Raw genomic sequence first — 57,671 nt, 5'->3', positions numbered from 1 at the left:
GCTGAAGTAGACTTCAACATGATGGCCGATATATTATCGAATCCATTTATGCTTGTTTTCTATATCGCAGGAGTACTGTCTGCTACTTTCCACTTAGCTAATGGACTTTGGTCATTCTGTGTTACTTGGGGTATTTCACAATCACCAGAATCTCAGAAGATTGTATCTTACATTACAATGATTGTATTCTTAGTTCTATCTGTAATCGGAGTTCAAGCACTTCTAGCATTTGTATAATTACTTAACTGACTAACTAATGAAATTACGTATAATTGAGGAGTGAAACAATAATGGCAAAAGGCAGATTGATTGTCGTCGGTGGAGGACTAGCTGGACTTATGGCTACCATCAAATCAGCAGAAGCTGGCGTACCGGTTGACTTGTTCTCGCTAGTACCTGTAAAACGTTCCCACTCCGTATGTGCCCAAGGCGGCATTAACGGTGCTGTAAACACGAAAGGTGAAGGCGACTCCGTCGATATTCACTTTGACGATACAGTTTACGGTGGAGACTTCCTAGCGAATCAAAAACCAGTACAGGCAATGACGGCAGCAGCTCCTGGAATTATTCACTTATTGGACCGTATGGGTGTTATGTTCAACCGTACTCCAGAAGGACTATTGGATTTCCGTCGTTTCGGTGGTACACTTCACCACCGTACAGCGTATGCGGGTGCAACTACTGGACAGCAGTTACTGTATGCTCTGGACGAGCAAGTTCGTTCACACGAAGTAACAGGATTGGTAAAAAAGTATGAGCACTGGGAATTCCTAGGAATCATTAAAGATGAAGAAGGAACGTGCCGCGGCATTAAAGCGCAAAACATGAAGACAATGGAAATTCAAGCATTCAAAGCCGATGCAGTCATCATGGCAACAGGCGGCCCTGGTATTATCTTTGGTAAATCTACAAACTCTGTTATTAACACAGGTTCTGCAGCTTCCATCGTTTATCAGCAGGGTGCGAAATATGCAAACGGAGAATTCATCCAAATTCACCCGACAGCGATTCCAGGGGACGATAAGCTTCGTCTGATGAGTGAATCAGCACGTGGTGAAGGCGGACGGGTTTGGACATATAAAGACGGAAAGCCATGGTACTTCCTGGAAGAAAAATATCCGGATTACGGTAACCTCGTTCCCCGTGATATCGCAACACGTGAAATCTTTGACGTGTGTGTAAACCAAAAACTTGGCATCAACGGTGAAAACATGGTGTACTTGGATCTGTCACACAAAGATCCTAAAGAACTCGACATTAAACTTGGCGGAATCATCGAGATTTATGAGAAGTTCACAGGAGACGATCCTCGTAAATTGCCGATGAAAATCTTCCCGGCTGTTCACTATTCAATGGGCGGTCTGTGGGTTGATGATCACCAGCAAACAAGCATCCCAGGCCTATTCGCTGCGGGTGAGTGTGATTATTCACAGCACGGTGCAAACCGTCTGGGCGCTAACTCTTTACTTTCTGCTATCTACGGCGGAATGGTCGCAGGACCAAACGCTATCGATTACATGAAGCATCTGAAGCGGACTGCTGACGAACTACCTGCAGATATCTATGAAGATGCAGTAAAAGAAGAGCAGCAGAAATGGGAAGACACGCTCAAAATGAATGGTACAGAAAATGCGTACGTTCTTCACAGAGAGCTTGGCGAATGGATGACTGACAACGTAACGGTTGTACGTTTCAACGATAAGTTGAAAGAGACAGACGATAAAATTGTCGAGTTGCTTGAACGCTATGAAAACATCAACATTACAGATACGCAACAATGGTCTAACCAAGGAGCCACATTTACACGTCAGCTGAAAAACATGCTGTATTTAGCGCGTGTAATTACATTGGGCGCATTATATCGGGACGAGAGCCGCGGCGCGCACTATAAGCCGGAATTCCCGAACCGTGATGATGAGAACTTCTTGAAAACAACAATTGCGGAATTTGATGGAGTATCTGCACCGATCATTTCTTATGAAGAAGTAGATACATCTCTAATTCCTCCACGTATACGAGATTATTCAGCGAAGAAAGGAGATTGATAAAGGTGAGCGAACAACAAACAGCAACTGCACAAAAAACTGTCGTGTTTGATATCGAGCGTCAGGACACTGCCACTTCAAAGCCATACACGGAAAGATTTGAAATTCCTTACCGTCCGAATATGAACGTTATTTCGGCTTTAATGGAAATCAGACGTAACCCTGTAAATGCTAAAGGTGAAAAAACTACACCTGTAAACTGGGATATGAACTGTTTGGAAGAAGTATGCGGTGCATGTTCAATGGTTATTAACGGCCGCCCGCGCCAGTCATGTACTGCGCTGGTTGATCAGTTGACACAGCCTATTAAATTGCAGCCTATGCGCACATTCCCGGTCGTCCGTGACTTAGTGGTTGACCGTGAGTTCATGTTTGATTCATTGAAACGCATCAAAGCATGGGTTCCGATCGATGGCACGTATGATCTTGGTGAAGGTCCGCGTATGCCTGAGCGTAAGCGTCAGTGGGCATATGAATTGTCTAAATGTATGACTTGCGGTGTATGTCTGGAAGCTTGTCCGAACGTTAACGACAAGACGAACTTCATGGGACCTGCATTGATGTCACAAGTACGTTTATTCAACGCACACCCAACCGGTTCAATGAATAAAGACGAGCGTCTGGCAACTGTAATGGGAGATGGCGGCATCACAGAGTGCGGTAACGCACAAAACTGTGTAGTTGCTTGTCCTAAAGGTATTCCATTGACGACTTCTTTAGGTGCAGTCGGCAGAGCAACAACGATTCAAATGTTCAAGAACTTCTTCGGAAGTGACCACCAGGTAGATTAATATCTATACAAAATAGAGCTGTCCCGGGAGTCGTAACGATACGACTTCCCGCGGCAGTTTTTTTATTTCTGAAATTGAGAGCAGTGTAAGGCCAGTCTGGGAAAGAGGATCCGCCTTCCGCAGCTTCACTGCCTTTGTACTGAACGAATTCCTGTCTGTCATCTGACCTTTAGCATCTGAAAATATACATAGAACACTTCCTCCAGTTGTTTGACGTTCATTCATAATTTGCTATAATGAAAGAATGAATGTTCATTCATTTTTAAAGGGGGAATTATAATGAGAGCAACTTATATTCAAGATGCAGAGAAATGGGAAGAAAGTTTTACGTTCCATGCTGATGTTTCCGTCCGATTTTCAGAGACCGATATGTACGGTCATCTAAACAATACAAAGGTATTTGCGTATTTTGAATATGCGCGAATCGAGTATTTGAAATCGCTGAACCGTATGGAAAAATGGATTGATCCAAAAGGCACTACCATACCGATTGTGGCCGATTTACAATGTGATTTTGTGAAGCAGGTATTCTTTGATGAAAAGCTGCGCATTTACGTAAAAGCTGACTCTATGGGAAAGAGTTCAGTCGATTTGCACTATATGGCTAAAAACGAACGCAATGAGATCGTCTTTACAGGAAGAGGAACAATTGTCCAAATCGGAAGAGATACCGGAAAGCCTGTCGCATGGACGGAAGAGGAAAAGCAAGTGTTCCTGGAAAACTCGTAAAAGCCTACACAGCCGCCCTTACGCTTACATATCCTAAGATGAAAGCGTAAAGAGGAGGGGCGCATCTTGGATGAAATGCAAAACCGTTCTTTATTAACGAACCGAGAACGACAAATATTTACCTTGCTGGTAGAAGATTTCACAACTAAAGAAATTGCGGGACAGTTGACTATCAGCGAAAAGACCGTACGAAATCATATTTCGAATACGATACAAAAACTCGGTGTTTCAGGCAGAGCACAGGCTATTGTCGAATTATTACGTTTAGGCGAATTACAGCTGAACTAAAAGTACTGCTTTGTAAAGCGACGTTAGACTGATATTTGTTCAATAGGTGTCCATAACTCCTTCTCCAGTAAAAGATCGGTTGAAAAACTATTGCGTTCATCAATGAAAACGGTACAATGAAAAGACAGGAAACATTTCAGGGAGCTGATTTATTGTTGAATGAACCAAAAAACGTATCAACCGATATCGCAGCATTGGAAAAAGACTTGAGGTATATTGCGTCCATTATTAAAGCACAAGGACGTAAAATACTGAAAAACTATACGATCACACCGCCTCAATTCAGTGCACTTCAATGGCTGCTGGAACACGGCGATATGACAATCGGAGATTTGTCCGCCAAAATGTTCTTAGCTTTCAGCACGACGACGGACTTGGTGGATCGTATGGAAAACAGTCAATTAGTGAAACGGGTGCGGGATGAAAAAGATCGCCGTGTCGTCCGTATTCACTTATTACCTGAAGGAGTACGGATTATCGAGGAAGTTATCCAGAAAAGACAGGGATACTTGCAGGATGTACTCATCAATTATGACGAACAAGAAATTCAGCAGCTGTCAGGTCTGCTGTCCAAATTGCACGAAGAGATGATAAGAGATTGAGGGATTATAGTGAATGCACCTATTGGAGTAATTGATTCAGGGGTCGGCGGGCTGACGGTCGTCAGAGAATTGCGCAAGTACCTGCCGAACGAACCCATTATTTATATCGGTGATGACGCGCGCTGTCCGTATGGCCCAAGACCTGCGGAGGAAGTGCTGGCGTTTACACTCGATATGGTAAACAGCTTAGCGCAAATGGGCATAAAAATGCTCGTGATTGCCTGCAATACGGCAACCGCCATCGCATTAGACGAAGTACGAAAACAATTTGATTTTCCTGTGATAGGAGTAATACAGCCCGGCGCCAGAGCCGCTGTGAATGCATCACAGACCGGTGAAATCGCAGTTCTTGGAACAATGGGCACAGTTAACAGTAAGGCATATGACCAGGCGATCCATCAGCTGAAGCCTGAGGCGACAGTATATTCGCTTGCATGTCCGGAGTTTGTGCCGATTGTTGAAAATGGTGACTATCGCACAAAACAGGCACGGGAGATTGTGGACCGGACATTGCAGCCTTTGCACAGTCATTCGTTTGACTCTGTCATACTGGGCTGTACACATTATCCGCTGCTGCAAGAACATATCGAAGCCCACTTCTCTAATCAGAAGAATATTATTTCTTCAGCTGTGGAGACAGTGATTGATGTGGAACGGATTCTCAATGAACAGCAAATCTTGTCTGCGGCACCGGCAGAACCGCTATTCTATACAACAGGCTCGATTGAAAAGTTCCAGTCAATTGTGGAAGATTGGCTGACTCTTCCGCAGCCCGACGTACGAATGCTGACGTTTTAATATGCAAAAGAAGACCCGAAAACAGTACGCAGTTTTCGGGTTTTTTATCGTGGGTATGGTAAGATAAGTTGAATGCGGCCATGAAAAATTGGACAAACTGCACATATAATTGAACGATAACGGAGGATATTGCATGCGACATGATGGAAGAACAACAGAAGATATACGTACAGTGACAATCGAGAAAGACTATTTGATTCACCCCGAAGGCTCTGTACTTATTTCAGTTGGAAATACAAAAGTAATTTGTACGGCAACAATCGAAGAGCGTGTGCCGCCGTTTATGAGAAACAGTGGAAAAGGGTGGATCTCAGCGGAGTATTCTATGCTGCCGCGGGCTACCGGGCAGCGTACGATTCGTGAATCTTCCCGCGGGAAAGTGGGCGGCCGCACAATGGAGATTCAGCGTCTGATTGGACGTGCCTTGCGGGCAGTCGTCGATCTCGATGCGATTGGCGAGCGGACCATCTGGATCGACTGTGATGTCATCCAGGCAGATGGCGGCACGCGCACATCTTCGATTACCGGTGCGTTTGTTGCTTTAGTGATCGCTGTGAATAAATTGCAGATCGAAAAGAACCTCCCGACATTTCCAGTACGGGATTTCCTCGCCGCCACGAGTGTTGGCAAACTGGCAGACGGGCAACTGATCACGGATCTCGATTATGTAGAAGACTCATCTGCAGATGTCGATATGAACGTAGTCATGACAGGACAGGGCCAATTCGTGGAATTACAGGGCACAGGGGAAGAAGCGACATTCTCACGGGCGGAAATGAATGATTTACTGACGCTGGCGGAATCAGGCATCGGGCAATTGATCGAAATTCAAAAAGAAGTGCTGGGAGAACTGGCAGATAAGATTGGGCAACAGGAAGGTGAAGCATAATGAAAGAAATTTTGATAGCAACAAATAATAAAGGCAAGGCGAAAGATTTTGAAGTGCTCTTTCGTCCTCTGGGCATTAAGGTTCTGACACTGCAGGATATAGAAGAACCTATCGATGTAGAAGAAACAGGCACGACGTTTCAAGAAAATGCGGTGCTGAAAGCAGAAACGGCAGCCAGCTTGCTTGGGAAAGTTGTAATTGCGGATGACAGCGGATTGGAAGTTGACGTACTTGGCGGTGAGCCGGGCGTTTATTCTGCACGTTATGCAGGGGAGCCTACAGACGATGAAGCAAATATCGATAAATTGCTTGCAAACTTGAAACAGGTGCCTCCAACAGCACGTCAGGCCCGTTTCAGATGTGTTCTTGCCATTGCGGGTCCCGGCGTCGAAACGACAACGTATTCTGGCAGCTGTGAAGGTGTAATAGCCAATGAACGTAAAGGCGGTAACGGATTTGGCTATGATCCTATTTTTTATGTGCCGGAAAAAGGAAAGACCATGGCGGAGTTATCGGCAGAAGAAAAAAGTGCCATTTCCCACCGGGGAGCAGCGTTAGAACAGCTAAAAAAACAGCTCCCCGAATTTCTGGCACGGTTTGGTGACGGCCAATGAAAATCATCGTATTGAGCGATTCGCACGGTGACACATCAACCGTGGAAGAAATCACCTCTTTGCCGGCGGATGCGATATTTCATTGCGGGGACAGTGAGTTAGCGGCTAATGACCCGCTGCTCGAAGGTGTTCATATAGTTCGGGGCAATTGTGATCACGACAATAACCTTCCTGCGTCTGTTGTACAAAAAGTAGGCGATGATACAGTGCTGGCCGTACATGGCCATGAACACGACGTCAAACGCTCTATGCTGACGCTTACTTACGCTGCGGCTGAACAGCGGGCGTCCATCGTATTATTTGGCCATTCCCACTTGTACGGAGCCGAACTGATTGACGGGACACTGTTTGTGAATCCCGGCAGCACGACACAGCCGCGCGGCGGGAGACAGGCTACATATGCTGTGATCGATGCGGATGAAGCGTATACAGTGAGTTTTTATTCGATGAAACATGAACTTGTAGACCAAACTGTATTAATAAAATAATTTTTATTAAATATAGTGTTGACTTTTAATTGTCCTATGCATATAATAGTTCTTGTGCCTGTGTTACAGGCGTTTGTCTCAGTAGCTCAGCTGGATAGAGCAATGCCCTTCTAAGGCATCGGTCGGGGGTTCGAATCCCTCCTGGGACGTACCGTTTTATAACGTTATACTTAGAGAAATAAGCACTTTCGCTTATGATTCAATTTTACAGTACTCGGTCAGTCGAGTTTCTGTACTAAAGAATTGTAAGTGGAGGTGCTTTTTCTATTGACTAAAAAGAAGGGGATATTTGATATACAAATTGAACAGCCGTTAATTCAAGTTAGCAAGCGTGAAGAAAAACGTACTGATATGACGATCGAACAAGCATTGTCAGTAATTTTAAAGCAACTTGAAGTGAGTGGCTGTCGTGAAAGAACGTTATATGATTACCGTACAATCGTAAATTACTTTATCAGGGACACTAAAGTTGAGTACCTGATAGATATAACCAGCGATGTTATTTACACCTGGCTTGAAAAGATGACTGTCAAAAATACAACTAAATTAACACGCTTGAAGTGCTTCAAAGCATTCTTAGGGCGTTGTTTCGATAATGGATGGTTCACAAATAAGTTTTGGCGGTCAGTAAATATTAAAGTGGACACTGAAATTAAGGTAGGGGCAACAGATGAAGATGTGAATTTACTATTATCTGTTCTCGACTATACAAAATTCTTAGATTTGAGAAATGCCGCAGCTGTTTTACTGATGTATCGGTGTGGATTGCGGATTGGGACAATTGCACGTATGAAGGAACAGCAAGTTGATTTTGTTAATCATAGATTACAACTTGACGGAGAAGTTATGAAGAATCATAAAGGTTTAATTTTACCTATAGATGAACAAATGGCTTATCTATTACAAGTAATGGTAAAGCAGAATAATCTCATTAGAGATGAATACAAAGAAGATAACAATAATTTATTTATAACTATTAAAGGAAAACCGACAACGAATTCCATCACATCAAATTCAATTCAAAAGCAGTTAAGAAAATATACATTGAAGTTCGGAATTGAAAATATTAATCCACATGCATTAAGGCGGGGATTTGCTAAAAACTTGTATGCAAAATCAAATGATTTGTTATTGGTTTCAAAAGCACTTGGGCATAACGATTTATCTGTGACTACAAAGTATTTACATACAGAATTAACTGATGTAGCTGATAAGTTGAAGGATTATCTTTAAGTTTTTCGATAACAAAAAAGCCACCTACTCGCAATAGGTGACTTAACAGTAAATCGAACTTCGAGTTCACGCAAATAAACTGAATACGATATACCTTATCTTGCTTTAATTCTATCGAAAAAAATTGAAATTAGCAAGGTTTATTAAATGCACCCTTTTTTAGGTATATCGTAAGCCCGTAATCAAACAACGCATATATTTTCAAAGCGCCTCCCGGTAAGATCAAATTATTATTTGATTTGGGAGGTGCTTTTCATGCCAACAATAAAACCGTTAACGATTGTCCCCGTGACTTTACATCCGATTTCCTCTCCCAGCCTTCCGGCTGCCCCTGCTAGCAGTTCGCCGGGCACTTGCTCCGTCAAGATAGCGAACGCGGAAATCCATTTCCATAACGGCGTAGAAGAGCGCATCATCCGAGCCGTCATGAAGGAGCTGATGCATCCATGAAACAGGATTATACGGATGTGCAGAATATATATATTGTCTGCGGAAAGACCGATATGCGAAAAGGCATTGATGGACTGGCGACATTAGTCCAAGACTCTTTTGAACTTGACCCTTACAGCGACTCCATCTTTTTGTTCGCCGGTTGGAAAAAAGACCGCTATAAATGTCTCTACTTTGATGGGGATGGATTTGCGATGTTGTATAAGCGGCTAGACACAGGCAAACTGCAATGGCCACGGAGTGAAACGGAGGTCAAGAACCTGACACAACAGGAACTGCGCTGGCTGCTCGAAGGGTTGTCCATCCAACAGCCAAAAGCGATTCCCCCTTCTGCAAGAGGTGTGTTTTAAAAATAGCTATTCACGTCCTGTGAAATCCGGTATACTACTCACAACGAGAAGGAAAGCGGTGAAGGAAATGGCCAAGCGTTCAGCAGAAGAATCATTGGAAAAAGTCATTGCGCTATTGGAAGAACAACTGGCGTATTCCAATGAACAAAATGAAAAGCTGTCCCGACAGGTGGAGACATTGACTCAACAGGTACAGTATTTGACCAAGCAATTATTTGGTTCCAAAACAGAGAAATCCAAGTATCAAGTGCCCGACGGGCAAGGATCCTTATTCGATGAGGACGAGAACCCTTTTCCCGATTCTGAGCAGACAGAAGAACAAAGCCAACAGATGATTTCTTACACTGTTGTCCGAAAACGTCCGAAGAAACGAAATGATCTATTTGATGAGGGGATCCCCACAGAAGTCATTCATCATCATCCCGAGCAGTTGGAATGCTGTAACCGAGCACATTAACCCAGTAGTCTATATTCACAGTAATTCAGCCAAGATAAGAGAAACTTTTTCATAGTTTTTCACATTGATTGGCAATATGCAAAAAACTTTTCATGATAATCCAGCAGACTCCTTAAAAAAAGCCCCTCAAAAAGGGGCCTCAGTGACGGATACATAATCGCATGCTTGCACACGAACTTTATAGATTTGTTCTTCACGAAGATGAAATTCCACACCAAGGAGGGCGATAATCCACTCCGCGTCTTTCATGAGCACAGCTGGAAGATACTGTTGGTCGATCTTCAGGTCGAGGTGGCAACCTGGGAACACCCAATAACACGTGTGACCGACCCAAATATTCCATTCTTCGCTCTCTTGGTGAAACAATAAAATACCTCGTTTCATGAAAACCCACCATCCTCAATGGCCAGCCGTACCTCTTCCTCCGTAATCTGTTCCTTTTGTAATCGCGATCCGAACAATAAGCTGTTAATGGTCAACGTATTGATAGCTCTAGGCCATCCCTGAGAATGTAAAGCGATGGCTTCTAACGCGTTCTCATTAAAAATGGGCAGGTGGGCACCCGCTGCCGTCAAGTGGTGATGGATGTACTGCTTGACCTCTTCCTTCGGAAGGGAATGAATCTCATATTTCATGATGAGCCGCTGAGAGAGCGGACGATTATGCTGTAATTGTAATCGGGTTTTCAAGTGCGGTAACCCGGCCAAAACCAAGATGAACGGCGTTTGTGAATCCATCTGAAAATTAAATAAGAGGGCAATATCTTGCAGAAACGCGTCCTTGGCCATATGCATTTCATCCAGAATAAAGACCGGCGTGACTTTTCGTTCGTGCGCCATCCGCTCAATCCCTTGCTGGATTTGCCGAAAGAGATCCACTTTCCGAAACTTCGGTTCCTCACCCAGCCCGTAGACGAGTCCGCGGTAAAAATCCATCACTCCGCCTGTTGATAAAGGAAAATAGACGACATGATACAGAGAAGGATTCAGTGATTCCTTGAAAGACCGTAAGGTAAACGTTTTCCCTACCCCTGGCTCCCCAATAATCAGTCCCATGCCTTTGGTCTTTTGTAAATACTGAAGGGCGCCTAGCGCTCCTTGATAATCAGAAGAGGGAAAGGCTTCGGTAGATGTCAGATCTTTAGAGAAAGGCACACGTGCCAATGAATAGAAGGATTTATACATGACGTGTATCCTCCTTCTCCTCTAGAGTCGGTTGAAAAGGAGATCGTGACCGCTTCACATGCGCATTATCATGAAGATGGACGGGTATCGCTTCGCCTACTCGCTGGTCCTCTTCATAAATATAGACACCCTTGCCATCCAACCGCAGATCAATCGACTGCCCAATGAAACGCTGTGGAACTTCATAGAGCTTCTTATCCAGCGTAATGGTACTATCCACTTTTACTTTTCGTTGCTCCCGTTTCATAAACACAGGATCCAATATCTCAGGGTCTTCCAAAAACACGACCTGATCGAGTTGCGATTGAAAAACTTCATGCGGTGTACGACCATCCAATGAAGCATGGACACGACGATGGTAATCCGTTTCCAACCAGTGCCAAAAGCGGATGTTCAGTTCGTCCACTGTCTCTACAGGGTCAGACTGTAAAAGAGGATAGAACCGAGTCTGCACCGTCTTGAAAAACCGTTCAATTTTCCCCTTGCTTTGAGGATCGTATGGCTGCGTATGAGCGAGAGTGATTCCAAGTTGTGCACAGGCATACTGGAGGGTCTCCGATCGATAGATCTTTCCATTATCCGCATAGATAATGGCAGGTTTACCACGCCGAATCAACGCTTCCTTTGTAACGACACGTAGCCCGTCAAACTTCTCCGAGGTGAAAAACTGCCCGTAGGGCACCAGCCTGGAACAGTCGTCTATATAGGCAATCAGAAACGTCTTCCTGCTTTTTCCTTGGGCGGAAAGATAGGGACCATGCGATAAATCAGCTTGCCATAATACATTGACTTGATCGTGCGCAAATCGCTTTCTTTCTTTCATAGAGACACGATGTTTCCCTGTCAAGTTGTGTTTTTTCACTAATCGGTTTATAGTGGAATAAGAAACTTCATTTTTGTTGATCTCTCCCTGTTCAATCAGTTGTTCGTAGAAGACGCTGACTGGCATATGGAGAGATTTTTTTCGCTTTTCCAGTAGATGATCTTGTTCGTCTGCTGAAAGTCTGCGTGAGATCCCTCTGTCTGCACGCTTTTTGGGTTTCAATGCGTCAAAGCCATCCCTCCGGTAGTGGCGCAGCCATTCCTGTACGGTCTTTGCGGCAATTCTCCGTTCTCCATAGTAGGGAATGGTATGTACTTTCTCTTCAATTCTTTGCAGATAACTCTTTGCTTCCACCTGCTGGTTGACAAGCGGGGCAATCAGCCCATAGCGAAACAAGGCCACTTCATCTCGTGTTTTTTCGTTCATGGAATCTTCCTCCTTTTAGTAGAAGGACGACCGGTCATCCATGAATACTATTCTACTTTCACCTGCATTTCATGGCTATGAAAAGGTTATGTGGTATCTAGAATATGTAGATTTCCGTCGAATTTGTGGTAGAATTAATTTGCCATAAAATATCTTGATAAGTGACCCTGGCTCCTTCGCAAGAAGGAGGATTCGCCAAAATCGAGGATCCTTTTCATGTATTTTGTGGCCTCTTTTCTTTTATCGTTTGAAAGCCCCCGGACTTCCCCTTGCTCGACAAAATAGCTATGCACCCACTTGACCTGTCGAAGATATCGATTCAGATGAAAGCGGAGTAGTTGGCGACCCTCACTTTTTATCTTCTTTTCTAGAATTTCTACTACTCGCAAAAGTACTGCCCGCAGGGTGTATTGAAAATAGGGAATCAGGAAGTCGGGTAAGACGGAGATGGTCATCCTGCACCGTTGACACCTGAGACGGCAGATCGGAATTCGTCTCACTACGTGCTTCTCTGTGACTCCATTACGCCAATAAAAACCGTGGCGATGTAGATTTCCAGGCGCATGACATTGGCAGTTAGGACAATGTGTAAATAAGGGAAATTCATTGAGCAATCCCCGCTCTTCATACTCTTTCAATCCAATTCCAAAATTATACAAAACAATCATAAAAAAACCCCCTCCTATCTAATATGCAAAAAATTTAGCACATTATCTCGGAAGAGTATAGAGGGGATGCCGAAAGAATTTGAAAAGAAACGTATCTTTATGAATGAATTATAGTGCTCGGTTACAGGAATGCAACTGCTGCCTGCATCCATTGACAGAGATGGGTGAGGGTCAAGTCGTTCGGGAAGAGGCAGAATTCATCCCAGCTAGCCTGAAACGTATTCAGCACGTAGAACATACCTACGAATGTACACACTGCAAGACAGATTCGAACACTTCCTCCATGATTGTCAGAGGAAAGGCCCCGCAGCCCGCCATTCAAAGAAGCGTCGCTGGACCGAGTGTCTTGGCCCACGTCATTTACCAGAAGTTCATGCAATATCTTCCCCTTTACCGACAGGTAAAGGAATGGGCACGTCATGGGCTCAAAGCTAATGACAAAAATTTGTCTAACTGGGTCATCCGTGCAACCGAAGACTGGTTAGCTCCTCTCTACGAGCGAATGAAAGAACTGTTGACTTGTCGGAACGTCCTGCATGTGGATGAAACCTCAGCTCAGGTACTCTTTCGCACAGACGGTAAACCGGCTCAAAGCAAGGCTTATAATTGGGTGTGCAAAACGATTCCTTGCCAAGGTCCTGTCATGGTGCTGTTCCATAGTTCCCTGTCGCGTTCTCGTGCCGTTTTGGAATCTTTCATCCAAGGATTTCGGGGAACCGTCATTTGTGACGGATATTCTGCTTACGGTAATCTGCCGGATATACAATTCGCCAACTGTTGGGCGCACGTCCGTAGGTATTGGCTGAAAGCCAACTCCAAGAATGGACAAATCGGCGTGGATTTCTGTAACCAACTATATGCGTTAGAACGAGAGTTTCGCCAACTACGGCCAGGGAAACGCCGACGGATGCGGAAAAAGTATTCCAAGCCGATCGTGAAAAAATTCTTCGCATGGATAGAAGAGAGTCCTTTTTACGGAACGAATGCGCTGGCAACAGCCGCAGACTATACGTTGAAGCGGAAAAAAGAGCTTCAGCTATTCTTAACAGATGGTCGTCTGGAAATCGATAACAATCCGGCAGAAAACGCTATCCGTCCGAACGTGATCGGTCGAAAAAATTGGCTATTCTCTGTCAGCGAAGCGGGCGCGAAAGCGAACGCCATCTGTCTCAGCCTAGCAGAGACCGCCAAATTACATGGGATTGATTTCTATATGTATTTGAAAAAGGTCTTTTCGGAACTTCCGAATCTGGAATTCGGCCAGAATCCTTCACGACTGGATGACTATCTGCCGTGGTCGCCACAAATCCAACTGGAATGTAAAAAATAACAGCCCGCTGCTTCAAAAACAGGAAGCAATCGGGCTATTTGTGATGACGTACCAAATAGGTACGTTTTTTTATATTACGGGCTTACTTTCTTCACCAGCATTCCGAAAAAGGGCGTGGGTGGAAACTATATCCCGTTCTTCAATAATCAATTTCTTCAGGTTGTCAAGTTTTCCCTTTCCTTTATGCGTGGGTTCAACAAAGTTTCTGCTGGTCACCGATTCTTTCACCCGTTTAACTTCAGATAGGAACGGTGTGATGTAAATGAAATTCTTTTCACTGTCAGATTCATTCATATATTGAATTGACCATGATGTTTTACCGCTACCCATTATGGAATCTACTACATTAATATTTGAGTTGTTTGGATTAATCTGCATTGTGTATTTCCCCTTTGGATTAAAAAGTATCTTTAACCCATCAACAAGGAATCACACTGAAACAGACCGTTATTGTTGCTTCGCAAGTGGAAGAAAAGCACTTCCACACATAAGAGAAAAAGATTGATTGATATTCTGAAAGGTGGATTGTTCAGAGTTCCTTTTTCAGATTCTTTGTTGGTTTTTCTTTTGAATGCTTGGAGTGAGGTACGAACGACAAGGCGTAAGCAAGCTTTTGACCTTTTCTTTGTTACGCTATTTCAACCGGTTTTTAATATACTTCTTTTAAGGGAAATTGCTACAAACGTTGACTTGACGGGCTTTAAAAAGTAAATAAGCTGTTTTGAAACGGTTATGTACTTTGTGATGATGCTGGAACTGAATTCAAATACTTTAACGTGTACCACTGTAAACGCCCGTATACACACGTATTACAAGGATAGGGATGTAAATTATTTATACAAGTACGGTCTGAACCTGGTTAAAAAGTTGTTGCGACCTATATATGTGTCTGGATTGTGAACAATAGTCTGAGAATTACTGGTGGGGAATGGTGCTGAAAAGTACATGGAATGAAGCCTGTGCATCGAAACGAAAATGCTTCACGGAACGTTTCGCAGGCAATCATTAAACTGTTTCCCTTGTCCCGGCTGGCTTTCTAACTGTTCAGGTTGTAACTTATTATGGGAAAACAAACAGAACGCAATAAGGGGGCTTGTGTGCAGACCTGAACATAAAGAAAGAGAACAGGCAAAGCCCATTCCCTTACAGATTTAGTGCAATTATGCTTTCCCGTTCTTCTTCTTCAGTAATTCCAATGTATCGCAATGTTATTTGACTGCTGGAGTGATTCAAGATTCCCTGAAGCATGGCAATGTTCCCGTGTTGTTTATAGTGCCAAAATCCAAACGTTTTTCTCATTGTGTGCGTTCCCATGGAATCTATATCTACCATTTCACCAGCCTTTACAAGCTGTCTGTATGCTTGTGTGGGGCTTATAGGCTTCGTCCCTTGTCTACTTGGAAACATCCATTCAGAAGGATTGTCTGCAATGTAGGACTGTATTTCATCATAGATAGAATCAAGGTGAATAGTACGGGGCTTTTTAGTCTTCTTTTCCTGAATCTTAATTGATTTTTTCCCCTTCAGGTCTTCAGTCTTCAGTTTCAGAAGGTCACTGATACGTAACCCCGAATTAATTCCAATGATGAACATTATGTAATCACGTTCCCCACACCATTTACGCAAAGACCATTTCATGTCTGCAATGGCTTCCCTTGTCTTTAATGGCTGAACATCTTCAATATGTGTTGTTGTCATTTCAGTTCCCCTATCAATTCAATAAAATCAATGTTTTGAGTGTACGGTTTTTTAACCTAAAATAAGAATACATCCATCTTTACAGGAAATCAATAGAATCAGCGAAATGAGTGTACGGTTTTATCAAAACCATACACTGAACTTCTAACGGGTGGGGTGTTCTGAAATAGGGGCATCTAAAAAAAGGGATAGGTCTTTTAATAGGGGTATCATTTTTAAGGGAGGTACTTATAAAGGTGGGGCTATTTGAAAGGGGGGTATCACTTTTAACAGGTACGTTCTTTTATGGGGGAAGGCGTTTATTCAGGGCTATTTTTTAAAGGCAGGGGGGTTAAAAAGGGGGTACTTTATGCCACCATACAGGATGTTGAACGAGTGAATGAATCATTACATAGGCACGTATTCAATGGCAAGCAGGGGCTTCAGGACTAACGCTGGTGACGGTTAAAGCACGGCTGAATATTAAGGTTACCATCCCACCCAACAGCTTTTAAAGGCAGTTTGAAGCGTTGTATAAAGTTCTGATGATATTGATGATAGACAGAAGAAAGATTGATATAAGAAAAGAAAGTTTGTTCACGATGATGGTGAATGAAGCTGAAGCTGAAGATTAATATTCAAGAAAGTTGATGAAAGCCTGAACCCCACCCCAACGGGGGACGGGGCTGTCAAGCCGTGGGAGTTAGCGTTTTATAAATACAAGCACAAATTTTGACCTTCCAGCTTTCCTTGCACCCGTTCACCTACCTAACAACATCAAAGGGTACAGCCAACATTAGAAATAGTTATATTTCAATAAAAAACAATTCCATACCGTCTTCAAAGTAACAGCAAAATAACAATTCTTCTAATAGGTTATCATCGTCTTTATACGAAAAGTGATTAAGTTCATCTATTCCTAATGTGATATCATTTTGCGAACCAGTAACAACAACTTCATAGACCTCGTTATTACTAAGGACACGACGACTAACATTAATATCATTCACTTCGCCGAGAATTACTTCCGTCGAAATTGAATTACACCCAATATTGACTTTGACGTTTTTACCTTGTATTTTCTTCAATGCCTCCAATAACAGCCCAATCATTCCTTCGTCACTTTCTTCACTAACATTTTTACCTTCAAGCACCTTACTATCAATTTCGTCACCTTCATCATACACGTCAACATAAATAACCGTTCCATTCTCGAATCTAATACTAAACTTATCAATTTCTGCGTCACCTTCGTAAAGTGATTCTTCTTTAAATGTTGTGTTTTTCGATATTAAAAATGATGAATAGGATGTCAAGTCTCCGATTTCTTCATATTCGTCTTGAACGTCAATTCTATATTGTGTTTTACTCAATTCTGTTTCTTTAAATTCTTCGAATGTTACTTTTGCATTCATTATGTAATTTGCCAAAGCAATATGAACTTGACTGGTATCTATAGAAAATTGCATCGTGCAACCTTCGTGTTCTTTTAATCTTTCGATTATATTCTTTTGGTCTTTATTCAACTCTAGCACCCTCCAAAGATTTTTCTTCCAAAATTGAACATAATTTTTAATTTTTTTCTTGTAGTTCCTCCAACCTTTTAAAAATAATCATATGGTTTCATTGTTGCTGGTTAGGTAGGCATAACCAATCAGCCGACAACTTCCCAACTAAAATTAATATACTTCTTCATTCAGCGAAAACCCTTTAAATATTGGAATTAAAAAATATTTTCATATTTTTGTCTTACAATCTGCCCCGTGGTTGACCCTATATATAGACGGAACATGGCATGACCGTTTAGTTAAGCCTTTGGGTGGGCTGCTTTTTTAATTCTACCACTGTATATTGACTGGCATCTAAACCGTGGAAAACGAGTGCATATGTATGATTGAAATAGCTTGGGACGTGATTCTTTCACGTCCCTTTTTCTTTGTAATTTAGTTGTATTTTAAAACCAAACAAAGCGGGGTGAAAAAATGAGTCTAATGCTAATTAGAATAGCACGGCACTTCAGCGGTCTGTCACAGAAAGAACTGGCTGAACTAATTGGGCAAAGTCAAAACGCCGTATCACGCTATGAACTCGGCACTCTTTCCGTATCACCTAAAACAGAACGGAAATTGAAGCAGGCGTTTGAATCTGCGGGAATCGGACAGGACGAACTTGACTTTTTACAAGGCGTAATTGCTTCAAACAAGAAATAAAATCAAAGGGGCTGGCTGGTATGTGCATTGCAGAACTAACTTCAGTGAAAAATGATATTCAATATATCCAAACCGTGATACAAAACAGACAGATGAAAGACAAGAAAGAAAAGCTTCTTAATCTGCTGGCTGAAATGCTGGTGACAGTCAAGGAAAGCACCTACCATTACAAAGTCGAATACTTGGACTTGCAGGGGCATCTGCTAACGGCACGACACCAAATGATGAAATATAAAGCCCGTTTGTTGGCGGATATTGAAGATATGCATGTACTCATTTCTGCAAATGGTGCAAAGAACGCTGAAACGCAATGTGTAACAATCACTAACCAGCTTCTTCAGACGGACTTATACAGAAATAACATCCTTAAAAATTTTAAAAAGTTCCATCCGATTAAAAAAGGCAGATTCGCAAATAAGGAAATCGAAACAGCCTTAATCAGTGTCAAGAAAGTGGGGAAACGATGAATGAACAATGAAAACAAAGCGGAAGCACTCATAAATGCTATTACAGTGCCTTCCCATCTATCAGATAAAGCCGTTTCACTGGCGAAGCAATTTGTGAAATCAAGAATGATGGACGGGTTCACCATTGCTGAATTCTGCAAGTCAAATGGAATCAGTACAAAAACATGGTATGGCTTTATGGAAGATGAACATTTTCAGGACTATCTGCAACAAATTCAGGATGCAGTCATTCCCACGGATGAACGGGAAGCATATGAAAAAATCAAAAAGAAGATTATGCAGATTGCAGATAAACAGAATCCAAGTGTGAAAGAGATTGAACTTTTCACTGATACTTTTGCCTATGTGGTAGAAGCTGATAAACGTGAACGCATGGATGCTTTAGGACTTACTGAAGAAGCAGTAAAGGCATCTTCTTTCAGGACTATCGAAGAAAAGAAAGCATCTTTATTATCAAGATTAAAGGGGGACTGATACGAAATGAATGCAATTCAAAATATTTTACAAGGTGTTCAGGAAATGGCACGTGCAAGGGAACTGGCTGAACAGAAAGCCGATGCAATCAATGAACAGGAAAAGCTGGCACAACAAGCAGGGACAACACCTGAAGAAGTACAGGCAATGTCACCTGAACAAGCAACGGAAGCAATTAATAAACTGTCTGCAATCGTTATGGACTTGACGAAAAGACTTGATGGAAAAGGGGAATCTTTATAATGGCGAAAAAAACAGCAGTACAACAAATGGAATCACTGTTTCAACAAACTGAATCTATCAGAGAACAATTTACAGTAGCACTTGAAAATGCTGAAAATGAAGTCGCTGAACTCATTGAAGCTATTGAAGAAGGTGAAAAGCATCTTCAGGATATTTACAAAAACTATGTCCTGAATATTGTTTCACTTGATGCTTACCAATCTGAAAAGAAATTACTTGACGATAAAAAAGCCATCCTTCATGTAGCTGAAAAGAAAGTCGCTGATATTGATGAACTGATGAAAGGCGAACTTTCTGAAGTTTACAGTGAAGCCTATTCTCTTTTAATCGGTGATTTCAGCAAAGAAGAACGCCAAATTGTTGCCGATAGAAAGAAAGCAATGCTGAAGGCAAAGCATGACTATTTGAAGGCAGTCCGTTCAATCGGTGAAGAAGTTATTTCCGTGCAAAATAATCGGGTTTGGATGAGTGTCCTTGAGGTTGAACTTGGACTGAAATCCTATAACTATACAAGTGCGGTCAAACCTGAACAATTCCTATCAAATAGCTATGACAGTACAGTAGGTGCGGAAATTAGCGTGGACGAGTTCAACGGGGCATATGCTGGTAAGTTTGATTATAAATTACTGAATGAAATCGAATAAGCAAACAATAAGCGGCTGGTATCTTCACGGGTATCAGCCATCTTTTTTTATTCAAAATAAGGGGTGGAACATATGAAGCAGCGACTAAAAAATTTGATTAGTAAACTATTCAACCGTGGGGAAATAACTGAAGCCGTACCAGCTAAAAAGATGAATATTAACATTCAAAAAATGAATGATTTGCGGGCTGAATTGTCGGCTATCGAATCGGGATTTAATCGTACTATTGCAGACAAAGAACGGGAATATGACACGGCATCTATTGCCTACCATGAAGCGTATGACGGTTATTCTGAACTGTTTCAGCGTTATAAGCTGGGACTGGTGAAGGAAGCGAAAATAATCGCAGAGAAAGCAAACCTGAAGCCTTTGGAAGATGCAGTTTCAGAAATCGGCTATGAACTGGATACTATCAGGGGATACAAACGGGATGAATCCCTTTCCCTACTGAATCAGATGCACGACTTGCAAGATGAATATTTGAAGGCAAAAGCTGATGAAATGAATGCAGTTGCTTCAGAAATGAAACGGATGAAACTGGTGTACAATCAGAAGCTTTCTGCATACGGTGCTGGTTGTTCAGAAGTCTTCGACATAGAACGGGATATGATGCACCAGCTTCAGCTACACGGCTTGAATAACAGGCTGGCAATAGGTGACAAGTTCACTGCAATGATGCAGAACGTTCCTGAACAGTTTAATTAGCGTTGAAAAGTAATGTATAAGGTAATTTTATCTACATTATATCTTGTGGTATTTATTAGAGTTATATATACTATAATTAACACGGTCGAAGTTCGAGAACTGTATTATTGAATTGTCTTAAAAGATAACGTTTATTAACATAAAATTTTAGTCGGTCGGGGGTTCGAATCCCTCCTGGGACGTAAATGAATTACGGTCCAATTCTTTATATGAAAAGGTTTGGAACAAATTAGGGATTCGGTCAGGGCTTCGGTCACTGATGAAGAATCCCTTTTTTGTATACGAGATAAACAGGATTATTTGATATGGATTTCACACTGTCATGTAAAGAGCTTACCGCCTATGGTAAAGGGGAGAAGGCACTTGCCGCTCACTATAAGCTCTTATCGGGAGCTTTAGGAACTATTATCAGCCAAATGACTATCGCCTCGTACGATGCGGGATTACGATAGGCCGCTGAATAACTTTGCAAAGAGTGCAGGGACTACCATTTAGAAGAGGTTACAGTGGATTCTATCTGCTCGTGGTTAGATTTCATGCCAGAGGATGTGAAGGCGGGGCATCTTCAATTCATGTTGAGCTAATCGTACCTATTTCGAAATATAAAGGCTAATAGTTTTAAACGGATTTACTATGTACAATGACCACAGATCACTGTGCTAGTGGCTTAGACTGCATAGAAGTTGGTATTTTAGCGAAAAGAGGCGGCATCTTGAACTTACGTTGAAATAAATACAATTCCTGCTGTGAAGTATAAGACGTTCGAATCACAAATAGAAAATGTGTTGCGTTGCATTAAAAAAAGGAGTGCTGACACTATATTTTCAGCACTCCTTTTTAAAGTTGAAATGAAAGAGGACATGTAAAAGCGAAACTTTATAAATTCATACTCTTCCAGATAAGTTTATTTGCTTGTAAGTGTAAGGTTGATTTCTTGCTCTTTCAATAAATCATTTGAAAATGTTTCAGAGTCAAATGCACTCGATAGAAGAAGTTTTAATGATGTAGCGTCAGGGTCTTTTACAATAACTGCAAATTGAGTTTCTAGTTCAACTCCGCCTAACATAGCAGAGATGTCTTCGTCTTCAGTCGCAATGTCCTTTGAAAGGACATCTATCTGTTCACTGCCTAACGCCAATGTTTTAATACCGCTAAACTCAATTGACATATCTGTTTTGTTTGTTTTCTTTTCTGTTCCAATTACTGCATATACTGAATCGGGAAGCTGATCAGCACTATCGAATCCAGTCCCCCATAAGATTCCCCATTCACCGTCTTCTGTATAGTCTTCTATTTTAACCAATTTCACATCCGATAATTCATAACCTATGTTTTCATTTCCTTCCAGTACGAAAGGAGCGGCCTCCCCTAGAACAGTTACTTTACCAAATTCACCAATTTGTCCTAGCCCCTCTTGTTTATCTGCTTCTTCCTCTTTAACATTTTTATCCACCTGAGCTTGGTCAGCTTTTGATCCAGCTACTTTTGCTTTTTCTATAGAGCCACAGCCTGTTAAAATCCCTAATGATAAAACTCCTGCTGTAATACCTAGCAATGTTAATTTTTTCATGATGAATTTCCTCCTGTTGCATTCTGTTAGTATTGCCTATTTAATTGTAATGTATTTAAATAGCCAATTAAACCTACAGAATATACCAATCATACAACTATCAGGCAGTCTATATTATTACGTATTTTCGGATTGTTGACGGTTATATATTGATACAACTAATTAACGATTACTGGATATAATATTAGATAGCGGTATGAGTAATATTACCCGCATAAGGGTATCATCCCCTGAAAAGCATCTCATTTGAGATTGTTGAAAGAAAGGAAAATGTAAGGATTGAAAATTGGAGGCTACGATAGGCGGCAAGAAGTCAGAGAAAGCCGTACAACCGCTTGAATGATATCAAGAAAATACATATGTAAGACGTTGTCGATTGGCACAGGAACGTTTTATAAGTTGTTGGAGAGGAAGGATTTGAGGCAGAGCAGTAGTTTAATCAAAGGCTATGTTAAATAACTCTGTTGATATTCGAATAAAATAACAAACGTATTCTGATTGATGAAACCTATTGGTCATTAGGAACGTATCAATAGCAGTACGTTGATTTATTCAATAAACGGGACATTTAGAGGCGAAAGGGGAGAATGTTTTGATAAATATCTTCTTGGGATTAATAATTATCATGTCTATTATCTTTCTTTTACTCGGAATAAAGAGAAAGTCCAGATTAACTATATTTTTTAGTGCTATCGCTTTTATTGCTCCTTTACTTTATTTGGGCTTCAGAAATTGGATAATTTTGTTGCCATTAGTTCCCGCAATATCTTTTGTGATCTCAGATTTATTAATTAAAAAAAGGGATTCTGCACAAGGGTAGTGGACATGGCTTTAGATAGTCCATTCCGTTAACGGGTGCTTTAGCTTTAAAATGGAAACCATTTCAGATAAACGAAGCAGGTGAATCATTTATGGGCAAATTAATAGGGATTCTCTTTGGCTTGATTATATCTGCTGTTACGGCTTGGATGTTTGAGCGGATTGCGGGAATAATGTCAGGTGGAATTACATCATTTTGGGGAGAAAGCTGGTTATATATATCAGTCACAATACCTTTTGCAATTGTGTTTGGGATATTAGGTGGGTATTTTCAAAAACATCGTGAGTTATCTAATAAGAAGCTATGGCGAATAGGTATTGGAAGCGCATTTTTTATAACTTTGTATAGTGGGACAATTGGTGCGATTATAGGAGAAACGCTTATAAGAGGCAGTATGGAGACTATGAATGTAGAAGGCACATTGGTGTGGGGAACAATTTATGCTTTTGTTTTACTTCCGGTAACTGTCCCTCTTGCCCGTTTCGTAATTGATATATTCTACAAGTTCATTAAAAAAATAACACCTGTTCCTTAACCGGGGCGATTGTTGAACAATCTTCATTAACTAAGAAAGACACTAGATGAAGCAGATTAGCGAAATAGGATCTGTTGGTCCTTTTATCTCTAGTAATCCTTTATTAACAACATTGTTTAACAGAGCCTAATCAAAAAAACGTATTTTTGCCATATTGCTATTCGTTGGTAATGAATAATTGGATTTTTTATCCTTGGAGATATACCTCATTTATAATTATGCATAGTAGAAGAGGATCGGGCCCATATTTCATTATCCCCCTGAGAATTGCATTGTTTTTAGTTTACTAATTCATTTAGGATACTTGATATTTTCCAATGACCGCATCCCTAAAATCGAAGAATAGCAATTGTCTCAGTAGCTCAGCTGGATAGAGCAATGCCCTTCTAAGGCATCGGCCGGGGGTTCGAATCCCTCCTGGGACGTCATAGGATGAGGAAGAACGTTGAGAAATCTGCGTTCTTTTTTTGTATATTCAAGTAATTTTCAGGCAATCCATTCTGACAGGAATTTTCAGGTAGAGAAAAACGTCAAATCGCGATATGATAGAAAGAGCTCAAACTTTATGATGCATGCTATAAGGTTTGTTATACGTACTACTAAACGTTGTGTCAGGTGCAGAGGGGGAATAAATTTGGATATTTATCAGGAATTTTCGGCCAGGCATTTTGGAGCGTATCTTGATTCGGAGGAGTTTATGGATTATATGATGCGACAGTGGCTCCTGAAAGGGCGCCATTTGGACGTTTGTCATGTAATCGATCACCCGTCATTCACGAAAGTGATTGATGAATGCAGGGATAATGAGCGCTATTCACTATTTGTGGAGCTGTCGGATTTATATGAGAGTGAGATCACGCTGGCGAGCCAGTATAATGAAACACTACTGTCGCTTGCTTACGGTGAAGACTTTGATCCGTTCGAGCTTGATCAGGATACGAGAGCCAAAGGGGACTGGCGGTACCATCTATGGTTTTATTTCCTCAATAATGAAGGACATATCGCTGAATCCTGGCAGCTATTCAATCAAAAGATCTATCCGTTATGCGCTGCATTGCACAATACGCGTGCAGATCATATGCAGACGCTGGCAAGATATTTCAATGAACTGTGTGTATTGATGGAAAAGACGCGTGACCCGGATATTCTCGAAAGCGTCACAAAACATACGATTATGAATTTATATGATTTCTTCCTGCAGGTGGCGCATAATGATACGCTGATTGATGTTGCTGCAAAGCGCAGTTTTTGTGCGCGGCTGATCCATATGATGAAATATAAAGACATGCACCGAATCGGGCTGGAATTCTATATTACGTTTAATGAATTATTTGACCTAAATGATATTCCTACAGTTATGAGTGCAGTCAGTCTTTCGAAATCTGCTCATGACTACCAAGCAGTACATGTTCTGCACGGCGATATCCAGGCAGTAAAATACCGGATAGAGAAATACAAAGGGGATGTTGTATCCCAATTAACACAGATCTCCGAATACATAATGCGAATGAAACAAGTTATTGAGGAGGATCACGGCGGAAAAATCAATGAGGATTCTTTTATTCAGGCGGATTTCAACTTTTTCTTCCATGAATGCAAAATAGAAGAGATTTGTACAATGAATTTCTCTGAACTGCCTTTTGAAGAACAGGACGCACTGCTGAGAACCTTGCTGAACGCAATCATTTGTTTTTACAAGGCTGATAAAACATTGACTTCCGAAGACGGAAATACGAAAGAGCCCGCATTGAATTTATTGATTGGCTGGGAAAAGGGCAATGAAGGCATGAAACTGCGGAACCGGATACTATCGCTGCTTCCTGAAGAAGGCATCGAATACCGGGAAATTATGATTGCAGATGCGCTGCTGCAGCTGGATGAATGTTTGGCGGAATTCTATATGGACGATTTGTCAGCTGCTGTGGAGGCAGTACAGCGTAAATCTGAACAATATGACCAAGAGCCAGTGGACTTGAAGCAAGGTGAAACTCTGCTGGAAGAAACCTTTACGTCCCTGCTTCCCGTGAACGGACCTGTATTAACGGATGCTGAGGAAAGACGTTTTGAAAAAGCCGGATCCCGACTGAATACACTGTTGGAATCTGGAGAAGTGAGAAGGCTGTTGACCGGAGCTGAAATGAAATGGAAGAACCAGCTTCAAAATTTGCCGCAATCTGTTCAGCCGGTCAGTGAAAAGTTCACGTATATTGTTGCTGATTATGTGCAGGCAGTGGAAGAGTTCCTGATTCATATGCTGGTGAAAATGAAGGCGAAGAAAGAGAAAATGCCGTTGATGGATGTCGTAACATCAGAAGCGGTAAGAACTTCTGTTGAAATCGGCAGCGAAGAATATTATCAATTTGTCACTCTCGGGAATTTTTATCACTATCTGAGCGCAAATGGCACCAGTCTGTTAACAGCCGATGCGGATAAAACAAAGGTCAAAGAGTATCTGTCGCATTGGGCCAACAGTATACGCACTGCTTCATTCGATAAAAAAGAAGCGTTGCCTGCTGAAGTTGCGCAGGCATTGCGTAAAGAGACACTGGTTGTATTAAAGCGTTTGCTCGGAGATCTGTCCATGTAAAAAAAGAGGCTGGGACAAAACTAAAAATAAAGTCCGTTCCCCTGCGCTCCACTCAAATGCTTTGCAAAGTATTTATTAAAAAATAGACATAAAAAAAGCGTAATGGATGAATAAACTCCTTTACGCTTTTTTCATATTATGTCCCAGTCTCTTTTTTATTTTACTTCTATATAAGCATTTCGAATGGTGAGGTATTGTCCGTTTGACACAGTGATTTTTGTTTCTCCCTCGACTACGTCGCTGACCAAGAGATCCATCATATCCTGTCTGCTGTCTTTGCTGATCTCATAGAATCCAATATCGTTTTTATCGTCCGCTATGAGGTTGTATGCATCTGCAGGAATATCCGTTCCGACTTTATATTGTCCGTCAGTATAAACACCGTTTGCCGGCTGCAAGTCAGGCGCGCTGGAAACAGGGTACATTTCGCCTCCCTGCAGCTTGAAATATTCCCCTTGCTGCAGCGTTACATACGTATGGGAACGGCCATCGAGAGCTATATTAAACACAATACTTTCGGGATTTCCCGTTTGATCTTTCGTGTTTTCAAGAAGCGTGATCCCATCAGAGAAAACAATATATTCTCCCGGCTCAATATCTGTTCCGACTTGATACATACCCGGTTTAATAGGCGAAGACGGCGCAGATTCCGGCTCTTTTGCTGCAGGCGGTGTCGCCGGCTGGACCGGTGTTTTATCAGGAGCCGCCGCCGGTTTATCCTCGGCCGAAACAGATGACGGCTGTTCTGTCTGGTTTGGATTGGAGTCAGCAGGTGCAGCAGCGGGTTCTTTTCTCTCCTCTGAGTCTGTTGTTTCTTTCACAGGCTCTTGCAGTTCAATGGAGTTCTCTTCAGCAGTTCCAGCGGCGGCAGATTCACTTGGCGGCACGTCCTTTTTTGTGCTGACAGCGGGCTCTTTCATATTCACAATTGCTATGATCAGCAGCAGAAGCAAGACACCTGCTCCAGCTGCAGCCCACCATAGTTTTTTATTCATCATATAAACTACCTCGCTTTTTAATTATGCCTCCATAATACATGAAAGTGTATGGCAGAATCTACCTGCAGGCTCTCGGCTAAGCAAAGAGTTTGACTGCTCGTCAGTTCACCTGTAAACTGATAAATAGTAATAAACCACGTAATTGGAGTCAGGGGGCAAACATGGATTCACAATCGAATCGTCTAGATTTACTGTTATGGTTCCGTCTGTCGAGGATTTACAATCAAAGCATTCGCCTGTCCAATCAGCACTTGAAAAAATGGGGCTTAACCGCTGCACAGTTTGATGTTTTGGTACAGGTAGGGAGTCATACGAAAATTTCTCAGCAAGAGCTTGGTAAAAAGTTATTTGTGACAAAAGGCAATATCACTAAGCTTCTTCAAAAGATGGAACGCATGAATATAATTGAACGGGAACAAGAGTGGAAAACGAAATACTTATCACTGACTGAATCCGGCAAGGCGTTATTTCAGGAAGTAGTACCGGCACAAGAAGATTTTCAGGCCGGTCAATTTAAAAATTTGACTATAGATGAGAAAAAACAGCTTCATGCTTTGTTGAAGAAATTAAAATACGAGGAGGAGTTATGATGAAAATTAAAGGACTGCATCATATGTCGGCTATTACTGCAAATGCAAAGAAAAACTTGGACTTCTATACGAATATTTTAGGTATGCGGCTTGTTAAAAAAACAGTTAACCAAGATTCGTCTTCCATGTATCACTTGTTTTACGCAGATGAGAAAGGAAATCCGGGGACTGATGTGACGTTCTTTGAAATACCGCTTGCGGGACAAACATATAAAGGGACCAACAGTATTTCTTTAACATCACTGCGTGTGCCGACTGATCAGGCGCTAGTGTATTGGAAGTCCAGATTTGAGGAATTCCATGTATCGCATGAAGAAATCCGGGAGCAGGCAGGCCGGTCTGTTTTGCCTTTCACGGATTTTGAAGGTCAGCGGCTGCTTTTAGTTTCGGACGAACATAATGAAGGGGTGGCAGGCGGTGTGCCATGGGAGAAGAGTCCTGTCCCGCAGGAGTACGGCATCATCGGGCTGGGTCCTTCCCGTCTGACAGTAGAAAATGCAGAAGAAACGGATGAACTGCTGACGAATATTTTAGGGTTCCATAAAAAGGGCAGCTATCCTTCAGAAACGGAAGGTCAGCCGGATATCGTTATATATGAAACTGCTGAAGGCGGTACGGGTGCCGAAATACATGTGGAACATCGAACAGACCTGCCAAGAGAACGTCCGGGCAGAGGAAGTGTCCATCACATTGCCCTGCGTGTGGAAGACGAGAAAGAATTACATGCATTCATTGATAAATTGAATGAAAATGGTATTCCGAACTCCCAGTACGTGGATCGTTATTATTTCCGTTCCGTCTATTTGAAAGACCCGAACGGCCTGACGATTGAATTGGCGACAGACGGACCGGGTTTTGACACAGATGAAGAGCTGGAGTTTTTGGGAGAAAGTCTGGCATTGCCGCCATTTTTGGAGAATCGCCGCGAAGAAATTGAAAGCAGATTAAAGCCGCTGTGAAAAAGATTGATGCAGCATCGGCTATAAAATAATAAAAAAAGAGCAATTTGCTCCAAATAATGTTATACTTGCCTAGTATAATTTACAAGCGAGTAGGTGAAAGACATAATAGAAGTAAAGCTTTCTCCCATTGGTGATGGAGAAAACAACAGAGGGGTATTCGCTACCTGCGATATTAAAAAAGGGCAGCTATTGCACGCAGCTCCTGTCATTGCCTACCCAAACGAAGATCACCAGCATATTGAAAAAACCGTACTGGCAGACTATGCTTTTGAGTACGGAGTAAACCATACTGCCATCCTGCTTGGCTACGGAATGCTGTTCAATCACTCGTATGAACCGAACGCAACCTATGATATTAATTTTGATAACCACACATTTGATTTCTTTGCCTATAAAGATATTAAGGCAGGGGAAGAAATTTTGATTAACTATAACGGCGACGTTGATGATGATGAGCAATTATGGTTTAATGAAGATTATGACGGCACGGCTAATGATTAATCATTCATGGGAACACTTTGATTCACTGTCTGAATTAAAGGCGTTCCCATGTATTATCTTGTCCCAGTAGCTCAGCTGGATAGAGCAACGCCCTCCTAAGGCGTAGGTCGGGGGTTCGAATCCCTTCTGGGACGTACCTATGGCAATAAATGAAGTAGCAGAAAAGTGTTATTTACGTAAAGAAGTTATGATGATCATTTAATCCGATGACCTTCTTCGTTGTATCGGGCGATGTTATCAGATTCGCATTTCGGAGACATTTGAATAAAATTCAGTTGGCGTGCTGCTGTGACTGCCCAAAAGGATATTTCACGTTAAGGTGCAGTCTCTCTGAATAAAACGAAGCTGTCCGGAAAAATTCGGACAGCTTCGTTTTATTAGTACTATCTTAGCAATAAAGGGGGACCTGCAAGTAATGGATTTGCATGCATAGTTCAAGCTGTGCAGTCATTACTTATATTGCAGGTTCTTCATAATATCTTTCGCGGGAAAGATATCCTTCAGTGTCATATTTGTATTTTTGATTTTCATCATATTGCGGATCTTGTTCAAGGTCTTCATTGGCAGGCTGTTCTATTTTGAATTCTTCAGCCGGTTCTTCATCTTCAACAGTCGGTTCTTCGTTTTCATCTTCAACAGATAAAAATTCACGTAACGCTTGTTTGTTTTGTGCCAAATCAATCTCCAGCACAGCCCCAACATCTGTGCGCAGATCCCCGAAAGAACCTTCCACTGGAATACGCAATGATTCGAGTGCATTGTCCTTTCCTCCGGTAATCATTCCTTTACCGATTGTGAATATAGTCTTGCTGTCAATGTTTGTATCAATATACGGTTCGATGACACCCATTAGTTTCGGCAAATTGACGAGTGTCTGTATGCTCATCGCTTCGTCTTTAAGTTTCGATAACGCTTCCTGCTGGCGCTCCACCCGCCCGTAGTCGCTGTGGATATCATGGCGGAAACGCACATAGCCAAGCAATTGGTCACCGTTCAGTTTTTGCTGGCCGGGTTCCAGCGTCAAGCCCAGCCCGTGCGACATAGTATATGGAATATCCACTTCAATACCGTCGGGTGCAATGACATCTACGATTTTTGAAAAGCCTTCAAAATTCACAATTGCATAATACTGCACATCAACATCGAAATTATGCTTAATCGTTTTGCGCACCAGTTCAGGTCCGCCAAGTGAGAAGGCCGCATTGATTTTTTGCATGCCGTGATCCGGAATCTCGACGTATGTATCGCGCATGAGGGAAACTAACTTTACTTGGTTCGTGGACTGATTATAATGGCCGATCATTAATGCATCTGATCGTGAGTCGTCTTCGTCTCCTCTTGCATCATTTCCAATCAGCAACACGTTGATTTCGCCGAATTGTGCCTCGGCTCCTTCAAACTCCTCGAATGTATTGCTGCTGTCGCTGAGTTCTGTATGGATTTCATTCATCGTACTGTTATTCGCGAATGACAGACCGCTTGTATACTGTGCTGCCACATAACCTCCGCCAGCCAATAAAAGAAGCGTAAATACAAAGAATAACAGGCGTTTATATTTTCTCTTCAGTTTTTTCTTTTTCTTCTTTTCTTTCTCTCTCATTTCCAATTTTGACACCTACTCATCTGATTATGAATTCTTGGTTAGTACACTTGAAGCGATTTGCACAGCTACTGCATCGTCCAGATATCCGACTGCAAATAAATAGTCAGGAATCACATCTACAGGGACGATAAAGTACAATAATGCGCTGCCGATGACGGCAAGATCCCGTTTAGCCGCATCCCGCATCTTAAATCGGTTATACAATTCTTTTAATTGATCGACGAAAGGCCCTACACCGCCGGCAATTTTTAATTTCATTTCAAAGTCATGTAAAATTCTTTCTCTGCCTTCTTTCGTCTGAACATACGCTTTGTAACCTGCCAGCTGATCTTCCACTTTTTCAATCGAAAAATTGGCAGACAGAAGTCCTGACGTGTCGGCCAGTTGCTGAATCGTTTCATCATAAGCAGATTCACTCGTTTTTTCATTTTCTACAGGATAGCCTGCAGCCTGAAGCAGCTTGGCAAGAGGGATCTCCAATATTGTAGAAAACTTCTCTAAATGATCGAGCGTTGCTTTTCTTTTGTCATTGATGATACGGGAGATGGTCGCTGTATCAATATCGGTAAGTTCGCCTAGTTTACGCATAGACAATGAGCGTTCCTGCAATACATTCCGCAATAATTGCCCGATCGAAAGACCAAGACGTTCTTCTGACATGACACGGCTCCCCCTTTACGAAAAAAATTCTTCACTCCCAAAATAATAAAGCGTTGTTGACAAATTGTCAACAGAAATAGTCGCAGGTTTATTCCTTGCCGGAAATTGTTTGGGAATAATGATTTCTATGTTTTTTGAATCATTTCCTGCACGCTTTTTTCTGTTAACGCTTTATACTAAGTATGTGATTTAGAAAATATGACGATTTGTAAGTATTGCTTACGGCTGATATAAATTGAAAAGATCATAATGGATTAGGTGAATGCAACAGCAAAGTGTCTGTCTATTTTTAGTGGGGGCTTAAGAATTACTGCTCTCTGACAGCGTGTGTAAAATATTGTACACTACGATTACTGAGAGGAATGAGAGCTAATTTTGGCAGGTTTGTTTTCAGAATTTCGTCAGTACTGCATACAGATTGATTTTCCTGTATGTTTTCGCATATAACTAATGGAAAAGAAGGGGAAGTGATCAAATGCTGCCAATGAAAGAAATGATTGAAATGTGCAGAACAGAAGTTTCAGGAATCTACGATAAATTTGATGCAAGTCATGATCTCGATCATATTGACCGAGTAATGAAAAATGCCGAAAAGATTTTAGCGACAGAACCGGCAGCAGATGAATTGGTTGTCCGCCTGGCGGTGCTGCTGCATGACGTGGAAGATGCGAAGTATGAAGATATGCATGAAGCGACGACAGTAGAGCTGCTGACAAAAATAGGCGCAGCACAATCGGTTACAGATAAAGTTCTTTCGGCGATTGAAAGTGTATCGTTCAGCGGCGGTAATGCAAAAGACATTACATCCATAGAGGGTGCTATTGTAAGAGATGCCGACCGCCTTGATGCAATTGGTGCAGTAGGGATTGCCCGTGCATTTGCATTTGGCGGAGCGCGCGGCAGGAAGCTCTACGATCAGCAGGAAGAAGCCAGAATGGATATGTCAGAATCTGAATATCGTACAAAAGAAACGGCAACCGTGACACATTTCCATGAAAAATTATTATTGCTGAAAAATTTAATGGTAACAAAAGAAGGCACCCGGCTTGCGGAGGAACGCCATCACTTTATGGAAGAATTTTTGCAGCAGCTAAAGAACGAAATTAAATGAAGGCAGTGACTAAAAAAACAGACGGCCTTTGTGCAGAAAGCAGTCTTGGAAGTTGGAATTACACAACTTTCGGGACTGCTTTTTTGTTTTTTATTTTTTTGATATAAAGACCAAGGGATGAGTCAGTTATTTGCTTGCTTGAATAAACTTGAAATTTACGGTGAGAAAGAAAAAATTCATTGACTTTACACTCACACTGTAATTATAATAGCAATATTCGATTAACTACACGCAATAATCTGAATGTAAGCGATTCCAAAGGAGGAGTACTATGTCAAAGAAATTTATGCCGCTCGCTAGTTTACTGCTTATCATTCTACTGGTTCTGTCAGGCTGCCAGCTGAATCAGACAATCCCCGAAGGTGAACAGCGGGTGTACAAGTGGCGTATGGTCACACATCAAATACCCGGAACTGCACGTTATGACGGGACAATTCTGCCGTTCGTAAAAGCAGTAGAAGAAATGTCCGGCGGTCGGTTACTGATTGAACCTTTCGGCGCGAATATATTATTCCCGACGAATGAAACATTTGATATGGTGAAAAACGGCGTAGTGGATGTCGCAGCTGTCTACACGGGTTTTTGGACAGGAAAAGATCCAGTGTTTGCCCTAGGCGGCGGCACAATTCCCGGTGATCCTATTTCAGGTTTTGAAGAACACTTCTACCGTTCAGAAAAGCTTCAGCCAATTATGGATAAAGCCTACGAAAAACATAAAATCAAAAGTTTAGGTGCCTTCGATTATGCGCCGGAAGAAATTCTGATGTCCCAGGTGCCAATCCGCTCGATAGAAGATTTTAAAGGAAAGAACATTCGGGCAGCAGGGGTTGCGAGTCTGTTTTACGGAAAGCTGGGTGCATCCGCTATATCGTTATCTGCTCCTGAAATCTATACAGGCTTACAGCTTGGAACAGTGGAGGCCGCTGAATTTAATGATTATCTCGTAAATGGGGAAATGGGATTGGATGAAGTATCGAAATATATTACGGAACCCGCCCTGCATGTAGGGCCAAGTTCTGATAAAGAGTTAATTGCAAACCCTAAATCATGGGAAGAGCTGCCTGATGATTTAAAAGAAATTGTTCTGGTAGCAAGAGACAAAGTCCGTTATGAATCCGCAATTGCATACGGTGTGGAAAGTCAAAAAGCGAAGACAGAATGGATGAACAATCCTAAGATTGAATTCATTCAATTACCTGATGAGGATGTAGAAAAGATGCGTGAAAAAGGCTTCGAATTATTGAACGATTATAAAGAAAAAAGTGAAGCCAGTAAAGAGTACGTGGAGCAATATGCTGACCTGCTTGCGGAACTCGGTTACACCGAGCAAGCTAAAAAAATAGGCTATAAAGAATAGGCGGTGGCTTCATGAATCCTATTATAACTATTATAGAAAAAATGTCGTCCATCGCCGGTAGAATCGCAGGTTATCTGATGATTCCGCTGACACTTATCGTTGTCTATACCATTATTATGCGGCGATTTTTGCACGATGCACCCGATTGGGGATTCGAAGTGCCGATTTTCATCTATGGAATATCAATACTGCTGGCAGGTGCTGAGGTGCTGCGTGTGAAAGGGCATATTGCGGTAGATATTATTCCGCGATTGCTGTCACCGGGATGGAATAAGGTTTTTGGTATTTTCGCCATGCTGCTGGTTATTTTCGTCACCACTTTCTTAATCTATCGCGGTTCCATTATGGCAATTGAATCTACGATGATTATGGAGCATTCTTCACATCAAAGTTCATTCAATCCGCAAATTTGGTGGTTCAAGTGGTTTATTCCGCTCAGTGGTTTTCTGATTTGGCTGCAGGCCTGGGCTGAAATATATAAAATCGCAAAAGGGGGCTATACAGATGATTCTGCTATTTGAATATGCCCCAGTTGCGATGTTTGTACTTTTGCTGCTGCTTCTGTTTTTAGGTGTCCCGATTGCATTCGCATTATCGACAGTCGGCGCAGTCTTTGCTTTAATGATGTGGGGCGTTGACAGTACGAGTCTTTTGACGAGTGCTGTGTGGGGAGTCATGAACAACTTCACATTAATTGCGATTCCATTATTCATTCTGATGTCGGTGTTATTGGAGAAATCAAACATTATCACCGATTTGTATGACGCGGTGTATAAATGGTCAGGCGCATTGCGGGGCGGACTCGCAATAGCAACTATTTTAGTAGGTGCCATTATCGGTGCGATTTCAGGGGTAGTCGCTGCCGGTGTCATCGGCCTTGGACTGATTGCATTACCGCAAATGATGAAATATAAATACAATGAATCGCTGAGCTTGGGTTCAATTATGGCAGGCGGCACGCTCGGACAGCTTATTCCTCCGAGCTTGAATATGGTCGTGTACGGTGCCATTACGGGCGTATCGGTGTCCAGTTTATTTGCCGGAGGCTTGGGAGCGGGATTCATTTTAATCGGTTTATTTATTGCCTATATATTATTCCGTGCGTATAAAAATAAAGAAGCGGCGCCGGCTTTAGCGAAAGAAGACCGTGCTTCGATGCGTGAGAAATTACTGGCTACGAAATCCGTCATTCTGCCAATGATCTTAATCGTCATTGTGCTCGGATCGATTTTCACAGGAATTGCCACTCCTACTGAAGGAGCGGCTGTCGGGGTGCTGGGCACGTTGTTAATCGGACTGTTTACGAAACGTTTAAATTTGCCGAAAATTAATCTGGCTTTGAAAGAATCCACGAAAATGACCGGGATGGTAGGCTGGATCCTGATCGGTGCCGCTGCATTTTCAGCAGTTTTCTCAGGTGTAGGAGGCAATCGGTTTGTATCCGAAATGGCTCAAATGGCACCAGGAGGAAAATGGGGAATTTTATTTTTCTCGCTGGCATTCATTATATTACTTGGTATGTTTCTAGAAACGATGGCACTTATCATGTTGGCGGCTCCGATTATTTCACCAATCATTGCAGATGCAGGATTTGATCCGCTGTGGTGGGGTGTCGTCTTCATGGTAGTCCTGCAATTGGCGTATCTGACACCGCCATTCGGATTCGCGATCTTCTATTTAAAAAGTGCAGTCGGGGAGCGGGTCAGTATCGAGAAAATTTACCGGGCAACCGTTCCGTTTATTATCATTCAGTTGATTGCGACAATTATTTTCATCCTATTCCCAGCGCTGGCTACATGGCTTCCTGAAGTATTAAGTTCAAAATAACTTATGAATGGAGAGAAGATTCTTGAAGAAATTTCAGGAATCTTTTCTTCTGTCTGCATAGAATGTAGTGAATGTTCAGTTGTTTTGATGATAGAATAAAGCGAGAGGGAGTACACGGCAAGGGATGGATGAAAATGGATGCAGAATTAGGAAAAGAAATTAACCGTATTCGGAAAATGAATAAATATACGTTGAAAGATGTAAGTGAAAAAAGCGGCTTATCCGTCAGTTTTCTTTCACAAGTGGAGCGCGGAGTCAGTTCTGTAACATTCACTTCATTGCGCAGAATTGCGGAAGCACTTGGTGTACATATTAATCTGTTTTTTGAAGAGCCGCAGGAAAAATCACCGCTTAAGAAGCAGACGATTAAAAAAACGGCAGATCAGCCGAATTTCACTTTTACGAATCTTGTGGGAGATATGGAAAAACCATTGTTTTATCCGGCAAGAATTGAATTGAGACCAGGTGAATCACATACGCACCCTTATGCGCATGAAGGGCAAGAATTTGTCTATATACTCGAGGGACAGCTAAAAGTGATTTTGGAGGATTATTCGGATACGTTTTATGCAAATGAATCTTTTCATATTGACTCCATGCAAGAGCATATCTGGTTTAACGAAACCGAGAAGCCGGTGACATTGCTTGTTGTCAGCGCGACGATACATACGTAAACGGATGAAAAATTCATTGCTTATCTCAAACTTAATACGTTAGAATGAAAATACTGCAGACAATACTCTAACTGATAGAGAAAAAGGTGACATCCTGGACAGAAACAATCGATTATTCATAATTACACTCGTCGTCATCGCCTTATTCACATTAGGCGGATTTGCTGTACAAAAAGGTTTCATCACATTTTAAAGTTTTTTAGAAATCATCAAGGTTGCGGGGCTATAAAACAGCAGCACCTGTTTTGCCTGACACAATAAAGAAATCCGGATATCTGCATTTGATATCCGGATTTCTTTTTATTTATTTTGCGAGATTCGTGAGTTCCTCAGAAGTTAAGCCCATATTCTGGCCTGGAAGACACATTGAATACCATAATCAAACAAACGGCCAGGATTGAAAACAGAGTAGTAAAAATGAGGTATGAAACGGCAGCATAGTTGCATAGAAGTAAGAGCAATCATAAAAGGGGAGTGTGCCGTATGTATAATGAAGAGAAAACTCGTACAATAACTGTTTTTGGTGAAGGTGCAGTCAAAGTTTCTCCTGATACTGTCCATATCATTTTGTCCGTCGTATCAAGAGGCACCGAGCTCGGAGAAATTCAGCAAGAGAACGCCAAGCGGATGAATCAGGTAATTCAGGCGCTTCTTTCGGCAGGCGTCGCAGAAAACTCTATTCAAACAATTGACTTTCAAATTCGTCCTGTCTATGAATATATAAATGGTGAGCAGCGTTTCCAGGGCTATGAGGTGATCAACTCGATACGCGTCACGAGCGATGATCTCTCAAGAGCGGGTGAACTGGTTGATTTGGCAGTCAAAAACGGCGCCAACCAAATCGGCTCCATCGAATTTAAAATCCAGGAGCAGGATATGTATTATCAGCAAGCTCTGGCACTCGCGCTGCAAGACGCTGAGACAAAAATGGTGACCATCGGTACATCATTGAAGCTGCCGAATCGCCCAATTCCTGTAAAAGTTGAAGAACAGCATACGACGCAGCCTATTGCTTTCCGCGCAATGGCCATGGCAGATACAGGAACTACGCCGATTGAGCCGGGTACGATTACGGTCAGCGCGAGTCTTCTCGTGAAGTATCAAATGATCTGACAATCATTCTAGTAAGTGATTTGTCAGTCTGCTACTATAGTGGAAACGGTTTGTGAAAGAGGCGTGGCATATGGATGTGCATTTCATCATCAATGAACAGGCGGGTGACGGTAAAGGTGCAAAAGTGTGGGCTGAACTCAAGAAGGAAAATGTCTATCCTTTCGACTTGACAGAATACCGCGGTCACGCGACGGAGCTGGCTTTTCAGCTGGCGAAGAAATCAGATGAAGCTCTGCTGCTGGTCGTTATCGGCGGAGACGGCACAATTCATGAAGTATTGAATGGGGTGGCGGGCTTTGCCCATGTGACAATCGGCGTCATGAAAGCGGGCTCTGGCAATGATTTTGTCAGAGAATTTCCTGCGTTTTCACGTCTGGCTGACATTCAGAACTATGCAGCTGCAAAGTCGCCCAAACGAAAGGCAGTAGATTTTGGTTCTGTCCAATTGGAAGACGGGCACAAGCGGTATTTCGCAGGCAGCAGCGGTTTTGGTTTGGATGCGGATATTTCACTTGCAGTCAGCCGCTCGCCTGTCAAACATCTGCTGAACAAGTGGAAGCTCGGAAGTGTTGTATATGCATTGACTGTCGTACATTCACTGCTTACATTTACACTTTTCTCTGCTGCCGTGCAAATTGGCCCGGATACCCGGCATTTTAAAAAGGTCTGGATGATTACGGTCAGCAATCAGAAGTATTACGGAGGCGGTATGAAGATTTCTCCCCACTCCGTTTATGATGATGGAGAATTTGAACTAACCGTGGTTCATTCGATTTCATTGATCAAATTTCTTGCCGTATTTTTGACGGTCTTTAATGGCAGTCATACCCGATTTCGCGGTGTTTCTGTTTATAAGGCCAGGAAGTTCATCATTAAAGCCGACCGGAAAATAGGATGTCATACAGACGGGGAGTTTATTGGGACAACTGCCGAACTGCCTGTCATCTGTGAAGCAGACGTACGGCAGTGGTATGTTGCGGACAATTCGCATAAGTAATCGTGTGATGTTTTTCACTGCGGCTGAGTGGAATCCGATTCTGCGGCTGTGATATAGTGAAAGTTAACAAAGCAGGCAGGTGAACACAGTGCAGAAAAAGCGAAGACAAGTGATTAGTAAAGGAAATGTGGTTGTCTTTCCAGGTACACTCGAACGACTGCATAGGGATGCAAAACAGGCGATGGAACGTGACCTTCATAAAGAGGCTATTCTTCATTTCGAATCCATATTGGAAATTGATCCAGAAGACTATTCTGTGCTGGACGGAATGGCCATCTCCCTTTATGAAACGAAAGATTATCAGCGGGCAAAAAAGTTTGCACTTCTCGCAATGCAAAATCAGGCGGGGGACTACATAGAGCTTCTGGAGCTGTACTTATCCATTTCCATTCAATTACAGCAATACGATGAAGTGGAGCTGACGATTCAAGGTTTATTGGAAAAAGAAATCATTCCGCCCCACAGCTTGCAGAAGTTTCAATATTTACGCGAACTCAATAAACGTCTGTCTGACCGCTACGAAGAACCAGCTATAGAGGAGCCTCCGCTTACTGCCCAGGCATTTAAAAAAATGAATGCAATGGAGCAGCAGGAATTTTTATTGTCTCTGCAGCATCAGAAGCTGCAGCCGTATATTCCCCTCTTAGTGGAAGTGACTGAAGCGGCAGATTCATTACCCATCGTACAGACATACGCTTTGATGTTATTGCAGCAAATCGGATACCAGGAATCACTGGCTATCCGTAAATATCATTTTGAAACGGAAACCAATCCGTCGAGGCTTGTATCTCCTGAAGAAGATCAATTCCTAGGCGAAGTGCAGTTTCTCGCAAAGTCCCAATTTGAGAAAGATCCGACTGCCAGTGAACTCGTCGTTAATCTGATTCTTAAATACAGCGTGCTGCTGTTTCCGTTTCACTGGGGGCCTTACACAGCAGAGGAAGTGGCGGGAGCATACGTTGCTTATACAAAACAGCTGCTGTACGGCAGGCAGGCTGAAGAATCACCGTTGCTTGCGTTCATACGTTCTGTAGACGAAGAAATGGAAATCTGACAGTGATTAATTCTTGAAAGATGAATAGACTATGTTATACTAAAATGGTTGTCAACTGCTTATCTGGCTTCAGCCATGTTCGCGCTAATTACAGGCGAAACAAAATTAGCTGAATCCGGATAAAACCTTCAAAGGGTAGCGAAGATTTTTTAGTACACATAGAAAAATTCAGACACCACTATGCGAAGGTATATTTGATTAAGATAAAAATACGAGTAATGCAAATGATTTGGAGGTCATACATATGACAGTTAAATGGGAAAAATTAGAAGGCAGTGAAGGGAAACTGACATTTGAAGTTTCCGTAGAACGTTTTAACGAAGGAATGGACGAAGCGTTCAAAAAAGTAGTAAAGAAAGTACAAGCGCCTGGTTTCCGTAAAGGAAAAATGCCGCGCAAAATGTTCAACAAAATGTACGGAGAAGAAGCGCTTTACAACGATGCGATCGATATCGTACTTCCTGAAGCGTACTCTAAAGCGGTAGAGGAAGCTGGCCTGGAACCAATCGCAGCTCCTGAAATCGACATTGAAAAGCTTGAAAAAGGCGAGCCGGTTGTATTCACAGCTGTTATCGCATTAAAGCCTGAAGTGAAGCTTGGCGAATACAAAGGACTTGAAGTAACTCGTCAGCCGGTTGAAGTGACAGATGAAGAAGTAGACGCACAACTTGAGCAGCGCCGTGAAAGTCTTGCTGAAATGGTTGTTAAAGAAGACGGTGCTGTTGAAGAAGGCGACACAGCTACAATCGATTTCGAAGGATTCGCTAACGGCGAAGCATTCGAAGGCGGAAAGTCTGAGAACTACGATCTTGAAGTTGGATCTGGTTCATTCATCCCTGGATTTGAAGAGCAAGTAGTCGGAATGAAAACAGGTGAAGAAAAAGACATCGAAATTACATTCCCTGAAGAATACCACGCTGCAGAATTAGCTGGACAACCTGCTACATTCAAAGTGAAAGTAAATGAAATTAAGTCTAAAGAAGTTCCTGAACTTGATGACGAGCTGGCAAAAGAAATCGATGAGAGCGTTTCTTCAGTTGAAGAACTGCGCACAAAGTTGAAAGAAGAAGCTGAAGAAGTGAAAAAGAATGATTCTGAAACAGCTCTTCGTGACGATTTAGTAGAACAGGCTGCAAGCAACGCTGAAATGGATATTCCGCAGGCGATGATTGATTCAGAAACGGACCGCATGATGCAAGACTTCGAACAGCGTCTGCAAATGCAGGGCATGAACTTGGATCTTTACTTCCAGTTCTCTGGTCAGGATGAGCAGGCTCTTCGCGACCAAATGAAGGACGACGCACTAAGCCGTGTTCGTGTGTCATTGACACTTGAAGCAATCGGAGCTGCTGAAAACGTAGAGGTTCCAGAAGAAGAAATTAATGCAGAACTTGAAAAAATGTCTGAGCAATTCGGTATGGAAGTGGAGCAGATCAAGACAACTCTTGGCGGCACAACTGTACTTGAAAACGATCTTCGCTTCAACAAAACAGTACAATTACTTGTTGATAACGCAAAAATCATCGACTGACTTTCTATATAAGTTGAACTGAATTCTTCTTGTGAAATACTGGCAAACAGAATGCCAAGTTGATTGCAGTGCTGGGCAGCTGGAAAGATTCAGAGTTGAATCTTTCGTCCGAAACCGGAGCAGCGCAGCGGCAGAAGCAACTGTAAAATGGTTGAGTCAGCATATATAGATTACACAAGGTACGGTTTGCCCGTACCTTGTTTTTCTTAAATGAAGAACTTCATGTATAGTCTTAAGGAAACTCCATAAGCTAGGGCATATATCCATACATAGCTGACCGGCTTCTGTCGGTCAATAAGTTCTAAATAGTTGATTAAGTCATGGTAATCTTGTAGTATATTCACTTGAATAGGGGTGAGCATAATGTTCAAATTTAATGATGAAAACGATAACCTGAGCTGTTCTTTCTGCGGAAAGTCACAGGAGCAAGTCCGCAAATTAGTGGCAGGTCAAGGGGTATATATTTGTGATGAATGTGTTGAACTTTGTGCGGAAATCGTCGAAGAAGAAGTAGGTCTTGAAGAAGGCTTTGAGCTGAAAGACGTTCCGAAACCAAGGGAAATCCAAAGCATTCTGGATGAATACATCATCGGTCAGGATCGCGCAAAGAAATCACTTGCGGTAGCTGTCTATAATCACTACAAACGTGTAAATTCAGGCAGTAAAATTGATGACGTCGAACTGGCAAAATCAAATATTGTCTTAATCGGACCAACGGGCAGCGGTAAAACCTTACTGGCGCAGACGCTGGCTCGTATTCTGGACGTGCCATTTGCTATTGCAGATGCCACTTCACTGACTGAAGCGGGATACGTCGGGGAAGATGTTGAAAATATTCTTCTGAAATTGATTCAGGCAGCAGACTTTGATATCGATAAGGCTGAAAGAGGAATTATTTACATCGATGAAATCGACAAAGTCGCCCGTAAATCTGAGAACGCATCGATTACACGTGACGTTTCAGGTGAAGGGGTTCAACAGGCTTTACTGAAGATTCTCGAAGGAACAGTTGCGAGCGTGCCTCCGCAGGGCGGACGTAAGCATCCGCATCAGGAGTTCCTGCAAATTGATACAACGAATATCCTGTTTGTTGTTGGGGGAGCATTTGATGGTATAGAAGATATCGTCAAACGCCGCATCGGACGTAAAGTCATCGGTTTCGGTTCAGATTCCACTCAGGAAATTGATGAAGAAGAAAGCCTGCTGGCAAAATTAATTCCTGAGGATCTCCAGTCATACGGGCTGATTCCGGAATTTATCGGCCGCTTGCCGGTTATCGCTACATTGGATTCGCTGGACGTTGATACATTGTATCAAATCCTGACAGTACCAAAAAACGCGATTGTAAAACAATACCAGAAGATGGTCGAACTTGATGATGTAGCTCTTCGTTTTGAAGAAGATGCATTGCTTGAAATCGCAAGAGAAGCAATTGCACGCAAGACAGGTGCGCGCGGATTACGCTCGATTATTGAAAATATCATGCTGGATGTAATGTATGATCTGCCGTCACTTGAAGAAGTGAAGGAATGTATCATTACAAAAGATTCCGTTCTTGGCAAATCAACGCCGATTTTATATAAAGAAGACGGTACGATATTTGAACCGGGCAACGAAAAAAATACCGCATAACGCCGAAATGGCAAAAAAGCCGGCTCCACCGATGCGTATCTCATACGTTCGGCAGTCGGCTTTTTCTTACATAAGATTTCATCTGCATGTCCTACATATACATACATAATTTATTGGAGGTGGCTTATCATGCCGACGATTCAAGAGCAGAACATCCCATTATTGCCACTTCGCGGAGTGATTGTTTATCCGACGATGCTATTACACATAGACGTTGGCCGGGAACGCTCCATTTTTGCAATAGAACATGCATTAGCCGGAGATCATAAAGTCTTTCTGGCCACACAGAAAGATCTGACTCTGGAAAATCCGGAAAAAGAAGATTTGCATAAAATCGGCACATTGGCCAATATCAAATCTATAACGCAGCTGCCAAACGGCACATATCGTGTGTTAATTGAAGGCTTACACCGCGCCTCATGGAATTCATATAAAGAAGCTGATTTGTATCCGGTCGTCAATGCCGCATGCTACGAAGAAAATGATGAAAAAGATGTAGAAGATGAAGCGCTGATGCGTTCGCTCGTTGCACAATTTAAACGGTATGCGAAAAACAGCAAGCGTATTTCGGACGAGACATTAGAAACTGTTGAAGGCATTCAGGAACCAGGCAGACTGGCAGATATGATCGCATCCAATTTGCCGTTAAAATTAACTGCGAAACAAGAAGTGCTTGAAATGACGGATGTGCCAAAACGGTTAGAATGGCTCATCAGCCGTATGTATAACGAGCAGGAAATTATGGAAATGGAACAGAAAATCAACGAGCGCGTCAAGGAAGCAATGGAACGTACGCAGAAAGAGTTCTATTTGCGCGAACAATTAAAAGCCATTCAGACAGAGCTCGGCGATAAAGACGGAAAAGGTCTGGAAGTATCTGAACTGACGAAGAAAATTGAAGAATCTAATATGCCGCCATCGGTGAGAGAAACTGCCGAGCGTGAGCTGGAGCGTTATGAAAAAATCCCTTCGATTTCTGCGGAGAGCGGAATCATCCGTAATTACATCGAATGGCTCATCATGCTGCCCTGGACATATGCAACAGAGGATCAGCTGGATTTAGCGCGTTCAGAAGCAATTTTACATCGCGATCACGAAGGACTTGAAAAAGTGAAGGAACGTATTCTCGAATTCCTGGCTGTTCGTCAGATGACGAACTCTTTGCGGGGACCGATACTTTGTCTGGACGGACCGCCAGGAGTGGGTAAAACTTCATTGGCCCGTTCGATTGCCGAATCACTCGGCCGTGAATTTGTCCGTTTGTCACTTGGCGGCGTTCGTGACGAATCGGAAATCCGCGGACACCGCAGAACCTATGTGGGGGCTATGCCGGGACGTATTATTCAGAGTATGAAAAAGGCAGGCACAATCAATCCTGTATTCTTGCTGGATGAAATCGATAAAATGTCTAATGACTTCCGTGGTGACCCGTCATCCGCAATGCTCGAGGTATTGGATCCGGAACAGAACAGCACATTCAGCGACCATTATATAGAAGAGCCGTATGATCTCTCTAGCGTACTGTTCATTGCGACATCGAATGATCTGGGAGCTATTCCCGGACCGCTGCGTGACCGAATGGAAGTGATATCAATACCAGGTTATACAGAGCAGGAAAAACAGTCGATTGCAATTAATCATCTCATACCAAAACAAATGAAAGAACACGGACTGAAGAAATCTCAGGTTCGTTTTCAAGAGGATGCAGTACTTGAAGTCGTGCGCTATTATACGCGTGAAGCGGGTGTGCGCTCACTTGAGCGCGAAATTGCGAGCATTTGCCGTAAAGCCGCGCGTCAGATTCTGGCAGGCGACAAGAAGAGCCTGACAGTGAGTCCGAAATCACTGCAATCTCTTCTAGGCAAAAAACGCTTCCGTTTCGGACAGGCGGAAACGGTCAACCAGGTCGGAATGGCAACAGGGCTTGCTTATACAGCAGTTGGCGGAGATACACTTCAGATTGAAGTGTCGCTGTCACCCGGAAAGGGCAAACTCCTGCTGACAGGGAAGCTTGGCGACGTCATGAAGGAATCGGCACAGACTGCATTATCCTATGTTCGTTCAAAAGCTGTATCGTTTGATATCGAACCTGATTTCCATGAAAAATGGGACATTCATATTCACGTTCCAGAAGGCGCCACGCCAAAAGATGGACCGTCGGCGGGTATTACAATAGTCACTGCGCTCGTGTCCGCTTTGACAGAACGCCCAATCAGACGTGAAGTCGGCATGACAGGGGAAGTAACTTTGCGCGGACGTGTGCTGCCCATCGGCGGTTTGAAGCAGAAGACACTAAGTGCACACCGTGCGGGATTACGCACGATTATTATTCCGTCAGATAATGAACGTGACTTGGATGATATACCTGACAGCATTAGAAAAGAATTAACATTTAAACTCGTGTCGGATGCTCAGGAAGTACTCGATATCGCTTTGGAGGAAAAGAAATGAAAGTCCATAACGTAGAAATGGTTATGAGTGCGGTCAAACCGGAACAATATCCAACAGAAGGCTACCCGGAATTTGCATTGGCAGGCCGTTCAAATGTAGGTAAATCCTCATTCATCAATAAAATGATCGGCCGTAAAAGTCTGGCCCGCACCTCATCTAAACCTGGAAAGACCCAGACGCTTAACTTCTATAAAATCGAAGAACAATTATTCTTTGTCGATGTGCCTGGGTATGGTTACGCAAAAGTATCAAAATCAGAGCGCGGTAAATGGGGCGGAATGATCGAGCAGTACATGATGTCTCGTGAAGAATTGCGTGCCGTCATACAGATTGTCGATTTGCGTCACCCGCCATCCGCGGATGACTGCCTAATGTATGAATTTCTTGCGAGCTATAACATCCCGACGATCGTCATTGCGACGAAGGCGGATAAAATCCCTAAAGGCAAGTGGGAAAAGCATAAAAAGATTGTCCGTACAACGTTAGATATGGAAAAGCATCATCCATTAATTTTATTTTCATCCGAAAAAGGGATTGGTATGGATGAGGTATGGCGTGAAATCGAAAGTCGCATGTAAAATCTTGCACTGATCTATTGGAATTGCTACATTATGACTTCAAACGATGTTCACAATTTACATTCCGACTAAAGCGCTATGTATGTTATAATGAATGTACGAAAAGATTCTGAAAGGTGTGAGCACCTAATGTATACAGTTGTTGTCGGTGTTAACCACCGGACTGCCCCTGTCGAAATTAGAGAAAAATTATCATTCGTTGAAACTGATCTGCCACAGGCGATGCAAACTTTGCAGCAGCAAAAGAGCATCTTGGAAAATATTATTATTTCCACTTGTAACCGCACAGAAATCTATGCGGTAGTCGATCAGATTCATACGGGACGGTATTATATAAAGAAATTCCTTGCTGACTGGTTTGCGATTCCTATGGAAGAATTCTCTAGTCATTTAATCATTCATGAAGAAGATGGTGCGATTGAACATTTATTGCGTGTAGCTGCCGGGATCGATTCTATGGTGCTCGGGGAAACACAAATTTTAGGTCAAGTACGCAGCAGTTTCTTTGCGGCACAAAATATCGGTACTACAGGTACGGTATTCAATGAATTGTTTAAGCAGGCGATTACGACAGCAAAAAGAGCCCATACTGATACTGCAATAGGTGAAAATGCAGTTTCTGTTTCCTATGCAGCAGTTGAATTGGGTAAAAAGATCTTTGGCTCATTAAAAGATAAGCATATTGCCATTCTTGGAGCTGGAAAAATGGGAGAATTGGCAGTTAAAAACTTGCAGGGAAGCGGCACAGGGAAAATCACAGTGATCAACCGGACGTTTTCCAATGCAGAAATACTGGCTGCAAAGTTTGACGGTGAAGCGAAGTCCATGCAGGAGCTGCAATGTTTGCTTCTTGAAGCGGATATCCTCATCAGCTCTACTGGCGCTACGGAGTATGTCATTGACTACGAGTTAATGCAGTATGTAGAGAAATTGCGTAAAGGCAAACCGTTATTTATGGTTGATATTGCCGTGCCGCGTGATTTAGATCCTAAGATCGGCGACTTGGACAGTGTCTTCTTGTATGATATCGATGACTTGCAGGGCATTGTCGAAGCTAATCTGGAAGAGCGAAAACGCGCAGCAGATGAGATCGGTCTGATGATTGAAAAAGAAGTGGTGGCTTTTAAAGAATGGCTTTCCACTCTCGGAGTTGTACCGATGATTTCTGCATTGCGTAAAAAAGCGAGCCGGATCCAAAGTGAAACGATGCTTAGTATCGAAAACAAAATGCCGGACCTGACAGAACGCGAGAAAAAAGTTCTTAATAAACATACAAAGTCAATTATTAATCAACTGTTGAAAGAACCAATCTTACAGGCAAAAGAATTGTCTACAGATAAAAAAGCAGCAGATAAACTGGCTATTTTCGAACAAATCTTTGGCATTGCCGAAGACGTCGTGATTGAAAAAGAACAGCTTGCCATCCAGGCTAAAGAACGTCTGCAAAAACGCGCTGAGCGAAAAAATGAAACTCTCGACGCATCTGAACTAAATTACCAACACTAATTCCTGGTGGTTCTGTATCTGTCTTTCACAAGAACGATACAGGCCCACTTTTTTATTGGGTTCTTTTAAAAAGTTCAAACGGTTTTCACTTTTTTCGACTAATTATGTCTATTGCAAATGCAATTATTTGCAGTATCGCCCTTTCATTTGAGACAATACTAACGAATACACCTTACTTGCAAAAGAGAGGTTTTAGCTTGAAAGGCAGAGAATAGCATATGGTGGATTTGACCATGGCAAGACTTCAGGAATTAATGATTGTACTGTATGCCCTCAGTCTTGTCTTTTATTTAATTGATTACCTTAAGAAGATAAAAATCATGCAGCGCATTGCTTTTTGGCTGATTGTCACCGTATGGGTTACCCAAACCGCTATTTTATCTTTATATATTATTGAAATGAAACGGTTTCCCGTGCTTTCACTGGTTGAAGGAATTTATTTTTACGTGTGGCTTCTTGTCACCTTATCAATTGTGTTCCAATTGATTTATAAAGTGAACTTTATGGTCTTTTTTACAAATATTATCGGATTTGTCTTCTTGATGATTCATGTATTTTCTAATCTGAAATACAACGCATCTGCGGTGGGCGATTCATTAATTTCAGAAGTACTGTTTGTTCATATTACGACAGCAATCCTCTCGTATGCGGTGTTCGCACTGGCATTTGTATTTGCAGTATTGTATTTAATTGTCCACAAAGTATTGAAAAGCAAAAAGTTTACGAAACGATTTTCCAGTCTTCCTAATTTGCATCAAACGCTGACAGGGATGAAGATGTCGATCTACACGGGTATTCCGATTCTGTTCGTCAGTTTATTATTTGGCGTACAGTGGGCATATGTGGCGCTTGCCGACTGGTCTGTTTTTGATGTGAAAATCATGGGATCGTTCGCAGTTCTTCTGATTTATTCCAGTGTGGTCTATTTCAGCTACAAAGGGAAGCTTCAATCAATCGAACTTGCCTGGATGACTATATTTGCATTTCTATTAACAGTTATTAATTTCTTTTTGGGCAGTACGCTGTCACAATTTCATTTTTGGGTATAAGGAAGGAAGGATATTGTGAGAAAGATTATTGTAGGTTCACGCAGAAGTAAACTGGCATTGACTCAAACCAATTGGTTTATTGAACAATTGAAACAGGCGGGTGCGCCATTTGAATTTGAAGTGAAGGAAATTGTCACGAAGGGCGATCAGATTTTGGATGTTATGCTTTCAAAAGTGGGCGGCAAAGGGCTATTCGTAAAAGAATTCCAGCAGGCCCTGTATAACAAAGAAATCGACTTTGCTGTGCATAGCATGAAAGACATGCCAGCGGTAATTCCTGATGGGTTGACAGTCGGCTGCATTCCAAAACGCGTAGATCCGCGCGACGCATACATTGCAAACGATCACGTGCGCTTTATGGACTTGCCGATCGGAGCAGTTGTGGGAACTTCAAGTCTCCGCCGCAGTTCACAATTATTGATGCTGCGTCCGGATATCGAAATCAAATGGATTCGCGGTAATATCGATACACGTCTGCGGAAGCTGCATGACGGTGAATATGATGCAATTATTCTGGCAGCTGCCGGACTCAAGCGTATGGGCTGGGATGACAATATCGTAACAGAGCACTTGGCGCTTGATGATTGTATCCCAGCGGTAGGACAAGGTGCACTGGCCATTGAATGCCGTGAAGACGATGCGGAATTGCGCCGTGAACTGGATAAACTTACTGATGACAAGACATGGGTGGAATTGCAGGCTGAACGTACATTCCTTGCTGAGATGGACGGTTCATGCCAGGTGCCGATTGCAGGATTTGCAACATATGATGGCAAAGAAGTCGAATTGACCGGATTTATTGCGTCACCAGATGCAATCGAAGTGTTCCGTGAAACGGTGAAAGGAACAGACCCAGTTGCAGTCGGTAAAGAAGTCGGTAAACTTTTGCGTGATCAAGGGGCCGCGGAAGTCATCGAGAAAGTGAAGGCAGAAATGGATGCGTAACGAACTGCCGTTAGCTGGAGAAACGGTCATTTTTACCGGAACACCTAAATCACAGGAAGCTGCCGAACTCGTGAAATCGTACGGCGGCATTCCTGTTTCTATACCCCTTATTGAAGTGGAAGAAATTCAGAAGAAGGCTGACCGCCAGAAGTTGCTGCAGGCGATGAAAGCGGATTGGCTGATTTTTACGAGTCAGTCGGCCGTCGCCGCATTTCGTGCGAAGATGCAGCGCTACGGGGTGACAGCAGATACATATTCGGGGAAAGTAGCGGCAGTCGGAACACGGACAGCAGCCTCTCTTGACCGGCTTGGTTTTTCTGTTTCATTCATCCCGAGTGTATTCAGTGCGGATGTCTTCGTTAAGCAGTTTAATCCGAAAGAGTCAGAGCGTCTGCATGTGGTCTTTTTAAAAGGTACATTGGCAGGCAGCCTGATTCGCGAGGAATTACCGTTTCATGTGTCGGAATGGACAGTGTATGAAACGAAAAGTGCAACAAGTGAAATCGATAAACTATGCCGCTGCATACTCCAGAAAAATCAGGTGTCTGTATTATTTGCAAGTCCGTCAGCCGTAGAGGTGTTTGCCAACCGTATTGCACCGAAAACGACATGGTCAGGGTTTACGGTTTGCGCAATCGGACACATTACAGAACGTGCGCTGCTGAAAACAGGCGCGCCCGTTCACGTGAAGCCTGAAACCTATACATTAGTCGAGCTGGTTCATGAACTGGCCAAACGAAAGGAAGAATTCAAATGAATCCAATAGAATTTAAGCGTCATCGCAGACTTCGTACACACCCAACAGTGCGTGCGATGGTAAGAGAGACAGAAATCAAAGCAGCGGATTTCATTTATCCTATCTTTGTGACAGAAGGTGAAAATGTACGCAATCCGATCGCATCCATGCCGGGGGTAGATCAATTTTCGATCGATCTTCTGCTGAAAGAGACGGATGAAGTCGTGGAGCTTGGTATTTCATCTATTATTTTATTCGGTATTCCATCCGAAAAAGACGCGGTCGGTTCAGGCGCTTACGACGATGAGGGAATCATTCAGCGTGCAACACGTGCAGTGAAAGAGCGTCATCCGGAATTAGTCGTTATTGCAGATACTTGTTTGTGTGAGTATACCGATCACGGTCACTGCGGTGTAATTCACGATAATGATGTAGATAATGATGCAAGCCTCGTACTGCTGGCGCAGACAGCTGTCAGCCAGGCGAAGGCAGGAGCTGACATCATTGCACCGTCCAATATGATGGATGGATTTGTTGCGGTGATCCGTCAGGCACTTGATGATGCAGGTTTCCAGCACATCCCCATCATGTCGTATGCTGTGAAATATGCGTCCGCTTACTACGGTCCGTTCCGTGAAGCTGCACAGTCAACTCCACAATTTGGCGACCGCAAGACGTACCAAATGGATCCTGCGAACCGCATGGAAGCAATGCGTGAAGCAGAATCTGATATTCTTGAAGGCGCAGATTTTTTAATCGTCAAACCAGCATTGTCTTACTTGGATATCATCCGTGACGTAAAGAATCACGTACTGTTGCCGGTCGTTGCATATAACGTCAGCGGGGAATACGCAATGGTCAAAGCAGCAGCTCTTAACGGCTGGGTTGATGAAAAGAAAATTGTACTGGAAACACTAACAAGTATGAAGCGTGCAGGCGCAGATATTATTATGACATATCATGCTAAAGATGCCGCCCGCTGGTTGGAGGAGAAGTAATATGGAAAAAATAACATATACGAAATCTAAACAAGCATTTGAAAAAGCGGTTGATTTAATGCCTGGCGGCGTAAACTCTCCGGTTCGTGCATTTAAATCAGTAAATATGGATCCGATTTTCATGGAAAGCGGTAAAGGCGCAATCATTACGGATATCGACGGCAATGAATATATTGACTACATTCTTTCATGGGGTCCGCTCATTTTGGGTCACACGCATCCTGATGTAGTATCAGCGATTCAAAAGGTCGCAGAAACTGGCACAAGCTTCGGTGCGCCTACACTTCTTGAAAATGAATTGGCGGAACTGGTGATCGACCGTGTACCTTCGATTGATATGGTGCGCATGGTGTCTTCAGGCACAGAGGCAACAATGAGTGCGCTTCGTCTGGCTCGCGGCTATACGAAACGCAATAAGATCCTGAAATTTGAAGGATGCTACCATGGCCACGCGGACTCCTTGCTGATTAAAGCAGGATCTGGTGTTGCCACATTAGGTTTGCCGGACAGCCCGGGTGTGCCTGAATCCATTGCTTCAAACACGATAACAGTTGCTTATAACGACTTGGAAAGTGTCAAAGCAGTCTTTAAAGAATTTGGAGACGATTTGGCCGCAGTGATCGTAGAGCCGGTTGCGGGAAATATGGGTGTTGTTGGACCTGACGACGGTTTCTTGCAGGGGCTGCGTGATCTGACGACGGAAAACGGTTCACTATTGATCTTCGATGAAGTCATGACAGGTTTCCGTGTCGGCTATAATTGTGCGCAAGGTCATTTCGGCATCACACCTGACTTGACGTGTCTCGGAAAAGTAATCGGCGGCGGTCTGCCAGTCGGCGCGTACGGCGGTTCACGTGAAATCATGGAACACGTAGCACCGGCGGGTACAATTTACCAGGCAGGTACTTTATCCGGTAATCCAATTGCTATGACAGCGGGAATTGAAACGCTGAAGAAATTGACGCCGGAAACATATGAGCGCTTTATTCAGCTTGGTGATCAGCTGGAAGAAGGCTTCCGCGCTGCAGCGAAAGCAAATAATATTCCGCACACTGTCAACCGGGCAGGTTCTATGATTGGGTTCTTCTTCACAGATGAACGGGTCAATAATTATGACAAGGCAAAAACTTCCGATCTTGAACTGTTTGCAGAATACTACCGTCTCATGGCGGAAGAGGGTATCCTTTTACCTCCTTCCCAGTTTGAAGGTATGTTCTTGTCAGCAGCACATACAGAGGAACAAATTGCAAAAACAGTGGAAGCATTCCATACAGTGTTTGCAAAATTGAAGAGATAATTTGGACGCCAGGCAGACAGACTTGCCTGGCGTTTTTTTGTTTATTCGTTTTGGAAGTGTTGCGGTTCTCCAGGCGAATAGCGCGGCTCCCTAGACGCATGGCGCTGTCAGCTATTCGTATTGCGTACGCGTTCACACTAATAACGGGATCCCTGCGACAATTAACACCATTACGCCGGTTCACTCCCGTTATACTTTACACATCACTTCTAAATTCCTCGCTTTCTTCATATAGTAGCCTGAGTTAAGAAAAGGAGTGAAGAGAAAATGACGACACATCAATGGACATTACAGGAGTCTTTTTATTTTCCTGCTGAATACGGCGCGTTTGCGGAAACGGCGGAAGTGAAGGTGACGCCTGGTTTTACTGAAGAACGTACAGAGGATGCAATTCGGCTGCAGGGGATCTATCATATTGCGGCAAACGTTGTATTTGATGCAGACAAGCAAGTGGAACTGTCGGCAGAGGACCTGCTCGTCATCGATGATGTGGAAGTAGAAAACGGCAAAGGATATTTTGAATATGCGGTGCCGCTGAATGTTGATTTGCCGGCAGAGCTTGACGGCAACCTGGAGCTTGATGTCCAGGATATTAAAACTGTTGCCAAAGAAGACGGCGGGTTGTCTCTGGAGTGGACCGTGCTTTTAAAGCAGGAAGTCCCTGTGCAGGAAGCGCCAATTGTTCAGGAAGAACCTGCGGCACCACAGCTGGCCGACGCTTCTACATCACATATGCAGTTTCTGGAAAATGCTGATCGTGCGGTAGAGCAAGTCCAAAATGAAATGGAAGACTTTCTCTTATACATCGCCCAGCTCGATGACGATGTGACGAGAAAGATCTTCCATTCAAATAATATTCTTGTAGAAGCAGAAGGACAAAGCAGCGAGTAAGCAAAATAATAAAAAGTCTCCGGTCGTAGGTACAATGAGTAATCGGATCAGCTGAAACACAGTCAGCGGAATAATGCAGCCTTTACAGTAAAATCTTGTCTTCCTGAGCCACGGCGGCAGCAGATAGGGATTATAACCTTTTCGCATCGTTCACCATCCTTTCTCGTTTGACTGGCAATCACTTGACGGACGCAGCATGTTTCCCATATAATAATGGGTGATAAGAATATAAATGCGAAGAGTAGGAAAGTACATGTGAACCGTTTTCTTCAGAGAGGGTGCGATTGGTGAGACGTGCCTGGAAACAGCAGATGGAAGTCCCCTATGAGCAGTTTCTGTGAAATAAGAGTAGCAGGAACCGGTGAAGACCGTTACCAAATCATGAAGATGTAATGCTCTTTAGCATTCATAAATAAAGGTGGTACCACGAGCTCCTTCGTCCTTTTACCGGGATGAGTGGGGCTTTTTTGTATCCCTTTTATTTGAAGGAGGAACTGTAATGACTGATGAACTGACAATGCCGACTAAATATGATCCGCAGGCAGTAGAAAATGGCCGTTATGAATGGTGGCTAAAAGGTAAATATTTTGAGTCCGATGTAAAGAGTGAAAAAGAACCTTATACGATTGTAATCCCGCCGCCGAACGTAACAGGCAAACTTCATTTGGGCCACGCTTGGGATACAACATTACAGGATATGCTTATTCGTATGAAGCGTATGCAAGGATACGACGCATTGTGGCTGCCCGGTATGGACCACGCGGGTATTGCGACGCAGGCGCGAGTCGAAGAAAAACTGCGCGCAGAAGGGAAAACCCGCTATGACCTCGGACGTGAAAAGTTTGTTCAGGAAACGTGGAAGTGGAAAGAAGAATATGCAAGCCACATCCGCGCACAATGGTCGAAGCTTGGTCTGGCGCTTGATTATTCAAAAGAACGCTTCACATTAGATGAAGGGTTATCAAAAGCAGTTCGCGAAGTCTTCGTAAAATTATACGAAAAGAAACTGATCTACCGCGGCGAATATATCATCAACTGGGACCCTGCAACGAAAACGGCATTGTCCGATATCGAAGTAATTCATAAAGACGTCCAGGGTGCATTCTATCATATGCGTTATCCATTAACAGATGGCACGGGATCCATTGAAATTGCGACTACACGTCCTGAGACAATGCTCGGTGATACAGCTGTAGCCGTACACCCCGAAGATGAACGCTATCAGCACCTGATCGGCAAAATGGTGAAGCTGCCGATTGTCGGACGTGAAATTCCGATTGTAGCAGATGACTATGTTGAAATGGACTTCGGAAGCGGTGCAGTGAAAATCACACCTGCGCATGACCCGAATGACTTTGAAATCGGTAATCGTCATAACTTGCCGCGGGTTCTTGTCATGAATGAAGACGGCACAATGAATAAATTAGCCGGCAAATATGAAGGTATGGATCGTTTTGAATGCCGTAAGCAAATCGTCAAAGACTTGCAGGAAATGGATGTGCTGTTTGAAATCGAAGAACATATGCACTCTGTGGGTCACTCGGAACGCAGCGGGGCGGTAGTGGAGCCGTATTTATCCACGCAATGGTTTGTCAACATGCAGCCGCTTGCCGAGCAGGCAATCAATCTTCAGAAAAATGAAGATGAAAAAGTAACCTTTGTTCCAGACCGTTTTGAAAAGACGTATTTAGGCTGGATGGAAAATGTGCACGACTGGTGTATTTCGCGCCAGCTATGGTGGGGCCACCGGATTCCGGCCTGGTATCATAACACTACAGGTGAAGTGTATGTCGGACATGAAGCGCCGGCGGATGAAGAAAACTGGACGCAGGACAATGATGTGCTGGATACTTGGTTCTCATCTGCGCTATGGCCATTCTCGACAATGGGCTGGCCTGATACGGAAAACGAAATGTACAAAAAATATTACCCTACAGATGCCCTTGTTACAGGGTATGATATTATCTTCTTTTGGGTGTCCCGCATGATCTTCCAGGCACTTGAATTCACAGAGGAGCGTCCTTTTAAAGACGTCTTGATCCATGGTTTGGTGCGTGCGGAAGACGGCCGTAAAATGTCCAAGTCCCTTGGCAATGGCGTAGACCCAATGGATGTCATCGAACAGTACGGAGCAGACGCATTGCGTTACTTCCTGGCAACAGGTTCTTCACCAGGACAAGATTTGCGCTATTCTACGGAAAAAGTTGAAGCGATCTGGAACTTTGCCAATAAAATTTGGAATGCTTCCCGCTTTGCATTGATGAATATGGATGGCATGACGTATGATGAAATCGATCTGTCAGGAGAGAAATCTGTAGCCGATGCATGGATCCTAACCCGTTTAAATGAAACTGTTGAGCAAGTGACAAGCCTTGCCGACCGTTATGAGTTCGGTGAAATGGGCCGGGCTCTGTACAACTTTATCTGGGATGATTTCTGTGACTGGTATATCGAGATGGCAAAACTGCCGTTATACGGTGAAGATGAAGCCGCGAAGAAAATGACGCGTTCGGTTCTTGCGCATGTTCTTGACCATACGATGCGTCTATTGCACCCGCTGATGCCGTTCATCACAGAAGAGATCTGGCAGAACCTTCCGCATGAAGGCGAGTCGATCACAGTAGCGAAGTGGCCGGAAATGGATGAGGCATTAATGGATAAGTCCCGTGCTGGCCATATGAAATTATTGATGGATATTATTAAAGCCGTGCGAAATATTCGTGCGGAAGTGAATACACCGATGAGCCGTAAAGTCGATTTGTATATTTCTGCAAAAGATGAAGCGACTGTGGCGGTGCTGGAAGAAAACCGCAGCTACCTTGAGCGTTTTTGTAATCCGGAAGCACTGACGATTGGCGTTAAAGTGAATGCGCCAGGCAAAACCATGTCAGCAGTTGTAACAGGAGCTGAATTATATTTGCCGCTTGAAGGCTTAATTGATATTGAAGAAGAGCTGGCCCGTTTGACAAAAGAGCTAGGCAAGTGGCAGGGAGAAGTGAAACGCGTTCAAGGTAAATTATCAAATGAACGCTTTACTTCAAAAGCGCCTGAAGCAGTTGTTGCGGAAGAGCGTGCGAAGGAACAGGACTATTTAGAGAAGTATGCGGCGGTTGAGCGCCGTATTGCGGAACTGAAAGAGATGTAAAAAAGGGATAGGCTAATAGCCAGAAGTGAACCTTTTAGAGAAGGGTTTTGTCCCAGCCTCATTATAAAGAATACTACATAGCCGGAAATGATGATGGTCATACAAACCAAATTCATTTCCGGCTATTTTTTGAATAAAAAACATTGACCTGTCAGCAGGAAAAAAACACCTTGTATCGAACATAAAGTATAGAACCTTATGAAACCAATGAAGAAGTGTTTTTTATGTATGAACAGATTATTTCTAGCGCGTTTCTCCTGTTGGAGACACGTGCGTTTTTTACAATTTTATCACAATAGTAAAGGTGCAACTGGACGACGAAAAGGAGGGATGTACGTGAGTTTTATCATTCGGGACATGGCGGATAAAGATTATAAGAGCATTCAGGATGTAGCGCTGGAAAGTTGGCGCGTTACGTATGAAGGGATTATTCCGCAGAAGATTCAAGATCATTTTCTTCAAGTGGCTTATCGTGATGAGATGATGGAAAAACGGATGCATAGCTCGCATATTTTTGTTGCTGAGATGGCTAATGAAGTAGTTGGATTTGCTGATTTTTCTCCGGCAGATGAGGGGGGAAGGTCGGAATTGCGAGCCTTTTATTTGTATCCTCAGCAGCAGGGCATAGGGATAGGTTCTGCTCTTTTAAGAAAAGGGATTGAAGAGCTTGAGGATATTAAAGAAATTGTAGTGGACGTGGAAAAGGAAAATATCGTTGGAAAGTAATTTTATGAAGCGAAAGGATTCAAGCCGATCAGAGAATTTGACGATGATTTTGCGGGCCATCTATTGAAAACAGTCCAGATGATTCTGACAATTTAATGGAAATAGGAGAGATGTACTTGAAAAGACTGATGTGGATTGCAGTGAATCTGCTAACCGGTTTATTTGTAACTATAAATAGTGTAGCAGGCTATGCAATTAGTGGCATAGGCGAAGGATCTTCTCCTAATATCAAGATACTTGGTTTGGCAGCCGTTTGGATGATTGGCTTTGCGCTCCAGTTGAAAAAGAAACTGCGCGCTATTGGACTAATCAGTACGTTCATTCCTGTGGTAGTTATTCTCTACGTGTATATAAAAGTTTCCATGATGTAACGGTTACACCTTAAATGAAGCAATAGAAAGATGAAATACGGGTGATAAAAACGGGCAGGGAAAAATAAGCAACTGCACGAAAATTCCTATCTTGCCATGGGAGTGGGCATCGGTTTATCTGTTTGGTAATCATGTGAGTAACGGTGTTTGACAATACTTCAGTTGGTATAGGTTTTTGCCTGCTGATCTGCGCGGCAGCCGGCAATCATGCCGACATGCAAAGATGTAAAATAATTTGTTCTAAACTAAGCCAAGCGCGTCTTATAGTTTA

At 42.9% G+C, this 57,671-nt stretch carries 58 protein-coding genes, 3 tRNA genes, 1 pseudogene and 1 other annotated feature (1 of these 63 only partly in view); of the genes and pseudogenes, 50 read left to right on the top strand and 12 right to left on the bottom strand.

Translation table 11 applies throughout. The annotated features are described in order from the left end of the window. The 12 genes from SporoP37_RS02555 to SporoP37_RS02500 all read left to right on the top strand — a co-directional run. Nucleotides 1–237: the 3' portion of a succinate dehydrogenase cytochrome b558 subunit gene (locus tag SporoP37_RS02555; RefSeq protein ID WP_081242172.1), read on the top strand. Its footprint begins 372 nt before the window's first position; only the last 237 of its 609 coding nucleotides appear in the window; its start codon lies beyond the left edge, outside the window; it ends in the stop codon at nt 235–237. 53 nt (nt 238–290) lie between these two features. Continuing rightward, a complete protein-coding gene (gene sdhA, locus SporoP37_RS02550; RefSeq protein ID WP_081242171.1) occupies nt 291–2,045 on the top strand; it encodes a succinate dehydrogenase flavoprotein subunit in 1,755 nt (584 codons plus the stop codon). 5 nt (nt 2,046–2,050) lie between these two features. Next, nucleotides 2,051–2,836, top strand: coding sequence for a succinate dehydrogenase iron-sulfur subunit (gene sdhB / locus SporoP37_RS02545; RefSeq protein ID WP_081242170.1), 786 nt, complete (start codon nt 2,051–2,053; stop codon nt 2,834–2,836). A 279-nt stretch (nt 2,837–3,115) separates the two neighbouring features. Beyond that, the gene (locus SporoP37_RS02540) at nt 3,116–3,565 is read left to right on the top strand and encodes an acyl-CoA thioesterase (protein WP_081242169.1); all 450 of its coding nucleotides are present in this window, start codon (nt 3,116–3,118) and stop codon (nt 3,563–3,565) included. Nucleotides 3,566–3,640: 75 nt separating this feature from the next. Then, on the top strand, nt 3,641–3,853 hold the full coding sequence (locus SporoP37_RS02535) for a helix-turn-helix domain-containing protein (protein WP_081244721.1): 213 nt from the start codon (nt 3,641–3,643) through the stop codon (nt 3,851–3,853). Between the two features lie 116 nt (nt 3,854–3,969). Beyond that, entirely contained in the window at nt 3,970–4,455 is a 486-nt protein-coding gene (locus SporoP37_RS02530; protein ID WP_081242168.1) for a MarR family winged helix-turn-helix transcriptional regulator, read from the top strand. A gap of 9 nt (nt 4,456–4,464) precedes the next feature. Next, the gene (racE, locus tag SporoP37_RS02525) at nt 4,465–5,253 is read left to right on the top strand and encodes a glutamate racemase (RefSeq protein WP_085430177.1); all 789 of its coding nucleotides are present in this window, start codon (nt 4,465–4,467) and stop codon (nt 5,251–5,253) included. Nucleotides 5,254–5,386: 133 nt separating this feature from the next. Continuing rightward, entirely contained in the window at nt 5,387–6,142 is a 756-nt protein-coding gene (gene rph, locus SporoP37_RS02520; protein ID WP_085430176.1) for a ribonuclease PH, read from the top strand. Further along, the gene (locus SporoP37_RS02515) at nt 6,142–6,756 is read left to right on the top strand and encodes an XTP/dITP diphosphatase (protein WP_085430175.1); all 615 of its coding nucleotides are present in this window, start codon (nt 6,142–6,144) and stop codon (nt 6,754–6,756) included. Before rph ends, SporoP37_RS02515 begins: the two co-directional genes overlap by 1 nt. Then, on the top strand, nt 6,753–7,244 hold the full coding sequence (locus SporoP37_RS02510) for a metallophosphoesterase (RefSeq protein WP_085430174.1): 492 nt from the start codon (nt 6,753–6,755) through the stop codon (nt 7,242–7,244). The genes SporoP37_RS02515 and SporoP37_RS02510 overlap by 4 nt, the downstream gene beginning before the upstream one ends. A gap of 75 nt (nt 7,245–7,319) precedes the next feature. Beyond that, nucleotides 7,320–7,393: transfer RNA gene (locus SporoP37_RS02505), tRNA-Arg, on the top strand. Nucleotides 7,394–7,511: 118 nt separating this feature from the next. After that, entirely contained in the window at nt 7,512–8,477 is a 966-nt protein-coding gene (locus SporoP37_RS02500; RefSeq protein ID WP_099662788.1) for a tyrosine-type recombinase/integrase, read from the top strand. 230 nt (nt 8,478–8,707) lie between these two features. Here the strand turns inward: SporoP37_RS02500 and SporoP37_RS16825 are convergent, their stop codons facing one another. Next, nucleotides 8,708–8,905: a hypothetical protein gene (locus tag SporoP37_RS16825; protein ID WP_157118611.1), complete on the bottom strand. Its 198-nt coding sequence runs from the start codon at nt 8,903–8,905 to the stop codon at nt 8,708–8,710. A gap of 18 nt (nt 8,906–8,923) precedes the next feature. On the opposite strand from SporoP37_RS16825, the gene tnpB reads away from it, so the two are divergent. Both tnpB and SporoP37_RS02485 read left to right on the top strand, forming a co-directional pair. After that, on the top strand, nt 8,924–9,277 hold the full coding sequence (tnpB, locus tag SporoP37_RS02490) for an IS66 family insertion sequence element accessory protein TnpB (RefSeq protein ID WP_085430172.1): 354 nt from the start codon (nt 8,924–8,926) through the stop codon (nt 9,275–9,277). Nucleotides 9,278–9,344: 67 nt separating this feature from the next. Next, nucleotides 9,345–9,734: an IS66 family transposase gene (locus tag SporoP37_RS02485; protein ID WP_157118610.1), complete on the top strand. Its 390-nt coding sequence runs from the start codon at nt 9,345–9,347 to the stop codon at nt 9,732–9,734. Nucleotides 9,735–9,860: 126 nt separating this feature from the next. Here the strand turns inward: SporoP37_RS02485 and SporoP37_RS02480 are convergent, their stop codons facing one another. From SporoP37_RS02480 to SporoP37_RS17730, 4 genes are all read right to left on the bottom strand, one after another. Further along, complete coding sequence (locus SporoP37_RS02480) at nt 9,861–10,118, bottom strand: hypothetical protein (RefSeq protein WP_085430170.1); 258 nt, start codon at nt 10,116–10,118, stop codon at nt 9,861–9,863. After that, nucleotides 10,115–10,918 carry an ExeA family protein gene (locus tag SporoP37_RS02475; RefSeq protein ID WP_085430169.1) on the bottom strand — a complete coding sequence of 268 codons (804 nt, stop codon included), beginning with the start codon at nt 10,916–10,918 and terminating at the stop codon, nt 10,115–10,117. Before SporoP37_RS02475 ends, SporoP37_RS02480 begins: the two co-directional genes overlap by 4 nt. Beyond that, nucleotides 10,911–12,167 carry a DDE-type integrase/transposase/recombinase gene (locus SporoP37_RS02470; RefSeq protein WP_085430168.1) on the bottom strand — a complete coding sequence of 419 codons (1,257 nt, stop codon included), beginning with the start codon at nt 12,165–12,167 and terminating at the stop codon, nt 10,911–10,913. The genes SporoP37_RS02475 and SporoP37_RS02470 overlap by 8 nt, the downstream gene beginning before the upstream one ends. Before the next feature lie 134 nt (nt 12,168–12,301). Next, nucleotides 12,302–12,835 carry a DUF6431 domain-containing protein gene (locus SporoP37_RS17730; RefSeq protein ID WP_085430167.1) on the bottom strand — a complete coding sequence of 178 codons (534 nt, stop codon included), beginning with the start codon at nt 12,833–12,835 and terminating at the stop codon, nt 12,302–12,304. Nucleotides 12,836–12,938: 103 nt separating this feature from the next. Between SporoP37_RS17730 and tnpC the strand changes: the two genes are divergently transcribed. Then, nucleotides 12,939–14,165: an IS66 family transposase gene (gene tnpC, locus SporoP37_RS02460; RefSeq protein ID WP_085430166.1), complete on the top strand. Its 1,227-nt coding sequence runs from the start codon at nt 12,939–12,941 to the stop codon at nt 14,163–14,165. A 69-nt stretch (nt 14,166–14,234) separates the two neighbouring features. On the opposite strand, the gene SporoP37_RS02455 is transcribed toward tnpC, so the two are convergent. The 3 genes from SporoP37_RS02455 to SporoP37_RS02440 all read right to left on the bottom strand — a co-directional run bounded on the left by SporoP37_RS02455 (nt 14,235) and on the right by SporoP37_RS02440 (nt 17,368). After that, complete coding sequence (locus SporoP37_RS02455) at nt 14,235–14,543, bottom strand: hypothetical protein (protein ID WP_085430165.1); 309 nt, start codon at nt 14,541–14,543, stop codon at nt 14,235–14,237. Between the two features lie 765 nt (nt 14,544–15,308). After that, nucleotides 15,309–15,863, bottom strand: a complete 555-nt coding sequence (locus tag SporoP37_RS02445) for a tyrosine-type recombinase/integrase (RefSeq protein WP_085430163.1) — start codon at nt 15,861–15,863, stop codon at nt 15,309–15,311. Between the two features lie 785 nt (nt 15,864–16,648). Next, a complete protein-coding gene (locus SporoP37_RS02440; RefSeq protein ID WP_085430162.1) occupies nt 16,649–17,368 on the bottom strand; it encodes a hypothetical protein in 720 nt (239 codons plus the stop codon). Nucleotides 17,369–17,824: 456 nt separating this feature from the next. On the opposite strand from SporoP37_RS02440, the gene SporoP37_RS02435 reads away from it, so the two are divergent. The 6 genes from SporoP37_RS02435 to SporoP37_RS02410 all read left to right on the top strand — a co-directional run bounded on the left by SporoP37_RS02435 (nt 17,825) and on the right by SporoP37_RS02410 (nt 20,585). After that, on the top strand, nt 17,825–18,052 hold the full coding sequence (locus SporoP37_RS02435; RefSeq protein WP_085430161.1) for a helix-turn-helix domain-containing protein: 228 nt from the start codon (nt 17,825–17,827) through the stop codon (nt 18,050–18,052). A 44-nt stretch (nt 18,053–18,096) separates the two neighbouring features. Next, nucleotides 18,097–18,519, top strand: a complete 423-nt coding sequence (locus SporoP37_RS02430; RefSeq protein WP_157118609.1) for a hypothetical protein — start codon at nt 18,097–18,099, stop codon at nt 18,517–18,519. Further along, nucleotides 18,520–18,993 (top strand): phBC6A51 family helix-turn-helix protein, encoded by a 474-nt coding sequence (locus SporoP37_RS02425; RefSeq protein WP_085430159.1) that lies wholly within the window; start codon nt 18,520–18,522, stop codon nt 18,991–18,993. It begins immediately after the preceding gene. A 6-nt stretch (nt 18,994–18,999) separates the two neighbouring features. Further along, nucleotides 19,000–19,236 carry a hypothetical protein gene (locus SporoP37_RS02420; protein ID WP_085430158.1) on the top strand — a complete coding sequence of 79 codons (237 nt, stop codon included), beginning with the start codon at nt 19,000–19,002 and terminating at the stop codon, nt 19,234–19,236. Continuing rightward, entirely contained in the window at nt 19,236–19,880 is a 645-nt protein-coding gene (locus SporoP37_RS02415; protein WP_085430157.1) for a hypothetical protein, read from the top strand. The genes SporoP37_RS02420 and SporoP37_RS02415 overlap by 1 nt, the downstream gene beginning before the upstream one ends. A 72-nt stretch (nt 19,881–19,952) precedes the next feature. Beyond that, entirely contained in the window at nt 19,953–20,585 is a 633-nt protein-coding gene (locus tag SporoP37_RS02410) for a hypothetical protein (protein ID WP_085430156.1), read from the top strand. A 904-nt stretch (nt 20,586–21,489) separates the two neighbouring features. Here SporoP37_RS02410 and SporoP37_RS02405 read toward each other — a convergent pair. Further along, nucleotides 21,490–22,155, bottom strand: a complete 666-nt coding sequence (locus SporoP37_RS02405; RefSeq protein ID WP_081242163.1) for a hypothetical protein — start codon at nt 22,153–22,155, stop codon at nt 21,490–21,492. Between the two features lie 911 nt (nt 22,156–23,066). Here SporoP37_RS02405 and SporoP37_RS02395 point away from each other — a divergent pair. The 3 genes from SporoP37_RS02395 (at nt 23,067) to SporoP37_RS02385 (ending at nt 26,097) form a co-directional block, all read left to right on the top strand. Next, nucleotides 23,067–23,510, top strand: coding sequence for a hypothetical protein (locus SporoP37_RS02395; RefSeq protein ID WP_081242160.1), 444 nt, complete (start codon nt 23,067–23,069; stop codon nt 23,508–23,510). A 351-nt stretch (nt 23,511–23,861) separates the two neighbouring features. Beyond that, nucleotides 23,862–23,935, top strand: a tRNA-Arg gene (locus tag SporoP37_RS02390). Nucleotides 23,936–24,144: 209 nt separating this feature from the next. Next, nucleotides 24,145–26,097: a hypothetical protein gene (locus SporoP37_RS02385; protein WP_085430154.1), complete on the top strand. Its 1,953-nt coding sequence runs from the start codon at nt 24,145–24,147 to the stop codon at nt 26,095–26,097. A 155-nt stretch (nt 26,098–26,252) separates the two neighbouring features. On the opposite strand, the gene SporoP37_RS02380 is transcribed toward SporoP37_RS02385, so the two are convergent. After that, a complete protein-coding gene (locus SporoP37_RS02380) occupies nt 26,253–27,092 on the bottom strand; it encodes a hypothetical protein (RefSeq protein WP_085430153.1) in 840 nt (279 codons plus the stop codon). A 164-nt stretch (nt 27,093–27,256) separates the two neighbouring features. Here SporoP37_RS02380 and SporoP37_RS02375 point away from each other — a divergent pair, with 164 nt between their 5' ends. The 4 genes from SporoP37_RS02375 to SporoP37_RS02360 all read left to right on the top strand — a co-directional run bounded on the left by SporoP37_RS02375 (nt 27,257) and on the right by SporoP37_RS02360 (nt 29,282). Continuing rightward, a complete protein-coding gene (locus tag SporoP37_RS02375) occupies nt 27,257–27,685 on the top strand; it encodes a MarR family winged helix-turn-helix transcriptional regulator (protein WP_085430152.1) in 429 nt (142 codons plus the stop codon). Next, on the top strand, nt 27,685–28,644 hold the full coding sequence (locus tag SporoP37_RS02370; RefSeq protein WP_085430151.1) for a ring-cleaving dioxygenase: 960 nt from the start codon (nt 27,685–27,687) through the stop codon (nt 28,642–28,644). Before SporoP37_RS02375 ends, SporoP37_RS02370 begins: the two co-directional genes overlap by 1 nt. Nucleotides 28,645–28,749: 105 nt before the next feature. Beyond that, nucleotides 28,750–29,148 (top strand): SET domain-containing protein, encoded by a 399-nt coding sequence (locus SporoP37_RS02365; protein WP_081244720.1) that lies wholly within the window; start codon nt 28,750–28,752, stop codon nt 29,146–29,148. A 60-nt stretch (nt 29,149–29,208) separates the two neighbouring features. Then, nucleotides 29,209–29,282 (top strand) — tRNA-Arg (locus tag SporoP37_RS02360). Between the two features lie 320 nt (nt 29,283–29,602). On the opposite strand, the gene SporoP37_RS02355 is transcribed toward SporoP37_RS02360, so the two are convergent. Both SporoP37_RS02355 and SporoP37_RS02350 read right to left on the bottom strand, forming a co-directional pair. Further along, nucleotides 29,603–30,748 (bottom strand): LCP family protein, encoded by a 1,146-nt coding sequence (locus SporoP37_RS02355; RefSeq protein ID WP_085430150.1) that lies wholly within the window; start codon nt 30,746–30,748, stop codon nt 29,603–29,605. Between the two features lie 27 nt (nt 30,749–30,775). After that, the gene (locus SporoP37_RS02350) at nt 30,776–31,411 is read right to left on the bottom strand and encodes a DUF1232 domain-containing protein (protein ID WP_081242154.1); all 636 of its coding nucleotides are present in this window, start codon (nt 31,409–31,411) and stop codon (nt 30,776–30,778) included. A 484-nt stretch (nt 31,412–31,895) separates the two neighbouring features. Here SporoP37_RS02350 and SporoP37_RS02345 point away from each other — a divergent pair, with 484 nt between their 5' ends. The 22 genes and pseudogenes from SporoP37_RS02345 to SporoP37_RS02235 all read left to right on the top strand — a co-directional run bounded on the left by SporoP37_RS02345 (nt 31,896) and on the right by SporoP37_RS02235 (nt 57,400). After that, nucleotides 31,896–32,522: an HD domain-containing protein gene (locus SporoP37_RS02345; protein WP_081244719.1), complete on the top strand. Its 627-nt coding sequence runs from the start codon at nt 31,896–31,898 to the stop codon at nt 32,520–32,522. Between the two features lie 271 nt (nt 32,523–32,793). Continuing rightward, the gene (gene dctP, locus SporoP37_RS02340; protein ID WP_081242153.1) at nt 32,794–33,879 is read left to right on the top strand and encodes a TRAP transporter substrate-binding protein DctP; all 1,086 of its coding nucleotides are present in this window, start codon (nt 32,794–32,796) and stop codon (nt 33,877–33,879) included. An 11-nt stretch (nt 33,880–33,890) separates the two neighbouring features. Then, nucleotides 33,891–34,400, top strand: a complete 510-nt coding sequence (locus SporoP37_RS02335; RefSeq protein WP_081242152.1) for a TRAP transporter small permease subunit — start codon at nt 33,891–33,893, stop codon at nt 34,398–34,400. After that, nucleotides 34,384–35,706 (top strand): TRAP transporter large permease, encoded by a 1,323-nt coding sequence (locus SporoP37_RS02330; RefSeq protein ID WP_081242151.1) that lies wholly within the window; start codon nt 34,384–34,386, stop codon nt 35,704–35,706. Before SporoP37_RS02335 ends, SporoP37_RS02330 begins: the two co-directional genes overlap by 17 nt. 134 nt (nt 35,707–35,840) lie before the next feature. Next, the gene (locus SporoP37_RS02325; RefSeq protein ID WP_081242150.1) at nt 35,841–36,380 is read left to right on the top strand and encodes a helix-turn-helix domain-containing protein; all 540 of its coding nucleotides are present in this window, start codon (nt 35,841–35,843) and stop codon (nt 36,378–36,380) included. Between the two features lie 483 nt (nt 36,381–36,863). After that, nucleotides 36,864–37,493 carry an SIMPL domain-containing protein gene (locus SporoP37_RS02320; protein ID WP_085430149.1) on the top strand — a complete coding sequence of 210 codons (630 nt, stop codon included), beginning with the start codon at nt 36,864–36,866 and terminating at the stop codon, nt 37,491–37,493. 70 nt (nt 37,494–37,563) lie between these two features. Next, the gene (locus SporoP37_RS02315; protein ID WP_085430148.1) at nt 37,564–38,490 is read left to right on the top strand and encodes a diacylglycerol/lipid kinase family protein; all 927 of its coding nucleotides are present in this window, start codon (nt 37,564–37,566) and stop codon (nt 38,488–38,490) included. 79 nt (nt 38,491–38,569) lie between these two features. Continuing rightward, nucleotides 38,570–39,544, top strand: coding sequence for a hypothetical protein (locus SporoP37_RS02310; protein WP_198160045.1), 975 nt, complete (start codon nt 38,570–38,572; stop codon nt 39,542–39,544). A gap of 244 nt (nt 39,545–39,788) precedes the next feature. Then, a complete protein-coding gene (tig, locus tag SporoP37_RS02305) occupies nt 39,789–41,075 on the top strand; it encodes a trigger factor (protein ID WP_081242141.1) in 1,287 nt (428 codons plus the stop codon). 363 nt (nt 41,076–41,438) lie between these two features. Next, nucleotides 41,439–42,707, top strand: a complete 1,269-nt coding sequence (gene clpX / locus SporoP37_RS02300) for an ATP-dependent protease ATP-binding subunit ClpX (protein ID WP_081242140.1) — start codon at nt 41,439–41,441, stop codon at nt 42,705–42,707. Nucleotides 42,708–42,836: 129 nt separating this feature from the next. Further along, nucleotides 42,837–45,158, top strand: a complete 2,322-nt coding sequence (lon, locus tag SporoP37_RS02295) for an endopeptidase La (protein WP_085430147.1) — start codon at nt 42,837–42,839, stop codon at nt 45,156–45,158. Next, nucleotides 45,155–45,736, top strand: coding sequence for a ribosome biogenesis GTP-binding protein YihA/YsxC (gene yihA / locus SporoP37_RS02290; protein ID WP_081242138.1), 582 nt, complete (start codon nt 45,155–45,157; stop codon nt 45,734–45,736). Before lon ends, yihA begins: the two co-directional genes overlap by 4 nt. 129 nt (nt 45,737–45,865) lie before the next feature. After that, complete coding sequence (gene hemA / locus SporoP37_RS02285; RefSeq protein WP_081242137.1) at nt 45,866–47,242, top strand: glutamyl-tRNA reductase; 1,377 nt, start codon at nt 45,866–45,868, stop codon at nt 47,240–47,242. A gap of 218 nt (nt 47,243–47,460) precedes the next feature. Further along, nucleotides 47,461–48,291, top strand: coding sequence for a cytochrome c biogenesis protein CcsA (gene ccsA / locus SporoP37_RS02280; RefSeq protein WP_085430146.1), 831 nt, complete (start codon nt 47,461–47,463; stop codon nt 48,289–48,291). A gap of 15 nt (nt 48,292–48,306) precedes the next feature. Continuing rightward, on the top strand, nt 48,307–49,236 hold the full coding sequence (hemC, locus tag SporoP37_RS02275; protein ID WP_085430145.1) for a hydroxymethylbilane synthase: 930 nt from the start codon (nt 48,307–48,309) through the stop codon (nt 49,234–49,236). After that, complete coding sequence (locus SporoP37_RS02270; protein WP_081242134.1) at nt 49,229–49,993, top strand: uroporphyrinogen-III synthase; 765 nt, start codon at nt 49,229–49,231, stop codon at nt 49,991–49,993. The genes hemC and SporoP37_RS02270 overlap by 8 nt, the downstream gene beginning before the upstream one ends. Then, a complete protein-coding gene (hemB, locus tag SporoP37_RS02265; protein ID WP_085430144.1) occupies nt 49,990–50,970 on the top strand; it encodes a porphobilinogen synthase in 981 nt (326 codons plus the stop codon). The genes SporoP37_RS02270 and hemB overlap by 4 nt, the downstream gene beginning before the upstream one ends. Before the next feature lies 1 nt (nt 50,971). Then, entirely contained in the window at nt 50,972–52,267 is a 1,296-nt protein-coding gene (gene hemL / locus SporoP37_RS02260) for a glutamate-1-semialdehyde 2,1-aminomutase (protein ID WP_085430143.1), read from the top strand. Between the two features lie 267 nt (nt 52,268–52,534). Beyond that, nucleotides 52,535–53,158, top strand: a complete 624-nt coding sequence (locus SporoP37_RS02255) for a hypothetical protein (RefSeq protein WP_081242132.1) — start codon at nt 52,535–52,537, stop codon at nt 53,156–53,158. Between the two features lie 228 nt (nt 53,159–53,386). Continuing rightward, nucleotides 53,387–53,605, top strand: a binding site (T-box leader). A 52-nt stretch (nt 53,606–53,657) separates the two neighbouring features. Beyond that, entirely contained in the window at nt 53,658–56,303 is a 2,646-nt protein-coding gene (locus SporoP37_RS02245) for a valine--tRNA ligase (RefSeq protein ID WP_085430141.1), read from the top strand. A gap of 357 nt (nt 56,304–56,660) precedes the next feature. Then, a pseudogene (locus SporoP37_RS02240) lies at nt 56,661–57,125 on the top strand (GNAT family N-acetyltransferase). A 20-nt stretch (nt 57,126–57,145) separates the two neighbouring features. Then, nucleotides 57,146–57,400 (top strand): hypothetical protein, encoded by a 255-nt coding sequence (locus SporoP37_RS02235; protein WP_085430140.1) that lies wholly within the window; start codon nt 57,146–57,148, stop codon nt 57,398–57,400. The last annotated feature ends 271 nt before the right edge of the window (nt 57,401–57,671 follow it).

Source organism: Sporosarcina sp. P37 (genome assembly GCF_002109365.1).
Lineage (GTDB): Bacteria > Bacillota > Bacilli > Bacillales_A > Planococcaceae > Sporosarcina.
The sequence above is the reverse complement of the archived record's forward strand: the minus strand, read 5'-3'. Positions and strand labels throughout refer to the sequence as shown.

Coding starts and splice junctions, on each gene's coding strand:
- SporoP37_RS02530 (WP_081242168.1), top strand. CDS start 3,970: ATGAAAAGACAGGAAACATTTCAGGGAGCTGATTTATTGTTGAATGAA.
- yihA (WP_081242138.1), top strand. CDS start 45,155: ATGAAAGTCCATAACGTAGAAATGGTTATGAGTGCGGTCAAACCGGAA.
- SporoP37_RS02435 (WP_085430161.1), top strand. CDS start 17,825: ATGAGTCTAATGCTAATTAGAATAGCACGGCACTTCAGCGGTCTGTCA.
- SporoP37_RS02510 (WP_085430174.1), top strand. CDS start 6,753: ATGAAAATCATCGTATTGAGCGATTCGCACGGTGACACATCAACCGTG.
- tig (WP_081242141.1), top strand. CDS start 39,789: ATGACAGTTAAATGGGAAAAATTAGAAGGCAGTGAAGGGAAACTGACA.
- SporoP37_RS02480 (WP_085430170.1), bottom strand. CDS start 10,118: ATGAAACGAGGTATTTTATTGTTTCACCAAGAGAGCGAAGAATGGAAT.
- SporoP37_RS02315 (WP_085430148.1), top strand. CDS start 37,564: ATGGATGTGCATTTCATCATCAATGAACAGGCGGGTGACGGTAAAGGT.
- SporoP37_RS02470 (WP_085430168.1), bottom strand. CDS start 12,167: ATGAACGAAAAAACACGAGATGAAGTGGCCTTGTTTCGCTATGGGCTG.
- SporoP37_RS02425 (WP_085430159.1), top strand. CDS start 18,520: ATGAACAATGAAAACAAAGCGGAAGCACTCATAAATGCTATTACAGTG.
- SporoP37_RS02455 (WP_085430165.1), bottom strand. CDS start 14,543: ATGCAGATTAATCCAAACAACTCAAATATTAATGTAGTAGATTCCATA.
- SporoP37_RS02355 (WP_085430150.1), bottom strand. CDS start 30,748: ATGAGAGAGAAAGAAAAGAAGAAAAAGAAAAAACTGAAGAGAAAATAT.
- SporoP37_RS02485 (WP_157118610.1), top strand. CDS start 9,345: ATGGCCAAGCGTTCAGCAGAAGAATCATTGGAAAAAGTCATTGCGCTA.
- SporoP37_RS02515 (WP_085430175.1), top strand. CDS start 6,142: ATGAAAGAAATTTTGATAGCAACAAATAATAAAGGCAAGGCGAAAGAT.
- SporoP37_RS02270 (WP_081242134.1), top strand. CDS start 49,229: ATGCGTAACGAACTGCCGTTAGCTGGAGAAACGGTCATTTTTACCGGA.
- rph (WP_085430176.1), top strand. CDS start 5,387: ATGCGACATGATGGAAGAACAACAGAAGATATACGTACAGTGACAATC.
- ccsA (WP_085430146.1), top strand. CDS start 47,461: ATGGTGGATTTGACCATGGCAAGACTTCAGGAATTAATGATTGTACTG.
- SporoP37_RS02325 (WP_081242150.1), top strand. CDS start 35,841: ATGGATGCAGAATTAGGAAAAGAAATTAACCGTATTCGGAAAATGAAT.
- SporoP37_RS02370 (WP_085430151.1), top strand. CDS start 27,685: ATGAAAATTAAAGGACTGCATCATATGTCGGCTATTACTGCAAATGCA.
- SporoP37_RS02255 (WP_081242132.1), top strand. CDS start 52,535: ATGACGACACATCAATGGACATTACAGGAGTCTTTTTATTTTCCTGCT.
- SporoP37_RS17730 (WP_085430167.1), bottom strand. CDS start 12,835: ATGATTGTTTTGTATAATTTTGGAATTGGATTGAAAGAGTATGAAGAG.
- SporoP37_RS02330 (WP_081242151.1), top strand. CDS start 34,384: ATGATTCTGCTATTTGAATATGCCCCAGTTGCGATGTTTGTACTTTTG.
- SporoP37_RS02475 (WP_085430169.1), bottom strand. CDS start 10,918: ATGTATAAATCCTTCTATTCATTGGCACGTGTGCCTTTCTCTAAAGAT.
- sdhA (WP_081242171.1), top strand. CDS start 291: ATGGCAAAAGGCAGATTGATTGTCGTCGGTGGAGGACTAGCTGGACTT.
- SporoP37_RS02415 (WP_085430157.1), top strand. CDS start 19,236: ATGGCGAAAAAAACAGCAGTACAACAAATGGAATCACTGTTTCAACAA.
- SporoP37_RS02535 (WP_081244721.1), top strand. CDS start 3,641: ATGCAAAACCGTTCTTTATTAACGAACCGAGAACGACAAATATTTACC.
- SporoP37_RS02420 (WP_085430158.1), top strand. CDS start 19,000: ATGAATGCAATTCAAAATATTTTACAAGGTGTTCAGGAAATGGCACGT.
- tnpC (WP_085430166.1), top strand. CDS start 12,939: ATGAATTATAGTGCTCGGTTACAGGAATGCAACTGCTGCCTGCATCCA.
- SporoP37_RS02380 (WP_085430153.1), bottom strand. CDS start 27,092: ATGAATAAAAAACTATGGTGGGCTGCAGCTGGAGCAGGTGTCTTGCTT.
- SporoP37_RS02375 (WP_085430152.1), top strand. CDS start 27,257: ATGGATTCACAATCGAATCGTCTAGATTTACTGTTATGGTTCCGTCTG.
- SporoP37_RS02345 (WP_081244719.1), top strand. CDS start 31,896: ATGAAAGAAATGATTGAAATGTGCAGAACAGAAGTTTCAGGAATCTAC.
- clpX (WP_081242140.1), top strand. CDS start 41,439: ATGTTCAAATTTAATGATGAAAACGATAACCTGAGCTGTTCTTTCTGC.
- dctP (WP_081242153.1), top strand. CDS start 32,794: ATGTCAAAGAAATTTATGCCGCTCGCTAGTTTACTGCTTATCATTCTA.
- SporoP37_RS02320 (WP_085430149.1), top strand. CDS start 36,864: ATGTATAATGAAGAGAAAACTCGTACAATAACTGTTTTTGGTGAAGGT.
- SporoP37_RS02410 (WP_085430156.1), top strand. CDS start 19,953: ATGAAGCAGCGACTAAAAAATTTGATTAGTAAACTATTCAACCGTGGG.
- hemA (WP_081242137.1), top strand. CDS start 45,866: ATGTATACAGTTGTTGTCGGTGTTAACCACCGGACTGCCCCTGTCGAA.
- SporoP37_RS02350 (WP_081242154.1), bottom strand. CDS start 31,411: ATGTCAGAAGAACGTCTTGGTCTTTCGATCGGGCAATTATTGCGGAAT.
- SporoP37_RS02540 (WP_081242169.1), top strand. CDS start 3,116: ATGAGAGCAACTTATATTCAAGATGCAGAGAAATGGGAAGAAAGTTTT.
- hemB (WP_085430144.1), top strand. CDS start 49,990: ATGAATCCAATAGAATTTAAGCGTCATCGCAGACTTCGTACACACCCA.
- SporoP37_RS02405 (WP_081242163.1), bottom strand. CDS start 22,155: ATGAAAAAATTAACATTGCTAGGTATTACAGCAGGAGTTTTATCATTA.
- hemL (WP_085430143.1), top strand. CDS start 50,972: ATGGAAAAAATAACATATACGAAATCTAAACAAGCATTTGAAAAAGCG.
- lon (WP_085430147.1), top strand. CDS start 42,837: ATGCCGACGATTCAAGAGCAGAACATCCCATTATTGCCACTTCGCGGA.
- SporoP37_RS02245 (WP_085430141.1), top strand. CDS start 53,658: ATGACTGATGAACTGACAATGCCGACTAAATATGATCCGCAGGCAGTA.
- SporoP37_RS02445 (WP_085430163.1), bottom strand. CDS start 15,863: ATGACAACAACACATATTGAAGATGTTCAGCCATTAAAGACAAGGGAA.
- SporoP37_RS02335 (WP_081242152.1), top strand. CDS start 33,891: ATGAATCCTATTATAACTATTATAGAAAAAATGTCGTCCATCGCCGGT.
- SporoP37_RS16825 (WP_157118611.1), bottom strand. CDS start 8,905: ATGACGGCTCGGATGATGCGCTCTTCTACGCCGTTATGGAAATGGATT.
- SporoP37_RS02395 (WP_081242160.1), top strand. CDS start 23,067: ATGGGCAAATTAATAGGGATTCTCTTTGGCTTGATTATATCTGCTGTT.
- tnpB (WP_085430172.1), top strand. CDS start 8,924: ATGAAACAGGATTATACGGATGTGCAGAATATATATATTGTCTGCGGA.